Here is a 57238-nt window from a genome sequence, read left to right on the forward strand (position 1 = left end):
TTTTTCAATTCACGTTGCTGGAAATAGTCCGAACCGACCTTCTCGAAGTCGACGGAAGAGCCTGCCGGCGAGCCCGCGGATTGATCGCTTGGCATAGTTTCACCTGTTGTTTTTCTTGGTGGGCGGAAGGGATCCGCGCCGATGGTGATGGGTACTGCAGGAAGCGAGCCAGGGAGCTGCAAGACTGAAGCTGCAAGCTGCAAGAGAAAAGCGAGTCGGCGGGCGATTCGCTTTATTCTTGCGGATTGAAGCTTGAAGCTTGAAGCTTGCAGCTAGTTGCTTAGAAGAAGCCCAACGGGTTGATGTCGTAGCTCACCAGCAGGTTCTTGGTCTGCTGGTAGTGGTCGAGCATCATCTTGTGGGTTTCACGCCCAACCCCGGACTTCTTGTAGCCACCGAACGCGGCATGCGCCGGGTACAGGTGGTAGCAATTGGTCCATACACGGCCAGCCTTGATCCCGCGGCCCATGCGGTAAGCGCGGTTGATGTCGCGGGTCCACACGCCGGCGCCCAGGCCGAACTCGGTGTCGTTGGCAATCGCCAGCGCTTCGGCTTCGTCCTTGAAGGTGGTGACGCTGACCACCGGGCCGAAGATTTCCTCCTGGAACACGCGCATGCGGTTGTTGCCCTTGAGCAGGGTCGGCTGGATGTAGTAACCGGTGGCCAGCGAGCCTTCGAGTTTTTCAACCTTGCCACCGGTCAGCAGCTCGGCACCTTCCTGCTGGGCGATCTCGAGGTACGAGAGGATCTTCTCGAACTGCTGCTGCGAGGCCTGTGCGCCAACCATGGTGTCGGTGTCCAGAGGGTCGCCGCGCTTGATCTGCAGCACCTTCTTCATCACCACTTCCATGAACTGCGGGTAGATCGACTCCTGCACCAGCGCGCGGGATGGGCAGGTGCACACTTCGCCCTGGTTGAAGAAAGCCAGCACCATGCCTTCGGCCGCTTTCTCGATGAAGCTCGGCTCGGCTTGCATGATGTCTTCGAAGTACACGTTCGGCGACTTGCCGCCCAGTTCCACGGTAGACGGGATGATGTTTTCGGCGGCGCATTTCATGATGTGCGAGCCAACCGGGGTAGAGCCGGTGAAGGCAATCTTGGCGATGCGCTTGCTGGTCGCCAGCGCTTCACCTGCTTCGCGGCCATAGCCCTGCACCACGTTGAGCACGCCTTTGGGCAGCAGGTCACCGATCACTTCCAGCAGCACGGTGATGCCCAGCGGGGTCTGTTCGGCCGGCTTGAGCACCACGCAGTTGCCAGCGGCCAGGGCCGGTGCAAGCTTCCAGGCGGCCATCAGGATCGGGAAGTTCCACGGGATGATCTGCCCGACCACGCCCAGCGGTTCGTGGATGTGGTAGGCCACGGTGCCTTCGTTGATTTCGGCGGCGCCACCTTCTTGTGCACGAATGCAGCCAGCGAAATAGCGGAAGTGATCGACCGCCAGCGGAATGTCGGCATTCAGGGTTTCGCGGATCGGTTTGCCGTTGTCCCAGGTTTCGGTAATGGCCAGCAGTTCGAGGTTCTGCTCGATGCGGTCGGCGATTTTCAACAGCACATTGGAGCGGTCCTGCACCGAGGTGCGGCCCCAGGCGTCGGCGGCAGCGTGGGCAGCGTCCAGTGCCTTGTCGATGTCTTCGGCAGTTGAGCGGGGGAATTCGGCAATCGGCTGGCCGTTCACCGGGGACGTGTTGGTGAAGTATTCACCCTTTACCGGAGGAACGAACTCACCACCGATGTAGTTACCGTAGCGGTTCTTGAAGGAAACCTTCGCGCCTTCGGTACCGGGATGTGCGTAACGCATGGTGTGTCTCCTGGCTATTGTGTTTGTTAGGGAGTTGGAAAGCGTAGAGCAAAGGTTAGGCCAGCGTGGGCGGCACCCGTAAAATCAATGGCTTGGGCGGGTGTGGCGGGCACTTGGCAGCCAGCCTGTGCCGGTTGCGGTACGCCTGGGGGTGACATTTTGTGCCGTTCACGACACGTCACCCGGGGGTGCATTGCAATGCCTTCGCCGGTGGAGGATGCTGGTGGCACGCTCTATCTGCGGAGAACTACAACAATGCAGAGCAATCACTTCAGCCGCCATGCCCGGCAGGTCCACACTGTGGCCCATGGTGGTGCTGGCGAGGGCGTCAGCGACCCCTCCATTGCCCGCTCCTGGCTGCGTTGCCTGGAGGACTACCACCTCGACCCAACGGTGATCGAGGCGCCGGTGGTGCTCGAGCACGGGCGCTTGCTGGAAAGCCGCGAGCGCTTGCGCCAGGTGCTGCAGATCGCCGACCACGAAATGAACAGCCTGCACCAGCAACTCTCCGGGGCCGGCCATGCGGTGTTGCTGACCGATGCCCGCGGGGTGATCCTCAATTGCGTCAGCGCGGCCAGCGAGCGGCGCAGCTTCGAGCATGCCGGGCTGTGGCTGGGCGCCGACTGGAGCGAGGCGCGTGAAGGCACCAATGGCATCGGCACCTGCCTGGTCGAGCGCCAGGCGCTGACCATCCACCAGAACGAGCACTTCCGCGGCCGCCACACCGGGCTTACGTGCTCGGCCAGCCCGGTGTTCGACCCCCATGGCGAGTTGCTGGCGGTGCTCGACGTATCCTCGGCACGCCCCGACGTTTCACGGCAAAGCCAGTTCCATACCATGGCCTTGGTCAACCTGTCGGCCAAGATGATCGAAAGCTGCTACTTCCTGCGCCATTTCGAGCAGCAGTGGCTGCTGCGTTTTCACCTGCAGGCGGAGTCGGTTGGCCTGTTCAGCGAGGGCCTGCTGGCCTTCGACGGTGATGGCCGGATCTGCGCGGCCAACCAGAGCGCCCTGAACCTGCTGGGCAGCGTACGCAGCGGTGTGCTGGGCCAGCCGTTGGAGCGGTTTTTTGCCTGCAGCCACGATGAGCTGTTCGGCCGCGCCACGCCCGGGGGCAGCACGGCCTGGCCGCTGCGCACCCTGGACGGCCGCCAGGTGTTCGCCAGCCTGCGCGGGCAGGCGCGCGCGCCTGTATGGTCGGTGCCCGTGGCCCAGCCGCGGCCTACGCGTGCTGCAGAGCCGCTGGTATGCCTGCTCGACCCGGCGTTGCAGAATGATTTCCGCCGCAGTGTGCGGGTGTTCGAGCGCGATGTGCCACTGCTGCTGCGCGGCGAGACCGGCTGCGGCAAAGAGGCCTTTGCTCAGGCCGTGCACCAGGCCAGTGAGCGCCGCAGCCAACCCTTCGTGGCCATCAACTGTGCCTCGATCCCTGAAAGCCTGATCGAGAGCGAGCTGTTCGGCTACCGCGGTGGCAGCTTCACCGGTGCGCGCAAGGAAGGCATGCGCGGCAAGCTGTTGCAAGCCGATGGTGGCACCTTGCTGTTGGACGAGATCGGTGACATGCCGCTGGCCCTGCAGACACGCTTGCTGCGCGTGCTGGAGGAGCGTCAGGTAGTGCCGATCGGCGGCGAGCCACAGGCAGTGGACGTGCGCATTGTCAGCGCCACCCACCGTGACCTGCTGCAGCGGGTCGAGCAGGGCAGTTTCCGTGAAGACCTGTATTACCGCCTCAATGGCCTGGAAGTGGCATTGCCGGCCGTACGCGAGCGCAGTGACAAGGCGCAGTTGCTGGACTTCCTGCTGCGCCAGGAGGCGCAGGGCCAACTGATCGACATCGAACCGAGGGCGCGCCAGGCGCTGCTGGACTTCGCCTGGCCGGGCAACGTGCGGCAGATGCGCAACGTGCTGCGTACCCTGGTGGCGCTTTGCGAAGGTGCCCGCATCACTTTCCCGGATCTCCCTGCCATTGTGCGCAGCCACACCGGGCCTGTGGGAGCGGGCGCGCCCGCGAGGCCGTCTGCCCAGCCGACACAAGGCGAGGGCGTTGCCCCGGTTCGCGGGCTCGCCCGCTCCCACAGGTCCGACAATGGACCAGGTGAGGGTATCGAGGTGTTGCAGGACGCAGAACGGCAAGCGCTCATTGAGGTGCTGCAGGCAAAACACTGGCACCTCACCCGTGTCGCCGAACACTTGGGCATCAGCCGCAATACCTTGTATCGAAAACTGCGCAAACACGGCATCACCCGGGGCGACTGAGCGAAACAGCGGGTGCGATTTGTCGCGCCCTGGGCTACCCTGCCTCGATGTTTTGCGAGGTCGACCATGCATATTCACATTCTCGGTATTTGCGGCACTTTCATGGGCTCGCTGGCAGTGCTGGCCAAGGAGCTTGGCCATCGCGTGACCGGTTCGGACGCCAACGTCTACCCGCCGATGAGCACGCAGCTCGAAGCCCAGGGCATCGAGCTGACCCAAGGCTACGACCCGGCTCAACTGGAGCCGGCACCCGACCTGGTGGTGATCGGCAACGCCATGTCGCGCGGCAACCCGGCGGTTGAGTACGTGCTGAACAAGGGCCTGCCTTATGTTTCCGGCCCGCAGTGGCTGGCCGACCACGTGCTGCAAGGCCGTTGGGTGCTGGCCGTTGCCGGTACCCACGGCAAGACCACCACCAGCAGCATGCTGGCCTGGGTGCTGGAGCACGCCGGCATGAGCCCGGGCTTCCTGATTGGCGGTGTACCGCAGAACTTCTCGGTGTCGGCCCGCCTGGGGGCTACGCCGTTCTTCGTGGTCGAAGCCGACGAGTACGACAGTGCCTTCTTCGACAAGCGTTCAAAGTTCGTTCACTACCACCCGCGCACTGCGATCCTCAACAACCTCGAGTTCGATCACGCAGACATTTTCCCGGACCTGGCCTCGATCGAGCGGCAGTTCCACCATCTGGTGCGCACCATCCCCAGCGAAGGCCTGGTCATCCACCCGACCACCGAACAAGCGCTGGAGCGGGTCATCGGCATGGGCTGCTGGACCCCAGTACACACCACGGGTGAAGGTGGCCAGTGGCAGGCCCGCCTGCTCAGCGCCGATGGCTCGCGTTTTGAAGTGCTGTTCGAGGGCCAGGCGCAAGGCGTGGTGGACTGGGCGCTGACCGGTCAGCACAACGTCGCCAACGCCCTGGCTACCCTGGCAGCCGCTCGCCATGTAGGCGTGGTGCCGGCCATGGGCATCGAGGGCCTCTGCGCCTTCAAGAGCGTCAAGCGGCGCATGGAGAAGGTTGCCGAAGTACAGGGCGTGACCATCTACGATGACTTCGCTCACCATCCGACTGCCATCGCTACTACCCTCGACGGTCTGCGCAAGCGCGTTGGCGAGGCGCCGGTGATCGCGGTAATCGAACCGCGTTCCAACTCGATGAAGTTGGGTGCACACCGCGATGGCCTGCCAGAAAGCGTCAACGACGCCGACCAGGTGATCTGGTACGCGCCGGCCAACCTGGGCTGGGACCTCGCTGCGACTGCTGCGCAATGCAAGGTACCGAGCGTGGTTGCCGAAAGCCTCGAAGCGATCATCGAACGCATCAAGGGCCAGGCCCGCCCGGGCACCCACGTGGTGATCATGAGCAACGGCGGCTTCGGCGGCCTGCATGGCAAGCTGGCCGAGGCGCTGAAGTGAACGGGCCGGAACGCGTTACTCTGGCCATGACGGGCGCTTCAGGCGCCCAGTACGGCCTGCGCCTGCTCGATTGCCTGGTGCGCGAGGACCGCGAGGTGCATTTTCTGATCTCCAAGGCGGCGCAACTGGTAATGGCCACCGAGACCGATGTGCTGCTGCCGGCCAAGCCCCAGGCGATGCAGGCCTTTCTCACCGAATACACCGGTGCTGCCGATGGGCAGATCCGCGTGTATGGCAAGGAAGACTGGATGTCGCCAGTGGCCTCGGGCTCGGGCGCCCCGGCAGCGATGGTGGTGGTGCCGTGTTCCACCGGCACCTTGTCGGCGATTGCCACCGGGGCCTGCAACAACCTGATCGAGCGCGCAGCCGACGTGACCCTCAAGGAGCGCCGCCAGTTGATTCTGGTGCCTCGCGAAGCGCCATTCTCCACCATTCACTTGGAGAACATGCTCAAGTTGTCGCAGATGGGCGCGGTGATTCTGCCGGCGGCGCCGGGCTTCTATCACCAGCCGCAAACCATCGACGACCTGGTCGACTTCGTTGTGGCGCGCATTCTCAACCTGCTGAACATTCCCCAGGACATGCTGCCGCGTTGGGGCGAGCACCATTTCGGGGTGGATGATTGAAACGGGCGCTGGCCGGCTTGCTGGCGCTGGGGTTGCTGAGTGGTTGTGCCACGGTGCGCACGCTTGATGCCAACAAGCCGGGGGGGCCGGTGGTGTATGCCGGTACGCGTCTGGATCTGTATGTGATCAACGGTGGTTGCTGTCCGCAGAATCGGTTTGGGGCTCAAGCCCCGAGCTATCCGGGGCTGGACCTGCCAGGTAGCATGCTGCTTGATACCCTGTTGCTGCCGTTGTCCTTGCTGACTGCTGCTGGTGTAGGCTTCCAGGCCACAGGGGGGCTGTGAGGGGTTGCACGGTCCTGTGGTGTGGGAGCGGCCTTGCGTCGCGAATGGGCCGCAAAGCGGCCCCAGCCATGTTTGTGCTAAAGCTGAAATCCGGGGGCCGCTGCGCGGCCCATTCGCGACGCAAGGCCGCTCCCACAGGTAGCGTGCAATGCTTGCGGCTTACTTCTTGCCCAACCTGCGCAGTTCATCCGACTCCACGATCCGCACCCCGTCTTCTTCCTCGAGGGCCAGGCGCCATAGCGCACGGGCCAGGGTGCAGGCCTCGATCCCCCGGTATTTCCCTGGTATCAGCCGGGACAACGGTGAAACCAACTGCTCTGCCAGCCGCGGCTTGATGCGCTCGCCCAGCAGCAGAGACGGCCGCACGATGGTCAGTTGCGGCCAATCCTGCGCTTTGAGCGCCTCTTCCATCTCGCCCTTCACCCGATTGTAGAAAATCGATGACTTCGGGTCGGCGCCCAAGGCACTGACCACCAGCAAATGCCGTGCGCCCATTTCCCGGGCCCGTTTGCTGAACGCCACCACCATGTCCAGGTCCACCGCGCGGAACGCCGACTCGGAGCCGGCCTGTTTGAGGGTGGTGCCCAGGCAGCAATAGGCAACGTCGACCCTGCCGGCCAGCTGCGGCAGGAACACTGCCGGGTCACCCACCGGGTTTTCCAGGTGCGGATGTTCGGCCAACGGCCGGCGGGTGGGGGCCAGCACGCGGGCGATGGTGGGCTCGTTGAGCAGGCGGTCGAGCAGGTGTTCACCGGTGAGGCCGGTGGCACCGGCAAGCAGGACATGCTGAGGCGTCAAGTACATGATGTCTCTCCCTTGTTACACCCAAGTCTAGTGGTTGCCCGGGTTTTTTGCCTGTGCGCCCACCTTGGCCTGGCTCGTGTTGCGCAATGCTTCTTCGGCCTGTTGCCGGCGCAGTTGCTGCCAATGCTCAAGCACCGCCGGCGGCGCCCACAACTGAGGCTCAGAGGCGTCGAAACCTTCCCTTTGTTCCCTTTCGGCAACACTGCCGCGTGCCAGTTCAAACGCCTGTTTCAGGTCGTCGGTCTGGTTCAGGGCCTGGGCGAACAGGGCTTCGCCAAAGTAGGTGAAATCAGCTTCCTCCGAGCAACCGAAGGAGACACGGTCGGCGCGTGCGGCAGTCATGATCAGGGTACGCTCATCTTTCAGCGGGGCGATATACCCCCCTGAATAGCAGGCCGAGATGACAATGACCTTGTCGCGATCCTTCAGCGGCGCAAGGGCCGTTGCCAGCTCGTCGGCGGACAAGTCGGCCAGTTGCAGGCGGGGTTGGTCGAGCACCAGCTGGTGGTCTGCGCTGCCGTGGCTGGTGAGGTAGATGAACACCAGGTCTTCCGGGCCGCTGCGCTCGGCCAGGGTGCGGGCGGCACGGGTGAGGTTCTCGCGGGTTGCCATGGGGCGGTTGGCCAGGTGGTCGCGGTGGTTGACCAGGGTCACCTGGCCGCGGGCGCCAAAGCGTACCTTGAGCATGTTGCTGACGTAGTCGGCTTCACGCAGGAACACACTCTGTTGGCCATCACCGCCCACCACCAGGCTGTACAGCTGAATCGGCGGGGCCGAGCGCGGCACTGCGGCCAGCGCCTGTTGCAGTAGCCGGCCCTGGTTGAGCAGGGCCAGGTCAAGCGGGTCGGGCAGCAGCGTGCCATGCTGGTCGCGCACGCGCACCCCGTTGGCCCACACGCCGCTTTCGACCTTGCCGTTGGGCAGGATCAGGCGCCCCTTGCCGTTGTAGGCATCGTTGAGGAAGCCGCCTACGTACTGGCTGCCGTCGGCCAGTTGCAAGCTGCCTTGGCCAGACAGCCGCCAGTCGGCGAACGTGCCTTTGTAATGGCTGCCGTCGCTGCCCAGCAATTCACCTTCGCCGATCAGCGAGCCGTCCTTGAATTGGCCGATCCAAACATCGCCATCGGCACTCTCGTAGCGGCCACGGCCTTCAATACGGTTGTCCTTGAACTCGCCGATGTACTGCTCGCCATCGACGCTGTCGTAGGTGCCGCTGCCTTGCAGTTGGCCATTGCTGAAATGGCCGCTGAACCGGTTACCGCTGGCGTCGCTGCGCACCCCCGCGCCGTTGGGCTTGCCCTTGGCGAACAGGCCCTGGTAACGGCTGCCGTCGGCCAGCACCAGCTCGCCGGCGCCGTCGTACAGGTCGTCCTTGAATTGGCCGCGGTAGGTTTGGTCGGCTTGCTTGAGGGTACCTTCGCCATCGCGGCGGCCGTGCTTGAACGTGCCGGCATAGTGGCTGCCCGGTGTGGTCAAATCGCCCAGCCCCTCGAACAGCCCTGCGGCGAACTGGCCGCGGTACACCTCGCCGTTCTGGCCGTGCCATTCGCCCTGGCCATGCCACTGGCCGTCCTTGAAGGTGCCGGCATACCAGCTGCCGTTGGGATAGTCGATTCGCCCCTCACCCTGCAGCAGGCCATCGACCACCTGGCCCCGGTAGCGCCCACCGTCGGGCAGGCGGGCATCCGGCGGCAGCAACGATTCGCCATCGCCACAGGCGGCGAGCAGCAGGACCAGGGTAATGGGGAGCAGTGGACGCATGGCGAGAACCGGGCAATAGGTCTGCCGATTATGACGCAGAATGGGATCCTGAAACAGCGAGCGCCTGCGCTGATGCACATCCCTGTAGGAGCGGCCTTGCGTCGCGATGGGCCGCGCAGCGGCCCCACGATTTCAGCTTCGCTGCAGATATCGCCGGGGCCGCTTCGCGCCCCATCGCGACACAAGGCCGCTCCTACAGGCTTTGTGCCGCTTGTGGGCCTATACCTGTCTTAAAAGCTGGCGCAACCCCTGTGGGAGCGGGCGTGCCCGCGAACACCGGCGAAGCCGGTGCCACAGGTTGAGGTGCAATCAATGCCCGCCTGGTGACACGATGATCTTCACGTTTTCCTCCTTGTTGTTCACCAGTTCCTCAAACCCCAGCTCGACAATCTGCTCCAGCCCGATCCGCCCGGTCACCAGCGGGCGAATGTCCAGCCGCCCGTCTGCAATAAAGGCAATGACATCGGCAAATTCGCCGTTGTACGCCAATGCCCCCAGCACCTGCTTCTCGGTGGATACCAGTTCGAAGAAGTTGAATTCGCTGGGCTCTTCAAAAATGCCTACCAGCACGCACTTGCCGGCCTTACGGATGGTGTCGATGGCCAGTTTGGCCGTGTGCTTGTTGCCGATGCACTCGAAGCTCACATCCGCCCCCAGGCCGCCGGTAAGCGCGCGAATCTCTGCCAGGGCATCGCACTGGCTCGGGTCGAGCACCACACTGGCGCCGACTTCCCTGGCCTTGGCCTTGCGCGCAGATGACATTTCCAGCGCAATCACCTGCGCCGCACCGGCTGCCTTGGCGCACATGATGGTGCACAGGCCGATGGTGCCGGCGCCCACCACCACCACGGTCTGGCCCAGCAAGCTGCCGGCCTTCTTCACCGCATGCATGCCCACCGCCAGCGGCTCGATCAGCGCGCCAGCCTCTGCCGGAAAGCCCTCCGGCAAGCGGTACAGCAGGTTCGCCGGCACATTGACCCACTCGGCGAAGGCGCCGTTGTTCATCAGGCCGGTGAAGGCCAGGCGTTCACAGATGTTGTACAGGCCATGGGTACAGTAGTAGCAGGTGCCGCAATGCTGGCAGGCGTCTGCAGCCACCGGGTCACCGACGGCAAAGCCTTCGACGCCTTCACCCAGTTTGGCGATCTGACCACAGAATTCGTGGCCGAGGATGCACTGGCCCTGGATGCCGGTCAGCGGGTGCGGCGCCTCGACCGGGATGAATACCGGCCCGGCGACGTATTCATGCAGGTCGGAGCCGCAAATGCCGCACCAGTCCACCTTGATCTGTACCCAGCCCGGCGCCGGGTCGGCTGGCAGGGGGACCTGTTCTACGCGAATGTCGTTGCGGCCATGCCATACGGCAGCGCGCATGTGAGTGTGGCTCAAGTCATTCATGGTTGTTCTCCAGGCTCACGGAGTGGGTTCAGTGCTTGCGCAGGAATGCGAGCAATTGCTGGTTGACCTGGTCGGCCGCCTCCATCTGCACCATATGGCCGGCTTCGGGCAGCACCAGTACTTCGGCCTCCAACCCTTCGGCATGGCTGGCCGGGATGATCGCGTCCTTGCCGCCCCACACCACCAGCGCCGGGTGCTGCCCCAGCACGCCACGCAGGTCGTGGCGTTGGCGGTCGCCTTCGGCCAGTGCCGCAGCCAATTGCTGCAGGGCCTGGTCAACGCCTTCCAGGCGCTTGAACCTGAGCATGTCTTCCAGCATCTGCCGGGTGACCAGCGCCGGGTCGGCGAACAGCTGCACCATCTGTGGCTTCAGGGCATTGCGGTTGGCTGCGCTGACGAAGCCTTGCAGGTATTGCCCGTTGATCGCTTCACCCAGGCCGGCACTGGCCACCAGGCTCAGGCTGGCCACCCGCTGCGGTGCCAGGCGCGCCAGGTTCAGGCTGACTGCACCGCCCATCGAATGCCCCCCCAGGTGCGCCTTGGCAATGCCCAGGTGGTCAAGCAGGGCCAGCACGCTCTCGCTCAGTTCATCCAGATCGCCGCGCTGCAGGGCCTTGGCCGACTCGCCATGCCCCGGCAGATCAAGGGCGATCACTCGCCGCTCGGCCGCCAGCGCCGGGTGGTTGAACAGCCAGTTGTTAAGGTCGCCGCCAAAGCCGTGCACCAGCACCAACGGCGTGCCGCCTTCACCCAGCTCGAACCAGCGCAGCAGGCGGCCGCCCACTTCAGCCTTTTGCGGGGCTGGGCCCTGGGCTTGGTCGGCGCCGCCTTCGGCGACGAACTCGGCCTGGAAGCGCTGCACCACGGCATCGATCTCGGCCTCTTCGGCTTCGCCTTCCACCACCACGGCCAGCAGTGCGCCCACCGGCAGGGTTTCATCCGGCCTGGCCACCTGGCGGCGCAGCACGCCGCTGAACGGGGCCTCGACACTGCTGCTGATCTTGTCGGTCTCGACGTCCAGCACCTCATCGCCTTTGGTGATCGGGTCGCCTTCCTGCTTGAGCCAGGTGTCTACCCGGCCCTCGGTCATCGACAGCCCCCACTTGGGCATGGTCAGGGTATGGATCTGGCTCATGCGGCACTCCTTGCAGCTTCGATCACTTTGCGCACGGCGGCCTCGATCTTCGCCGCGTCAGGGATGTACAGGTCTTCCAGAGCGTCGGAGAACGGCACCGGGGTGTGCGGTGCGGTGACCATCTCGATCGGGCCCTTGAGCGCAGCGAAAGCCTTCTGCGCCACCAGGGCACTGATATCGGTGGCCATCGAGCAGCGCGGGTTGGCTTCGTCGATGACTACCAGGCGGCCGGTTTTTTCCACGCTTTCCAGAATGCTGTCTTCGTCCAGCGGGCTGGTGGTGCGCAGGTCCAGTACTTCGCAGTCGATGCCCTGGCGGGCCAGGTTGTTGGCGGCCTCCAGGGCTACATGCACCATGCGCCCGTAGGTGACCAGGGTCACGTCGTCGCCATCGCGCAGGAAGTTGGCTTCGCCGAAGGGGACCGTGTACACCTCTTCCGGCACCTCGCCCTGCATGCTGTAGAGCAGCTTGTGCTCGCAGAAGATCACCGGGTCGTTGTCGCGGATCGCCTGAATCAATAGCCCCTTGGCGTCGTAGGGCGAGGATGGGCACACCACCTTCAGGCCTGGAATGTGCGTCCACAGCGAGGTGAGCATTTGCGAATGCTGGGCCGCTGCGCGCAGGCCTGCGCCGTACATGGTGCGCATCACCAGCGGGGTGACTGCCTTGCCGCCGAACATGTAGCGAAACTTGGCGGCCTGGTTGAGTATCTGGTCCAGGCAGCAGCCGGCGAAGTCCACGAACATCAGCTCGCACACCGGGCGCAGGCCCTGGGTGGCGGCACCGACCGCTGCGCCGACGTAGCCGATTTCCGACAGGGGAGCGTCCAGTACTCGGCCCGGGAACTGGTGGTACAGGCCTTTGGTCACGCCCAGCACGCCACCCCAGGCGTCTTCCTCACCGGGCGCCCCGGCACCGCCGGCAACGTCCTCGCCAATGATGAACACACTGTCGTCGCGGCGCATTTCCTGGGCCAGTGCTTCGTTGATGGCCTGCTGGTAGCTGATCTTTCTTGCCATGGTGGTTCTCCTGTTGTTCTTGTAATGCGCGGCTCAGGGGTAGGCGACGTAGACATCGCTGAGCAGGTCGGCGGGCAGTGGCTTGGGGTCGGACTTGGCGCGGCGCACAGCGTCTTCGATCAGGTCCTCGACGCGTGCGTCGATAGCGTCCAGTTGCTGGGCCGTGAGCAGGCCGGCGCGGGTGGTCTTGTTGCGGAACTGCATCAGGCAGTCGCGCGATTCGCGCAGGTTCTTGACTTCATCCGCCGCGCGGTAGGTTTGCGCGTCGCCCTCGAAATGGCCGTAGTAGCGGCTGAGCTTGACCTCGACCAGCGATGGCCCTTGCCCGGAGCGGGCGCGCTCGATGGCCGCACCGGCGGCCTCGTACACGGCAAAGAAATCGAAGCCGTCGATGGTCACCCCGGGCATGCCGAAGCCGGCCGCGCGGTCGGCGATGTGGTCGCAGGCCACCGACCAGTTGGAGGCGGTGGCTTCGGCGTAGCCATTGTTCTCGGCGACGAAGATGCACGGCAGGTTCATGATCGACGCCATGTTCATGGCTTCGAATACCGCGCCTTCGTTGGAGGCCCCGTCGCCGAAGAACGCTACCGCCACGTCGTCGCGCCCCTTGAGCTTGGCCGCCAGTGCTGCGCCGGCCACCAGGGGGGCGCCGGCACCGACGATACCGTTGGCCCCGAGCATGCCTTTCTCCAGGTCGGCAATGTGCATCGAGCCACCCTTGCCACCGCATACGCCGGTCTTCTTGCCGTAGATTTCGGCCATCATGCCGTACACATCCACGCCCTTGGCGATGCAATGGCCATGGCCGCGATGGGTCGAGGCGATGCAGTCGCTGTCGCGCAGGTGGGCCATGACCCCGGCAGCCGAGGCCTCTTCGCCGGCGTAGAGGTGCACGAAACCGGGGATTTCGCCAGTGGCGAACTCCACGTGCAGGCGTTCTTCAAAGGCGCGGATGGTGCGCATCACTTCATAGGCATGCAGCAGTTGTTCGGTACTGAGTTGATTGGACATGTTGTTGTTCTCCGGGGTTGTCTCAACACGGGTTTGCAGGGTGCAGTCGATGGCCGCGAGGCACGGCCAGCAGGTGGTGACGGGCGGCATGCGCCAGCACGGCCTCGACGTCCACACTGAGCGGGCCACGGTGGTCGAGGGTGATGGTGGGGGTGTCGTGTTCGGCGAATTCGATTTCGCGCTCGCCGTCCAGGGCCAGGGTGCCGCTGGCCAGGCTGAGGCGGTGGGCAACATCGGGCAGCAGCGTGCCGCTGGCGGTGATGCCACAGGCTTGCAGCAGGCCGGGGGCCAGCGGCGCGAGCAGTGCCTGTTCAGCGCCGGGTGCCAGGCGAACCCAGGCGCCGTGCGGGGCCTGGCGCGACACCGGGCACCACAGGCCACACAGCGCCGACAGGCCGATGGCATGCGGTTCGGCGAAGCAGGCGAAAACTTCGGCAAGGTCTTCGCGGCGGCTGAGTGCGCGGGCGCCGATGAAACGCTGCGGTGACACTGCCACTTCCACCAGGGCCCATTCGGCCAGTTGCTGCTGCGGCACTGTCACCACCAGGCGCTTGTTGCGGCGCAGGCCAATGCTGGCCGGTACCCGGCCGGTGGCCAGCAGGCCACCGGCAAGGCCGGCGCTGGTGGCCTCGCGCAGTTCGGGGAAGGCATTGTTGGTGCCGGTGGATAGGGTCAGCAGTGGCACATCTTGCGCCTCGGCGGCGACGGCCTTGTGGGTGCCATCGCCCCCCAGCACGGCGATCAGCGCCACACCGCGCTCGACCATGCGTCGGGTGGCCAGGCGGGTGTCGGCTACGGTCTGCGACAACGGCAGGTCGAGTATTTCGATGGCTGGCCAGTGCTGGTCGAGCGCAGCCGGGCCGTGGCTGGCCTTGAGCACGGCGGCGGCGATGCCGGTCATGTCGCTGGGCAGCAGCACCTGGCCGATGCCGGTGGCGCCGAAGGCGGCCAGCAGGCGCTGGATTGCCGAAGCCTTGTCGGTGCTCGAATAGAGCCCGGCGCTGGCCGTCAGGCGGCGCAGGTCACGGCCGGAGGCAGGGTTGGCAATGATCCCGACAAGCGGGGCGGGTAGCGGCATGGCGCACCTCGTATTCTTGTTTGCCAAGACAGGAGCAAGGGCGGTGCCAGCTTTGCCCAAGGGCGCCGAAGGGGCCGTTGCAGAGCGCTTTGGCCTGCCTTGGTGGCGGCTGCAGGGCGGGCACGGCGAGACGCGCGGTGCCAGTGCGCAGCCGCGTTGGGCGAGACGCTGAGACGCTGCGTCTCAAGCCAGCCGGTAACCACACAGTGCTTGTCGGGGCGGGCGCGCAAGCGCTTAATGGCCGAACAACGATAAAAACAGCAACGAGAACCGGAGGGCCCGAATGCTTGCCGCGAACTCCCGAGCCCATGTCGATTGCGTCAGCAGGGTGCTGAAGAATGCCGACCGCCTGCCACAGGCGCCGGTACCGCCGCTGATCCTCGATTCATGGCGCCGTTCCATGGAGCTGTACCGCCTGGACCCCGCCTCCCAGCAGGGCCCGCGCATCCTTTCCCAAAGCCTGCTCAATGAGTGCCGTGAACGCGCGCAGCTGTTTCTGCGCATCGCCAGCGACGCCGTGGCCCGCCTGCACGAGCGCGTGCGGGGCGCCGACTATTGCGTGCTGCTGACCGACGCCCAAGGGCGCACCATCGACTACCGGGTCGAATCGGCCATTCGCAACGACTGTCGCAAAGCCGGCCTGTACCTGGGCACTTGCTGGTCGGAGGGCGAGGAGGGTACCTGTGGCGTGGCGGCGGTGCTCACCAGCAAGGCCCCGGTCACGGTGCACAAGCGCGACCACTTCCGGGCGGCGTTCATCGGCCTGACCTGCACGGCGGCCCCGGTGTTCGACCCGTTGGGTGAGTTGCTGGGGGTGGTGGATGTGTCTGCTTTGCAGTCACCGGACGACCGCCGCAGCCAGCACCTGATCCGTCAGCTGGTCGAGCAAACCGCTCGCGACATCGAAAACGCCTTTTTCATGCACACTGCCCAGGGCCACTGGGTGATGCGCGCCCATGGCACGCCGGGCTATGTGGAAAGCCAGCCTGATTACCTGCTGGCCTGGGATGCCGATGGTCGCCTGCAGGCCATCAACAGCCTGGCCCGGCAGCGCCTGGTCGAACGCCTGGGCCGTTTGCCGGTGCACATTGGCGAGCTGTTCGACATGGACCAGCTACGCCGGGTCAGCGCGTCGTCGGCCCAGCGCCTGCCTGGCCTGGGTGGTTTGTACGGCCGGGTCAGCGCCCCTCGGCAACGCCAGCGGGCGCAACCGCTGCAGCAGGCCCAGGACAGCCGCATTGAACAGCGCCTGCGCTTGGCTACCCGCGTCAAGGACTGCAACCTGGCCGTGCTGGTGCTGGGTGAAACCGGGGCCGGCAAGGAGGTGTTCGCCCGTCAGTTGCACCAGCAGAGCCAGCGCCGTGACGGCCCCTTCGTGACCCTGAACTGTGCAGCCATCCCCGAGAGCCTGATCGAGAGCGAGTTGTTCGGTTATGTGGCGGGGGCTTTCACCGGTGCTTCCAGCAAAGGCATGCAAGGGCTGTTGCAGCAGGCCCACGGCGGTACGTTGTTCCTCGACGAGATCGGTGATATGCCACTGAACCTGCAAACCCGGTTGCTACGGGTGCTGGCCGAGGGCGAAGTGGCGCCGCTGGGCGCGGCGCGGCGGGAGCGGGTGGATATCCAGGTGATCTGTGCCACCCACCGTGATCTGGCGGCAATGGTAGAAGACGGGCGTTTCCGCGAAGACTTGTACTTCCGCCTGGCCAATGCCCGCTTCGAGTTGCCGCCGCTGCGTGAGCGGGAGGACCGGTTGGGGCTGATTCACCAATTGCTGGCCGAAGAGGCTGCGGCCTGTGGCGTCGAAGTTGTACTGGCGGACGATGCCTTGCAGGCGCTGCTGGTTTATCGCTGGCCGGGCAATTTGCGCCAGCTGCGGCAGGTGTTGCGCTATGCCTGTGCGGTCTGCGAGGGCGGGCAGGTGCGGGTGCAGGATTTGCCGCAGGAGGTGCGGGGTGGGGCGGTAGGCTCGGTTGCAGGCGGGGTGTCGTGCCCGGCGCGGCAACTGTTGCTGGATGCGCTGATTCGCCATCGCTGGAAGCCGGCCGATGCGGCGCGGGCGTTGGGCATTTCGCGCGCAACGCTTTATCGGCGGGTGCATGAGCATCATATCGAGATGCCGCGGATGAAGGGGTAACCTGCGGTCCCTGTAGGAGCGGCCTTGTGTCGCGATGGGGCGCGCAGCGGCCCCACGATCTCAGCTTCGCCGCAGATATTGCCGGGGCCGCTTCGCGGCCCTTTCGCGACGCAAGGCCGCTCCTACAGGGGTGTGTGAGCCTTGGGTAAGCAATAAAAAACCCCGGCACAAGTCCGGGGTTCTGGTCCATCACACTACACGATCACTCCTGGTTGGCCAGTTTGTGCTCGAGGTAGTGAATGTTGACGCCGCCTTTGCAGAAACCTTCATCACGCACCAGGTCGCGGTGCAGCGGGATGTTGGTCTTGATGCCGTCGACGACGATCTCGTCCAGGGCATTGCGCATGCGCGCCATGGCTTCATCGCGGTCTTTGCCGTAGGTGATCAGCTTGCCGATCAGCGAGTCGTAGTTCGGGGGTACCGAATAACCGCTGTACAGGTGCGAATCCACGCGCACGCCGTTGCCACCTGGGGCGTGGAAGTGCTTGACCTTGCCTGGGCTCGGGATGAACTTCTTCGGGTCCTCGGCGTTGATCCGGCACTCCAGCGAGTGGCCACGGATGACAACGTCTTCCTGGCGGAACGACAGCTTGTTGCCAGCGGCGATGCTCAGCATCTCCTTGACGATGTCGATACCGGTGACCATCTCCGACACAGGGTGTTCAACCTGCACCCGGGTGTTCATCTCGATGAAGTAGAAGCGGCCGTTTTCGTACAGGAATTCGAACGTACCGGCACCGCGGTAGCCGATCTCGATGCACGCATCGACGCAGCGCTTGAACACTTCCTGGCGGGCCTTTTCATCGATACCCGGGGCTGGTGCTTCTTCCAGGACCTTCTGGTGGCGACGCTGCAGCGAGCAGTCACGGTCACCCAGGTGAATGGCGTTGCCCTGGCCGTCGGACAGCACCTGAACTTCCACGTGGCGTGGGTTGGTCAGGAACTTTTCCAGGTAGACCATCGGGTTGCCGAAGGCAGCACCGGCTTCGGTGCGGGTGAGCTTGGCCGAGGCGATCAGGTCCTCTTCCTTGTGCACCACGCGCATACCGCGACCACCACCGCCACCGGCGGCCTTGATGATCACCGGGTAGCCGACGTCACGGGCGATTGCCAGGGCGACTTCTTCGTCTTCCGGCAGCGGGCCATCGGAGCCCGGTACGGTCGGTACGCCCGACTTGATCATCGCGTCCTTGGCCGAAACCTTGTCGCCCATCAGGCGAATGGTGTCGGCTTTCGGGCCAATGAAGGCGAAACCGGATTTTTCCACCTGCTCGGCGAAATCGGCGTTTTCCGCCAGGAAGCCGTAACCCGGGTGAATCGCGGTGGCGCCAGTCACTTCGGCGGCAGCGATGATCGCCGGGATATGCAGGTAGGAATCCTTCGACGATGCAGGGCCGATGCAGACCGACTCGTCTGCCAGGCCCAGGTGCATCAGTTCACGGTCGGCAGTGGAGTGCACGGCGACGGTCTTGATGCCCAGCTCTTTGCAGGCACGCAGGATCCGCAGGGCAATTTCCCCGCGGTTGGCGATCAGGACTTTTTCGAGCTTCCCAGACATCGTTGGCTCTCCGCGATTCAAACGATGGTGAACAGCGGCTGGTCGAACTCAACCGGCTGGCCGTCTTCTACCAGGATGGCGTCGATGACACCGCCAACATCGGCTTCGATGTGGTTCATCATCTTCATGGCTTCGACGATGCACAGGGTGTCGCCCTTCTTCACGCTCTGGCCAACTTCAGCGAAGTTCGGCGAGGTCGGCGAAGGTTTGCGGTAGAAGGTACCTACCATTGGCGAACGGATCACGGTGCCTTTCAGCGCCGGGGCAGCAGCAGCAGCGGCTTCGGCGGCTGGCGCAGCAGCGGCGACCGGGGCAGCAGCGGCCGGGGCGGCAGCCATCGGGGCCGGTGCGTAGAACTGCTGGGCAGCTGGGGTCTTGCTGTGACGGCTGATACGAACCGACTCTTCGCCTTCCTTGATCTCCAGCTCGTCGATGCCAGACTCTTCCAGCAGCTCGATCAGTTTCTTGACTTTACGGATATCCATTAATCATCAACTCCCAAAGGTTCGGTCAGGGGGCGAAATACAAAAACGTATCTAGAACGTTTCTCTGGAACCCCGGCCCATCGAGGCCGGGGTTTTCATCATTTGGGCTGTGCGTTGGCAGCCAGTTGTTCCAGTGCAGACTCCAGGGCCAGGCGATAACCGCTTGCGCCCAGGCCGCAGATCACCCCTACGGCCACATCGGAAAAGTAGGAGTGGTGACGGAACGGTTCGCGTTTGTGCACGTTGGACAGGTGCACTTCGATGAATGGGATGCTCACCGCAAGCAATGCGTCACGTAATGCGACGCTCGTGTGGGTGAAAGCAGCCGGATTGATCAGGATGAAGTCCACACCCTCGTTGCGTGCCGCGTGAATGCGGTCGATCAATTCGTATTCGGCATTGCTCTGCAGGTACTGCAGATGGTGGCCTGCGGCGCGGGCACGTTGCTCCAGGTCCTGGTTGATCTGGGCCAGGGTCACGGCGCCGTAGTGGCCAGGCTCGCGAGTACCGAGCAGGTTGAGGTTGGGGCCGTGAAGCACCAGTAGCGTTGCCATCTGTGGATTCCTTGGATTTGTAGGGCAATTCGACACAGCGCGGCGAGTGTGCCGTAAAGCGACGGCAAGTGTCCAGTTCCCGGCAATAGCCAGCACGATGTCCGAGATTCGCGCGAAGTATGTGACCAAATATTTAAATCTGGTCACCTAATCGAGGATTTTTCCCGGCCCGCGGGAAGTTATAGACCGAGTTTGCCGCGCACGCGCGTGAGAATCTGCGCGAATTCCCCGGCATTTATCTCGCCAATCACCCGATCGGCGGTAATTTCGCTGCCGTTCGCGGCAAAGAACAACAGCGCAGGCGGGCCGAACAGTTGGTACCGGTCAAGGAGCGAGCGTTGCTCGGCGTTGCTTGCGGTGATGTCGAACCGCAGCAGCTTGAACGCCGCCAGTTGCGGCTGCACCTGGGCGGCGTTGAGCACCTCGTGTTCGATGACCTTGCAACTGATGCACCAGTCGGCGTACCAGTCCAGCAACACCGGTTGGCCGGCTGCCTTGGCCTGTGCCAGCGCGGCATCCAGGGCTTGCGGGGTGGTGATGGTTTGCCAGGCCTGCGCTGTGGCCGCGGTAGTACCAGCGCTGGCCGCCTGGCTGGGCACGGGCAGTGGCCGCAGCGGGTCGCCCTGGCCACTGAGGGCGCCATACCAGCAAGCCAGCGCGTATACCAGCAAGGCCAGGCCGAGCAGTTGCGCCAGGCGCTGGCGCGCAGTCTTGACCACGAACTCCAAGGCGCCGAGGAACAGTGCCACGCCTGCGGCAAGCAGGCCGACCAGCAACAGGGTTACCGGGCCGGGCAGCACCCGGCTGAGCAGGCCGATGGCCAGCCCCAGCAGCAGTACGCCGATGGCGTTTTTCACGGTGTTCAGCCAAGGGCCGCTTTTCGGCAGCCAGGCTGCGCCACCGGTGGCCACCAGCAACAGTGGCGCGCCCATGCCCAGGCCCAGGGCGAACAGTTTGAGCGCCCCGCCCAAGGCATCGCCGCTGGCGCTGATGTACAGCAGCGCGCCTGCCAGGGGCGCCGACACACAGGGCGAAACCAGCAGGCTGGAGAGCACGCCGAGTACTGCAGCGCCCAGTAGCGAACCGCCCTTGGTGTGGTTGGCGACGTTGTTCAGGCGGTTATTCAGGGCTTGCGGCAGCTTCAGTTCGAACAGGCCGAACATGGCCAGGGCGAACACCACGAAAAACAGCGCGAAGGGCACCAGTACCCAAGCCGATTGCAGGCGTGCCTGCAGGTTCAGGCCGGCGCCGAACAAGCCCATCAGCGCGCCGAGTGCGGCGAAGCTGGCGGCCATTGGCAGTACGTACGCCAGCGACAGCGCCAGCCCGCGTGGCCCACCGACCTGCCCGCGCAATACCACGCCGGAGAGAATCGGCAGCATCGGCAGCACACAGGGGGTGAAGGTCAGGCCGACCCCGGCGAGGAAGAACAGCAGCAGCGATTTCCAGCTCCAGGCCTGCTCGATTGCGCCAGGGGTGTTTGTGCCGGCTTCGCCATCGATGCTCAGCCGTGCGGTTTCCGGCGGGTAGCACAGGCCCTTGTCAGCACAGCCCTGATAGCCCACCAGCAGGGTAAAGGCACGCGGATCGTTGCGCGGCAGTTCGATATCGAGCACGCCGTGGTACACCTCCACGTCGCCGAAGAACTCATCGTGCTTGGCCTCGCCCTTGGGGATGTTCGGCGTGCCCAAGGCGATGTCGGCGGGTTCGGTGTGGAACTGGAAGCGGTGGCGGTAGAGGTAGTAGCCGTCGGTGGCGATGAAGCGCAGCTTGATGGTATGCGCATCGGCCTGGATCAGGTCGAGCTTGAACGCCTCGTGCACTGGCAGGAAGTCGGCGTTGTTGGCCAGCGAAGCGGCGCCGAGGGTGGCGCTGGGGCGGTTGTCGAGCAGGCTGGTGGCGAAGACAGGGCTGGCCAGCAGCAGGAACAGCAGGAAAAACAGGCGGCGCATGGCGAACTCGCGAGGTGGAACGTGCCGGGCATGATAACGGAGTTGGCGCAGGTTGAAAGGGACGGCGACACCTGGCGCCACTTGTGTATTGCCTGTGCCGGCCTCAGACCCTGAAGGCTCGCACCGCCTTGCTCAGCTCCCCGCCGAGGCTCAGCAATTGCTCACCCTGCTCACGCCCTTCACCAATGCGCTGCAGGTTGTCTTCACCCAACGCGTGAATCCGCTCGCTATGATCACGAATCTCACTCACCGCGCCAGTCTGTTGCGCGGTGACGTCGGCAATGCGTACCGCCGTATCGGCGATCGTGCGGATCGCGCTGACGATCTCATCCAGCGCGCCATCGGCGGCCTGGGCCTGGTTGGCGGTGGTTTCGGCGTGTTCGAGCTGGGTGCGCATGCCGGCCACCGACTCCCGCGCCGCCTGCTGCAAGCGGTCGATCAGTGCCTGGATTTCGCCAGTAGCCCCGGTGGTGCGCTGCGCCAGCGAACGCACCTCGTCAGCCACTACGGCAAAGCCGCGGCCCATCTCGCCAGCCCGGGCCGCTTCGATGGCGGCGTTCAGCGCCAGCAGGTTGGTCTGTTCCGCAATCGAGCGTATTACCGTCAGCACCCCGCCGATGGTGGCCGACTCTTCGGCCAGTTGCTCGATCATGCGCGCATTGCCCTGTACCTCATCGACCAGTTCCCGCAAGCCCGACAGGCTCTGGCCAATCACCGCCTGGCCCTGTTCCACCGCACGCCCGGCATCGCGGCTGGCATGGGCGGCAGCGCTGGCGTCACCGGCCACTTGCTGAATGGTGGCTTCCAGCTCGCCCAAGGCGTCGCGGATCTGCCCGGTATCGCCGGCCTGGCGGTTGGCGCCATCGTGCAGCGCGGCGCTCATGCCGGCCAGGGCATGGCTGCTGCCGGCGACCTGCTCGGCATTGTGGCGAATGGTGCCCACCAGTTCGACCAGGTACTGGCGCAGGCGGTTGAGCGATGCCTGAATGTCATGCAGTTCGCGGTTGGTCTTGCCCAGGGCGATCACTTGGGCGAAGTCGCCCTCGGCCCAGCACGATAGCGCCGGGGCCAGGCCGGTCAGGGTGCGCGCCAGGCGCCGTTGCAGGGTATCGATCAACAGGGCGATGAACAGGATCAGGGCGATCATCAAACACTGGATGATGCGCACCCCGCCGGCAATTTGGCCATGTTGGGCGCGCACTAGCGGTTCCAGCGTGGCGATGGCCTGCTGTACGGCTTCCAGGCGCTGGCCGGTGCTGGCAGCCAGGGCGGCACGGCGCTCGATCTGTTCGCGCGTGCGCTGCAATTCGGCCGGGTAGCGGCCCAGCAGGTTTTGCAGCTCACGCTTCAGGCCCACGGCGATGTCTTCCTGCCGGGCGCTGGCCTGGGTTTGCAGGCCCATCATGGCGGCGAAGTCGTCGGCACCGGAGGCAGCAGCGCGGGTGACACCGAGCAAAGGCAGGGCATCGATGGCCTGTGCCTGGCTGCGGATCAGTTGCAACTCACGCTGCACTTCGTCAGCAAGCTCCGGGCGGCCGCTGCTGACCAGCTTGTCGCGGGCCAGTGCCAGCCGGCCCAGGTGCACGCTGGCGTCGAGCAGCGGGAGCAAATAGCGGTCGGCCTCGGCAGTGCCGCTGTCGCGGGCGTATCCGGCCAGTTGCTCGAAATTGGCCCCCAATTCCCGTTCGGCCTGCAACAGCAGCGCTTGCGGGTCGCCAGCCAGCTTGCCGGCCGCCAGCAACTCGTTGCCGGTGAAGGCCTGCAGGCTGGCCAGGCTGGGGCGCAGGTTGGCCGCCAGTTCGGCGGGCCAGTCGGCCAGGGCGCCTTGCAGTTGCTGGATGGCCTGCGTGGCGGCGGCATGGCGCAGGGCATCCCCGCTGCCCAGGTAGGCGTGGATATTGCCCGCCACCTGCTGCTGGAACTGCTGGGACAGGCCCAGGTAGCGCTCCATCAGCTGATAGGGCCGTTCCAGCGCCCGTTGCGACCACCACAGGGTAGCGGCCAGGGTGAAACACACAGTCACCAGCAACAGCGTATTGAAATTGGTCAGCCACTTCAGGCGCATAGCCGCGAACTTCCTGCGGAGGGGAGTGGGGGTAGGCGGCTGAAGTTATTGCGATTGTGTGACCGGATGATGACGCCGAGGGCTTGGCGTCAGAAAAAAGTGGCAGAGTGCCTCTATCTGATGGCGCTACTGATTCCTCGCGGGCAGGGCCGTTTCAGCGCTCTACCCGTACTACACAGTTACGCCCGGCATGCTTGGCGCGGTACAGGGCTTCATCCGCCGCGCTGGCCATGGTCAACGCGTCCAGCCCCTCATCCATCTGCACCACCCCGGCACTGAAGGTGCACTGCAAATCCTGCGGCTGTGCCGGGTAGATGATGTCGGCAAAGCGCCGACGAATCTCGTCAAGCACCTTGTGGGCGGCCTCCAGCGCGGTATTGGGCATGACGATGGCAAATTCCTCGCCGCCGTAACGGCCAATGAAGTCGGTCTTGCGCAGGCGCTGCTTGAGGAACAGCGCCAGGCTCTTGATTACCCGGTCCCCCATGGGGTGGCCGTGGCGGTCGTTGATCTTCTTGAAGTGGTCGATGTCGAGCATGGCGAAACTCAACGGCTGCTGCTCACGGCGGGCGCGGAAGCTGCAATCCTCAAGCAATTGCAGAATATGGGTGTGGTTGTACAGCCCGGTCAGGCTGTCACGCACCATGCGTGCCTTCAGGTGCCGCGCGCGGGCCGCACGGTTGCGCACGGTGGTGATCAGGTGGCGCGAGCGAAACGGCTTGGTCAGGAAGTCATCGCCGCCTTCGCTCATGGCATCCAGTTGCTTGTCCAGGTCGTCTTCGGCGGACAGGTAGATGATCGGCACGCTCACATAGCGGTCACTGTGGCGGATCACCTTGGCCAGTTCCGGGCCGGTGCAAGCCGGCATGTACAGGTCGAGAATGATCAGGTCGGGCTGAAAGTCGGCCAGCTCGGCCATGGTGCGGATCGGGTCGGTCAGGCTGCGGGTCAGCATGCCGGCGCTGGCCAGCACCCGTTCGGTGTGCAGCGCCTGGGTGCGTGAGTCGTCGATGATCAGCACTCGCAATGGGTCGTGCGGGCCGGCGTTGGTCAGCAATTCGACCTTTTCCAGCAGGCTGGATGCTTCCAGGCTGCCGGTCAGAAAGTCCTGCCCACCGGCGCGCACGGCAGCCAGGCGCGTCGGTGTGTCAGCTTCGTGGTGGCTGAAGAACAGCAGCGGAATGTTCTGCGCCAGGCCGTGTTGTACCTGGGCGGCCAGCAGCAGGCCCTGGCCGCTGCCGGTGAAGTCGACATCCATGATGATGGCCGCAGGCGGGTATTCGCCGACCGAAGCCAGAAACGCGGCAGCGTTGGGCAGCGCCTGCACCAGCAGCCCGAAGAATTCCAGTTGCTGGGCCAGGCGCTGGGCCCGCTCGTGGTCCTGCAACAGGATGTACACCGGCTTGCGCAGGGGCACCAGTACCTCGTCAAGGGAGTCGTCCTTGCGCAGGCCGCTACGCGACAGTTGCGGGTCGGGGCACAGCGGGCTTGGCTCGACGGCTTGGCTCATGACCTGGCTACTTGTAGGTTGGGATATGCAGGGGCAATGATGGCTCTATGCTAGCAGTTCTTTTCCCTCGCATGAGTGCCCTGCATCAACATTGCGTTCAGAACGAATATTCAGTTACCGACTGATTGGTCGCTTATGCGTAAGGCGGTGTCTGCTTTATAGTGCTGCCACGCGGGCTTGCCGTGGCACCCTGGCGCAGGCCTGTGGTCAAAGCCCCTGAACCGTCGTGACTGATTAAGGACAAAGCCATGCTGGATTGGAAAAACCGCGAGGCCAAAGCCGAGCCCCGTGAGCGTGTCGACGGCCGCGGCGCTGCCGCCCGTAGCTACCTTGGCGGCCTTTGGAGCCGAGCCCTGGGAACCCTGATCGGGTTGTATCTGCTGGTGTGCATCGGCTTGGGCTGGTACTGGAGCCAGGAACCTGCGCTGTTCCCGGTGCAGCAGAATGCCCAGGCTGCTGCCGAGCGCAATGGCCAGCAGATGGTGATTGGCTACACCACCGTCGAAACCCTCAAGACCGTGGCCGGCACCCTGCTGAACAAGCCGGGCGGCTACATTTCCAACGACCGCTTCCCGCCAGGGCTGTGGATGGACAACATGCCGAGCTGGGAGTACGGCGTGCTGGTCCAGGTGCGCGACCTGTCCCGCGCCTTGCGCAAGGACTTCGCCCGTTCGCAGTCGCAATCTACCGAAGACGCCGACCTGGCCAAGGCCGAGCCGCGCTTCAACTTCGACAACAAGAGCTGGATCCTGCCCTCGAGCGAGTCGGAGTTCGAAGAGGGCATCAAGTCGCTGTCGCGCTACCAGACCCGTCTGGCTGCTGGCGACAAGGGTGCGATCTTCTATACCCGCGCCGACAACCTGAACAACTGGCTGGGTGACGTCGCCACCCGCCTGGGTTCGCTGTCGCAGCGCCTGTCGGCCAGCGTTGGCCGGGTCAAGCTCAACACCACGCTGAAGACCGAGTCGGTGGTTGCCGGCCAGGCGCCACAAGTGGACGAAGAGCTGGTGGAAACCCCATGGCTGCAGATCGACAACGTGTTCTACGAGGCCCGTGGCCAGGCCTGGGCGCTGTCGCACTTGCTGCGTGCCATCGAGGTCGACTTTGCCGATGTACTGGCGAAAAAGAATGCCACGGTCAGCGTGCGGCAGATCATTCGTGAGCTGGAAGCCTCGCAAGAGCCGCTGTGGAGCCCGATGGTGCTCAACGGCAGCGGTTTCGGCATGTGGGCCAACCACTCGCTGGTCATGGCCAACTACATTTCCCGGGCCAACGCGGCGGTCATCGACCTGCGCCAGTTGCTGTCGCAGGGTTGAGCATGGCCATCAGCGCCAACGAGGCCGCCCACCGGGCGGCTTCCGACCGTGAGCTGGTCACCTGGGTCGACGAAGCCGACCAGGTACTTGGCGCCTTGCCCCGCGCCGAGCTGCGTGAGCGCTGCCTGATTGGCCGCTGCACGTTCATTCTGCTGTTCAACAGTGCTGGTGAGTTGTGTGTACACCGGCGTACCTTGAGCAAGGCGCTGTACCCAGGGTACTGGGATGTGGCAGCGGGTGGCATGGTCACGGCCGGCGAAGGGTATGCCGAGTCGGCGGCGCGTGAACTGGCCGAGGAGCTGGGCATTGAAGGCGCGGCACTGCGTTTTCATGAGCGGTTCTACTTTGACCAGCCCGATAACCGTTTGTGGTGTGCGGTGTATTCGGCGGTGTCGGATGCGCCGCTGCGGTTGCAGCCGGAAGAGGTGATCGAGGCGCGGTTCATTGGCCTGGCGCAGGCTGAGGAAGAAAGCCTGATGAAGCCGTATTGCCCGGATTCGCTGGCGGCGTTGCAGCGCTACAAAGCCAGCCTGGGATGACGTGGGGACCGCTTTGCGGTCCTTTCGCGACGTAAGGCCGCTCCCACATCGATCGGCGTATGCAGGACCTAGTGGGAACGGCCTTGCGTCGCGACAGGGCTGCAAAGCAGCCCCAGTTTCCGGGTAGTCGCAAAACATTCGCAAAATGCCGCAATCCTGTACTTAGCAATCGCCGCATTTATCGTTACACTGCGCGCCCTTTTCGGGCTGCCGCATGTCTTGCAGCAGTAGCGCCGCCCCTGCCAGAGTGGGGCTTCGCGGTCGGCCTCATCCCTAAGGTACGACCAGTTTTTGTCCTCTGCACCGAGGAACAAAAGTGGCCAAGAAAGCTTCTTCTTTCGCCGCCCTTGGCGGTCTCGTTTACTCCACCGACGCCGGTCGGCATTGCCCCGACTGTGGCCAGCCGGTGGATGCCTGTACCTGCAAGCAGCAGGTCATCCCCGAAGGCGATGGCATTGCCCGTGTGCGCCGTGAAAGCAAAGGCCGCGGCGGCAAGACCGTGACCACCGTCACCGGTGTGCCGTTGCCGCCCGATCAGCTCAAGGAGCTGGCCACCGCCCTGAAGCGCCGTTGCGGTACCGGTGGCGCGTTGAAGGATGGGGTCATCGAAATCCAGGGCGACCATGTCGAGCTGCTGATCGCCGAGCTGATCAAGCAGGGCTTCAAGGCGAAAAAGTCCGGCGGCTGAGCCGGCGCGCATTTTTGCCCAGTGCTTTCTAAACTCGTTGCCGTGGCCAGGGTCTACCCTGGGGCACGGACGAATCGTCATTTTCGGCTTTTACACTGCGCCCGCCAGCATGCAGGGCAGTGTCTTCGACTTATCTATAGGGGACTTGAATGTCCGTACGACGCACACGCAAAGACGATGGTAGCCAATGGACCGTGGCCGACAGCCGCAGTGTTTATGGCATCCGCCATTGGGGCGCTGGTTATTTCGCCATCAATGAGGCCGGGCGCGTCGAAGTGCGCCCCAACGGCCCGAACAGCGCGCCGATCGACCTGTTCGAACAGGTCGACGAACTGCGCCAGAGCGGCTTGTCGTTGCCCTTGCTGGTGCGCTTCCCCGACATTCTGCAGGACCGCGTTCGCCAGCTAACCGGCGCTTTCGACGCCAATATCGCGCGCCTGGAGTACCAGAGCCAGTACACCGCGCTGTACCCGATCAAGGTCAACCAGCAGGAAGCGGTGGTGGAGAACATCATCGCCACGCAGAACGTGTCGATCGGCCTGGAGGCCGGCTCCAAGCCCGAACTGCTGGCGGTGCTGGCGCTGGCGCCGAAAGGCGGCACCATTGTCTGCAACGGCTACAAGGACCGTGAATTCATCCGCCTGGCGCTGATGGGCCAGAAGCTCGGCCACAATGTGTTCATCGTCATCGAGAAAGAGTCGGAAGTGGCCCTGGTGATCGAAGAGGCCGCCGAGCTCAAGGTCAAACCCCAGGTTGGCCTGCGCGTACGCCTGTCGTCGCTGGCTTCGAGCAAGTGGGCCGACACCGGGGGTGAAAAGTCCAAGTTCGGGTTGTCGGCCGCGCAGTTGCTGTCTGTTGTGCAGCGTTTTCGCGATGCCGGGTTGGACCAGGGCATCCGCCTGCTGCACTTCCACATGGGTTCGCAGATCGCCAACCTGGCGGACTACCAGCACGGCTTCAAGGAAGCCATCCGTTACTACGGTGAGTTGCGTGCGCTGGGCCTGCCGGTGGACCACATCGATGTGGGTGGCGGCCTGGGTGTCGATTACGACGGGACCCACTCGCGCAATGCCAGTTCGATCAACTACGACATGGACGACTACGCCGGCGTGGTGGTGGGCATGCTCAAGGAGTTCTGCGATGCGCAGGGCCTGCCGCACCCGCACATCTTCTCCGAGAGCGGCCGTTCGCTGACCGCGCACCACGCCATGCTGGTGATCCAGGTGACCGACGTCGAGAAGCACAACGACCAGGTTCCGACCATCGAGAACAAGGAAGCCTTGCCCGAGACCGTGCAGTGGCTGGTCGACCTGCTTGGCCCGACCGACATCGAGATGGTGACCGAAACCTACTGGCGTGCCACCCACTACATGGGTGACGTGGCTGCGCAGTATGCCGATGGCAAGCTCACCCTGAGCGAGAAGGCCCTGGCCGAGCAGTGCTACTTTGCGGTCTGCCGCCGCCTGCACAACTCGTTGAAGGCGCGCCAGCGTTCGCACCGTCAGGTACTGGACGAACTGAACGACAAGCTTGCCGACAAGTACATCTGCAACTTCTCGGTGTTCCAGAGCCTGCCGGACACCTGGGCCATTGGCCAGGTACTGCCGATCATCCCGCTGCACCGCCTGGACGAAGAGCCCCTGCGGCGTGCGGTATTGCAGGACCTGACCTGCGACTCCGACGGCAAGATCAACCAGTACGTCGACGAGCAGAGCATCGAGACCAGCATGCCGGTGCATGCGGTGCAGGAGGGCGAGGATTACCTGTTGGGCGTGTTCCTGGTCGGTGCGTACCAGGAAATTCTGGGTGACATGCACAACCTGTTTGGTGACACCGACTCGGTGAACATCTACCAGAACGCCGATGGCAGCGTGTACCACGCCGGCATCGAGACCCACGACACCATCGAGGACATGCTGCGCTACGTGCACCTGTCGCCCGAAGAGTTGATGACCCACTACCGCGACAAGGTTGCCAGCGCCAAGATCACGGCCCGTGAGCGCACGCAGTATCTGGATGCCTTGCGGCTTGGTTTGACCCGGTCGTCGTACCTGTCGTCGTAAATGCCGGGGGCCGCTTTGCGGCCCATCGCGACACAAGGCCGCTCCTACAGCTCATCCCTGTAGGAGCGGCCTTGTGTCGCGAAATGAGGGCGAAGCCCTCACCGGCGCTGTCACAGCCACACACAATCCCAATGTGGATATTCACCCGCCTTGCGCACCAGACCGGCGCGAATGGGGTTGGCGATGATATAGCGTGCGGCAACTCTCACATCTTCGTCTTTGCGCAGCGCGCGGTCGTAGAAGCCTGGCTGCCATATGTGCTGGCGCGCAGCACCGGTACGGTAGAGGGCACAACTGCTCCGCGACTTGAAGGCGCACATGAGCTTGCTCAGATGGGTTGGCCCAAGCTCGATCAGCCAATGCAAATGGTCCGGCATCAATACCCAGGCCAGAGTCCGGCAGTCGCCTTGCTGATCGCTGAGTTGCAACTGCCCGATCACCGCGCGCGCAAACCAGAGGTTGCGGAACAAGGGGTCCCGCTGGCGAGTAATGGTTGTGAGCAGATACAGTCTGCCCGGCTCTGAGAAGCGCCCTTGGCGCAAACGGTGATTGCCGCGACGATCCATGTCGATTTCCTTTGAACATCCCGTTCGCAGGATAGGAGGCGGGACAAGGATCGGCGCAGGTGGATCATTACTGACTATGACAGTTGGAGCCGCGTTATCCGGTCGATGGGCTATCCCCACTCAGCCAACCCACAGCCCCCGCTGCTGCAACCGCCACCCCACCCACCCCAACGTCACCGCCCGCAACCCCATGAACCCGAGAAACGCCAACCACAAGCCATGGTTGCCAAACCCGCTCATGGCCACCGCCACCGGTAGCGCAATCAGCACCGAAACCAGCATCGCATTGCGCATCTCCCGCGCGCGGGTGGCGCCGATGAACAAACCGTCCAGCAAGTAGCTCCACACCGCAATCAATGGCAGCAACGCCAGGTAAGGCAAGTACGGGTAAGCCGCTGCGCGGACGCTGTCGATGTCGGTCTGCAGATCGATGAACAGGTGCCCAGCCAGCAGGAACATCCCGGCAAACCCGAGACTGGTGATCAGTGACCAACCGCAGGCCACCACCAGCGAGCGGCGCAAGGTGAGGCGATCACCGGCACCGATGGCGTGGCCGCACAGTGCCTCTACCGCATGCGCCAGCCCATCCAGCGCATAGGCGGTCAGCAGCAGGCCATTGAGCAGCAATGCATTGGCCGCTACGGTCGCCTCGCCCAGGCGTGCGCCTTGCAGGGTGATCAGCAGGAACACCAACTGCAGCGCCAGGCTGCGCAGGAAAATGTCGCGGTTCACGGCCAGCAGCGGTCGCCAGGCCTGCCAGTGCTTCAGTGCTGCCCATGCGACCTGCCCTGGGTAGGCGCGCAGCGCCGGGCGGGTCAGGGCCAGGCCAAGCAGCGCGGCACTCCACTCGGCAATCACCGAGGCCCGCGCTGAGCCCAGCACACCCCAGTCCAGGCCCAGAACGAACCACAGGTTCAGCGCGATGTTCAGCAGGTTGGTCGTCAGCAGGATTGCCAGCGGCGCGCGGGCGTTCTGCGTGCCAAGGAACCAGCCGACCAAGGCATAGCTGGCCAGCGCTGCAGGCAACCCGAGCAGGCGGGTGTGGAAGAAGTCTTCGGTGGCTTGCTGCAACGCGTCGCTGGGTTGCATCGCATGCAGTGCCAACTGGCTGAAGGGAATGGCCAGCAGGCCAATCAACAGGGCAAAGCCGACCGCCAGCAGCAGCCCTTGAACCAGCACCTGGCGCAACGCCGCGCCGTCGCGCCGCCCGGCGGCCTGGGCGGCGAAACCAGTGGACCCCATGCGCAGGAAGCCCATGAGCCCGACCATGAACGTGAACAACGTGGCGCCCACGGCCACTGCGCCCAACTGGTGGGCGTGGGGCAGGTGGCCGATGACGGTGCTGTCGACCAGGGCTACCAAGGGCACGGAGATGTTGGACAGGATCATCGGCGCGGCCAGCGCCCAGACCTTGTGGTGGGTGGGGCGGTGGCGCCAGTCGGCGGTCAGTGCAGTCATTGCGGTCCTTGGGAATCTGGGGCTGCTGCGCAGCCCAATCGCGACACAAGGCCGCTCCCACATCGATCGGCGTACGCAGGCCTTTGTGGGCTATTCTGAATGGGCACAGTGTAACGGCCAGGCAAGCAAACCGCGCGAACATGATTCCGGCCAGCTATAATTGCGGCCCTCAAGTACCCGCTGCCAAAGAGTTCCTACTCCATGTTCAACAAAGGATTGTTGCTGGCCTGCGCGCTGGCCTTGCTCAGTGCCTGTGACTCTTCCACGCCGGACAAACCGGCGCCGGCCGAGAAGCCGGCAGCCACCGCGGCCGCCGAGGCCCCCGCTGCCAAACGCGAAGACCCTGCTGTGCTCGCCAAGCGCTATGCAGGCCGCGAGCTGACTGTGCTCGACGTTTCCGAAGTGCAGCTCGACGGCGCCGCGACGCTGTCGATCAGCTTCTCTGCCCCGCTGGATGCCAAGCAGGACTTCGCCACCAAAGTGCACCTGGTCGATACCGTCAAAGGCAAACTCGATGGCGCCTGGGAGCTCTCCGACAACCAGATGGAGCTGCGCCTGCGCCACCTCGAACCCCAGCGCAAGCTGGTGCTGACCGTGGACAAAGGCCTGCTGGCGGTGAACGGCGAGCAACTGGCCAGTGAGTCGGTGACCCGCCTGGAAACCCGCGACATGCAGCCGACCATCGGCTTCGCCAGCCGCGGTTCGCTGCTGCCCACACGCCTGGCAGAGGGCCTGCCGGTGATCGCCCTGAACGTCGACAAGGTCGATGTCGAATTCTTCCGGGTCAAGCCGGAGATGCTCTCGAACTTCCTGGCCAGCTGGGGGCGCAACAGCAGCCTGTACTACTACCAGTCCAAGGAAACCCTGGACATGGCCGAACTGGTCTACAGTGGCCGCTTCGACCTGAACCCGGCACGCAACACGCGCGAGACCGTGCTGCTGCCCATCGCTGGCATCAAGCCGCTGCAGGCGCCTGGCGTGTACCTGGCGGTGATGCGTGCCTCCGGCACCTACGATTACTCGCAGCCGGCCACCCTGTTCACCCTCAGCGACATTGGTGTTTCCGCGCACCGCTACCGTGACCGCCTGGACGTGTTCGCCCAGGCGTTGGAAGGCGGCAAGGCCATGAGCGGCGTCAACCTGGAAATCCATGACGACAAGGGCAAGCTGCTGGCCCAGGCCGCCACCGATGGCAAGGGCCACGCCCAGTTGCCGATCACGCCCAAGGCCGACACCCTGATCGCCACCCAGGGTGTGCACACCACGCTGCTGCGCTTGAACACGGCCGCGCTGGACCTCGCCGAGTTCGACATCACCGGGCCCCAGGCCAACCCCTTGCAGTTGTTCATCTTCGGCCCGCGCGACCTGTATCGCCCAGGCGAAACGGTGCTGCTCAACGGCCTGCTGCGTGACCAGGACGGCAAGCCCGTCAAGGCCCAACCGGTGAACGTGGAAGTGCGCCGCCCGGATGAACAGGTCAGCCGCAAGTTCGTCTGGGAGGCCGATGCCAATGGCCTGTTCCAGTACCAGTTGCAGCTGGCCAGCGAGGCCCCGACCGGTCGCTGGCAACTGTTGCTCGACCTCGGCGGTGGGCGCCAGCAGGTCTACGAATTCCTGGTTGAAGACTTCCTGCCCGAGCGCCTTGCGCTGGAGCTCAAGGGCAGCAGCCAGCCACTGTCACCGGATGAAGACGCGCGCATCCAGGTCACTGGCCGTTACCTGTACGGCGCTCCGGCGGCCGGCAACCGCCTGAGTGGTCAAGCCTACGTGCGCCCCTTGCGCGAGGCGGTGCCGGCGTTGCCGGGTTACCAGTTCGGCTCGGTCACCGAAACCGAACTGAACCAGGACCTGGAGCTGGATGAAGTCACCCTCGACCAGGCGGGCAAGGCCGTGGTCGATATCGAAAGCCGCTGGGCCGAAGCCCGCTCGCCGTTGCAACTGACCGTGCAGGCCAGCTTGCAGGAGTCCGGCGGGCGGCCGATCACCCGGCGCCTGGAACAGCCGATCTGGCCGGGCGAGCGCCTGCCAGGCTTGCGCGGCCTGTTTGACGGTGAGGAAACCGATAGCGACGGGCCAGTGGAGTTCGAGGTACTGGTGGCCGACCACGACGGCAACAAGCTGGCGGCCAACGACCTCAAGGTGCGCCTGGTGCGTGAGCGCCGTGATTACTATTGGAACTACTCGCAAAGCGATGGCTGGAGCTATGCCTACAACGAGAAGTTCCTGACCCAGAGCGAAGAGACGGTCAGCGTCAAGGCCGGCTCCACGGCCAAGCTGAGCTTCCAGGTGGAATGGGGCCCTTACCGGGTCGAGGTGGAAGACCCGCACACCGGCCTGGTGTCCAGCGAGCGCTTCTGGGCCGGTTACCGTGCCCAGGACAACGCCGAAGGCGGTGCCGTACGCCCCGACCAGGTCAAACTGGCGCTGGACAAGCCGGCCTATGCTGATGGCGCTTTGGCCAAAGTCACCGTGACCCCGCCGGCTGCGGGCAGCGGTTACCTGATGATCGAGTCCAGTGACGGCCCGCTGTGGTGGGAGGAAATCGACGTGCCCGCCGAGGGCAAGACGTTCGACGTGCAACTGGACAAGGCCTGGGCCCGCCACGACCTGTACATCAGTGCGCTGGTAATCCGCCCTGGCGAGCGCAAGGCCAATGCCACGCCCAAGCGTTCGGTCGGTGTGCTGCACCTGCCGCTGGACCGCGCCGGCCGCAAGCTGGCGGTGAGCCTGCAAGCCCCTGAGAAAATGCGCCCCAAACAGCCGCTGACGGTGAACGTCAAGGCCGCCAACGCCGACGGTAGTGTGCCGCGGCAAGTGCATGTGCTGGTGTCGGCAGTGGACGTAGGTATTCTCAATATCACCGACTTCAAGACCCCTGACCCGTTCGCCAGCCTGTTCGGGCGCAAGGCCTACGGTGCCGACCAGCTGGACATCTACGGCCAGTTGATCGAGGCCGGGCAAGGCCGCCTGGCCAGCCTGGCATTCGGCGGTGACGCGGCCATGGCCAAGGGGGGCAAGCGCCCCAACACCACGGTGACCATCGTCGCCCAGCAAAGCGTGCCGGTTACCCTGGATGACAACGGCCAGGGTCAGGTAACGGTCGATATCCCCGACTTCAATGGTGAACTGCGCCTGATGGCCCAAGCCTGGACCGACGACCACTTCGGCATGGCCGAAGGCAAGACGGTAGTCGCTGCGTCACTGATCGCCGAGCTGTCGGCACCGCGTTTCCTCGCTGGCGGCGACCGCACCAACCTGGCCCTGGATTTGGCCAACTTGTCGGGCCGGGCCCAGCAGTTGCAGGTTGAAGTCAGCAGCGAAGGGCAACTGAGCCTGGCCGCCAATGCCTTGCATACCGTGGCCCTGGCCGAAGGCCAGCGCTCGACGCTGCTGATTCCAGTGCAGGCCCAGGGCGGCCTGGGGCAGGGCAAGGTCCGGGTGCGTGTCACCGGGTTGCAACTGCCCAACGAGCCAAGCACCGCCTTCGAGCGCGAGTGGGCGCTGGGCGTGCGCCCTGCCTATCCGGCGATGCTCAAGCACTACCGCGTGGCCTTGAAGGACCAGCCATGGACGCTGCCCGAAGCAGACCTGGCCGCCTTCGAACCGGCGGGCCTGGAAGCCAGCCTGGCCTTGTCGAGCCGGCCACCGCTCAACCTGGCCGAGCAGATCCGCGCGCTGGAGGCGTACCCGTACGGTTGCCTGGAGCAGACCACCAGTGGCCTTTACCCGTCGTTGTATGCCGATGCCCAAAGCCTCAAGCGCCTGGGCATCAAGGGTGAGCCGGCAGATGTGCGCAAGCGCAAGATCGAGATGGGCATCGAGCACCTGCTGGGCATGCAGCGCTACAACGGTAGCTTTGGCCTGTGGAGTTCGGACAGCGAGGAGGAATACTGGCTGACCGCCTATGTCACCGACTTCCTCCTGCGGGCCCGCGACCAAGGTTATGGGGTACCGGCCGAAGCGCTGAAGAAGGCCAGCGAGCGCCTGCTGCGCTACCTGCAGGAGCGCAACCTGATCGAGGTCGACTACAGCGAAAACGCCGAACATACCCGCTTCGCCGTGCAGGCCTATGCCGCGCTGGTGCTCGCGCGCAGCCAGCAAGCGCCGCTGGGCGCGTTGCGTGGTTTGTTCGAGCGCCGGGCCGATGCCCGCTCTGGGCTGCCGCTGGTACAGCTGGCGGTGGCACTGGACAAGATGGGCGACAAACCGCGTGCCCAGCAAGCCCTGCAAGCCGGGCTTGGCATCAGCCGCAGCAAAGGTTGGATGGCTGACTATGGCAGCCCGCTGCGTGATCAGGCGCTGATCCTGGCGCTGCTGCAGGAAAGCAACCTGGCCACCAACCAGGTCGACCAGCGTCTGTTTGCCCTGTCGGATGAACTGGCGGCCAACCGCTGGCTGTCGACCCAGGAGCGTAATGCCTTGTTCCTCGCCGGCCGTGGCCTGCTGGGCAAGCCCGAGGGCCAGTGGCAGGCGCGCCTGGACAGTGCCGGCGAAGTGCGCGAATTGAACAACGCCGAGTCTGGCATGAAGCTGGATGGCCCGCTGCTGGCCTCGCCGCTGAGCGTGCAGAATGAAGGCAGCGCGACCCTCTACCAGCAACTGACATTGTCTGGCTACCCGCGCCAGGCGCCTGCCGCCGGCGGTAACGGCATGCAGATCCGCCGCGAGTACCTGGGCATGAATGGCCAGCCACTGGACCTGCACAACCTGCGCAGTGGCGATCTGGTCCTGGTACACCTGGCGCTCAAGGCCCAGGACCGCGTGCCCGATGCGCTGGTAGTGGACCTGCTGCCGGCTGGCCTGGAGCTGGAGAACCAGAACCTGGCGCAAAGTGCCGCCAGCCTGGACAACGCCAGCACTGCGGTGAAGGAATGGCGCGAATCGATGCAGAACGCCAGCGTGGTGCATCAGGAGTACCGTGATGACCGTTATGTGGCGGCGCTCAAGCTCGACGGTTATGGCACCACGCACCTGTTGTACCTGGCGCGGGCGGTGACCCCGGGCACCTACCGCGTACCGCCGCCGCAGGTTGAGTCGATGTATCGGCCGAACCTGCAGGCGGTGGGTGATGGGCAAGGCGAGATGACGGTAAAAGCCCGCTAGGCTTGTGCTGCTGTTACCGGCCTCATGCTGGCAAGCCAGGTGCTGCACCTGGCTTCGATGCCGCTGCGGTCACCGTGGCAGCCGGCTTGCTGGCGATCGGGCCGCCGTGCGGCTTCCCGGGCGGCCCCCGGGAAGGCTCAGTGGATGACCCAGCTCATTACCCACAACCCCAGCACCAGCCAGATGATCCCAAGGATGATCGACGCACGCATGAATGCGCGGATGGCCGAGTACAGCAGCATCAGGCCGATGATCAGGGCCAGGATGCTGACCAGCGAGGTGTCCATGCCCAAGGTGCGCGCCAGGCCGTCGATGAAATTGCCACCGGCATTGGCCAGCAGGTTGAACAGCCCGCTCAATGCGTCGACGATGAAGCGAATCAACGATCCCAGTGCCTGGCCCAGCCACTCGAAAAAACCTTCTACATGCATAGTTGCTTCCTGATGAACGAGCCGGCGAGTTTGCCGTCCCAAAGCCTTTGGCCATTACCTGGCCAGGTCGGTTCCCGATGCCAAGCTTAGCGCGGCCACGCAGCCGTGCGGGCAGGTTGTTGCGCGCCGTGCTGCTCGGCCTGCTGTTGCTGGCTGGCCTGTTGTGGCTGGCAGACCGCATTTGGCCCCTGCCCATGCCGGGTGACGACCTGGCGCGGGTAGTGCTGGCCGAAGATGGCACACCGTTATGGCGGTTTGCCGATACTGATGGCGTGTGGCGTTACCCGGTCAGCCCTGATGAGGTTTCACCGCTGTATCTGCAGGCGTTGTTGACCTACGAAGACCGCTGGTTCTATCACCACCCCGGGGTCAACCCGCTGGCGCTGGCCCGTGCTGCCTGGCTGAACCTGCGCGGTGGGCGAGTGGTGTCGGGCGGCAGCACGCTGTCGATGCAGGTGGCCCGCCTGCTCGACCCGCACGACCGCACCCTGGCTGGCAAACTGCGCCAGCTGTGGCGCACGTTGCAACTGGAATGGCACCTGTCCAAGCGCGAGATCCTGCAAATCTACCTGAACCGCGCGCCGTTCGGCGGTACCTTGCAGGGGGTGGCCGCAGCCAGTTGGGCCTACCTGGGCAAGTCGCCGCGGCACCTGACCCCGGCCGAAGCCGCGTTGCTGGCGGTGTTGCCGCAGGCACCCAGCCGCCTGCGCCCCGACCGACACCCCGAGCGGGCACAGCGCGCACGCGACAAGGTACTGCAGCGCCTGGCGGAGTATCAGGTGTGGCCGGCACGGCAAATTCGTGAAGCTGCCGAAGAACCGCTGGTGCTGGCCCCACGGCAAGAGCCAGCGCTGGCGCCATTGCTGGCGCGGCGCTTGAACAGCGCCAACAGCCCACCGCTGATCCGCACCACGCTCGATGCGGCCTTGCAACGGCGCCTCGAAGACTTGCTGCTGAGCTGGCGCGCACGGCTGCCAGAGCGCACCTCTGCCGCCATTCTGGTGGTCGAAGCACAGACCATGGCCGTGCGTGCCTACCTGGGGTCGATCGACCTGGCCGACGAGCGCCGCTTTGGCCATGTCGACATGGTGCGTTCGCTGCGCTCGCCCGGCTCTACGCTCAAGCCTTTCCTGTACGGCATGGCATTGGACGACGGCCTGATCCATTCCGAATCGCTGCTGCAGGATGTACCGCGACGCTACGGCGACTACCGGCCCGGCAATTTCTCCATGGGTTTCAGCGGCCCGGTGTCGGCCAGCTCGGCGTTGGCGCTGTCGCTGAACCTGCCGGCAGTGCAGCTGCTGGAAGCCTACGGCCCCAAGCGCTTTGCCGCGCAACTGCGTATGGCGGGTATGCCACTGGCACTGCCGCCTTTGGCAGAGCCCAACCTGTCGCTGATCCTGGGCGGCGCCGGCAGCCGCCTGGAAGACCTGGTTGGCGGCTACGCGGCGTTTGCCCGGGGCGGCAACAGCGCGCAGGTACGCCTGCAACCGCAGGACCCGCTGCTCGAGCGGCGTCTGTTGTCGCCGGGTGCAGCGTGGATCGTGCGGCGTATTCTCAGCGGCCAGGCACGCCCCGACCGCGACCCGCATGCCGAACTGGTGCAGCGCCCGCAACTGGCCTGGAAGACCGGCACCAGCTATGGCTTTCGCGATGCCTGGTCGATTGGCGTGGGCCCGCGCTACTTGATTGGTGTGTGGATCGGTCGCCCAGACGGTACGCCGGTAGCCGGGCAGTTCGGCCTGGCGTCGGCCGCCCCCCTGATGTTGCAGGTGCACGACCTGTTGAGCAATCGCGACAGCCAGCGGGGTATCAGCGTGCCAGTCTTGCCGGTGCCCGCCAGTGTCGGCGTGGCCGCGATCTGTTGGCCGCTTGGCCAGCCCATGGCCAGGCAGGACAGTAACTGCCGGCGCCAGCGGTTTGCCTGGACCTTGGACGGCACCACGCCGCCAACCTTGCAGGCCGCCGACCAGCCGCTGGGCCTGGGCTTGCGCGAGACGGTGTGGGTCAACCCGCATGGCTTGCGTGTGGATGGGAGTTGCCCAGGCGCCACGGCCCGCGATATTGCCCTGTGGCCGGCACCGCTGGAGCCTTGGCTACCGCGGATGGAGCGGCGTGCCGCACGGTTGCCGGCCATCGACCCAAACTGCCCGCCACAGGTACCGGCCAGCGCACCACCGCTGTCGATCGTGGGGGTGCGCCCGGGCGACAATCTGCGCCGGCCGGCCACCAGCAGCGAGCCTTTGCAGTTGCATGTTTCGGCCCTGGGGGGCGGCGGCCGGCGTTGGTGGTTCCTCAATGGCCAGCCGCTGGGGGAGACCCAGGGGCAGGACAGCCTGCTGCTGCGTTTGCCCCAGGTTGGCCAGGCCGAACTCAGCGCCCTGGATGAAAGCGGTGAGACTGCCCGGGTGGCGTTTCAGGTCAGTGAGTAGGTGCCCGAGCGCAATGTGGAGCGGTAATACGCCCCGGGTACAGCAGGCCGCCGGTCAGTGAGTAGTGAAGCGTTGATGCACTGGCGATGAGCTGGGCGTCAGCGCCAGCGCCAATTGGGTACGGTTATGCATATGCGTCAACCGCAGCACCTGCGACACGTACAGTTTGACGGTGTTCTCGGTGATCCCCAGTTCACAGGCAATCTGGTAATTGGTCTTGCCCTTGCTCACCAGCCGCGCGACCTCCAACTGGCGGGGCGACAGTTTCTCGAACGCTGCGGGTAGCTCGCTCTCGCTTTCATCAGCATCCGTGGCACGCCGATGGGCGCCTTGGCCGCGGGCTTTCTCCAGCTCCTGATACAGCTCGTCCACAGACTCGGCCAACTCTTGCAAACGCTGGTTCAAGCCGCCCAGGTTGCGGAGGTTGCGCTGGCGCTCGAGCAAGGCCTGCTCCTGCTGGCGCACACCTTCGAGCAGTTCCTCAAGGTCCATGGGTTTCTGGTAATAGTCGGCAAAACCTGCGCGCAGGGCGCGGATCACGTCCTGTTTTTCCCCCCGGCCGGTCAGCATGATGGCCTCGAACATGCGTTGGCTGCCGTCGATCTCCTTCAAGGCGCGCACCAGCTCGATGCCGTCCCGTTCGGGCATTTCGAGGTCGCAGATGATGAGGCCGACTGCGGGGTCCGACGTATACCGCTCTATGGCTTCGTCGGTGGAATAGGCGGGTATGCAGGTGTAACCCGCGGTTTCAAGGTATTCACATAGCTGCTCGACAATGACCGGTTGGTCGTCGACCACCAATACCTTCACTTCACTCACTGGTCTGGACACGATCAACTCCCTGTTCGTATACGGCCCTGCTCCCGGGCCAGACGCTCTGGCAATGTAAAAAGTAGTCGCACACGGCGATTCTGTACAAACCCTGTACACATTGTCCGACCACAGGCATCGCTATTGGATCCATACGGCTGTCAGCAGAAAGCCGGTGAGCACATAGGGGACGAACGCCTGCTTGTCGCCCATTTCTTCGGTCAGGGCTTGCAGGCGCTTCTTGATCTTGGGGTTGAGCAGCAGCCATAGACGCCGACGGGCCAGCAGCCAGACCAGCACGCTGACCCCAGCGCCAATGAACGTGCCAAGCACGTATTGCGTGCCGCTGGCCAAGGCCAGGGCGCCCATCAGCTTGACATCATCGGCGCCGAAGTGGCCGTACATATAGCCGGGCAGGGTCAACAGCATGACGATGGCCAGCGCCCATCCGGCATCGCTGGCATCGGCCCCCATCCAGCTATGGCCAGTGGCGAACAGCCAGAGCAGGGCACAGCTGGCCACACCCAGGGTGAGCAGGTTGGAGATCTGGCGTTGACGCACATCCTGTTCGGAGCACAAGGCAAGCCACAGCAGCAGAACAATGCTTTGCATTGGCAGGTCGCCCTTCCTAAAAGTTGAACACTTCTACCCGGTCAGTCAGGTTTCCTTGACAGAAGATAGACCGGAACGTGCGCACGAGTAGGCCTTGCAACCGAAAAAGGCGTGGTCGGAACGGATTTTGTCGTAGCTGTCACCGGGGGCTGCGCTTGAGCCCCTGGCTGCTTTTGAAGGTTATTTCCGGCTACCCGGCGGGTAATTGCCCAGCACCTTGGCCACGGTGTTTTGAATGGCGCTGTTACGCTCTTCAGGGCCCGGTGGGTAGTTGTTCATGATCTGCTCGGCACTGCCGCGCCAGACCAGCTTGCCGTCACGGCCATCGAAAAGGTCGACCTGAATGGTGGCCACCTTGTAATCGACGCTGCGGGTTTCGTTGTACATGGGGCCACCCCAGTACCCGCCCCAATAACCACCCCAGCCCCCGCCGTAATTGGTGGTGATCTGTTGCTGGCGCTGCTCGACGATCAGGTAGGTGCGTACGGTCAGGTCTGGCCGCGCGCCGCCCTGCACCGGGCGCAGGCCGCGCTGGTCGAGCTGCTCGGCCACTGCCGTACGGATGCGCTGCTCGGTCAGGTCGCTCTTGATGCGAGGGTCATCCGGGCGGTACTGCAAACCTGGCTCCTGCCATGCCCAGCTGCGGTAGGCGGCAAAGTCGCGGCTGGCATCGAAATCCTGCTGAACGTTAGTGCTCGAGCAGGCTGCCAATACCAGCGCGAATGACAGTAGAACGAGACGGCGCAACATGATGGTTCTCCGTTGGCTATTAACTGGGAGGATAGCCGCTGAGCGCCTTGTGCACAGCATCGCGCACGGCGTTTTCGCGTTCGCGTGGCGAGTCCTTGTCGCTGCCGCTTTCGGCGCTGGCGCTCCATACCGGTTGGCCGGTACGCGCGTCGTAGAGGTCGATGCGCACCACCATCACCTGCACCTCGTAGGTACGCACCACTGGCACGCTGGCATAGCCGCCGTAGCCATGGCGGTAACCGCCATAGCCCACGCTGCCGTAGGGGTAAGGGTCATAGGTGTCGTAATCGCGCACTTGCCGCAAGCGCCTTTCCAAGCGCATGTCGGCGCTTACCAGCAAGTCGCCGGGGCCGCCCCGCGCCGGGCGCAGGCCATGCTGGTCGAGGGCACCACCAACGGCATCGGCCAGGGGCGCCGGGTCGGCCCCCGCCGAGCCACTGGGCAACCGGCCGTTACGCCAGCTCCAGCTGCGGTAGCGCCCATAGTCCCGTGCCGGTGCCGGGTAGGCGCTGGCATCGAAGGTAGCGGCCGCCTGGGCCGGCGCCGGGGGCAACGGCCGGCTGCTGGCAACATACGGATTGGGGCTCTGGCAGCCAGCCAGGGCCAGCGGCAGCAGGGCCAGGTACAACAGACGGTATGGCATGTATTCCTCCCGGCAGGCCGCTCAGCGAGGGCGGCAAACCCAGTGCAGGTAGCGGCCGAGCCCGGCGAACCCAGGGTGGCGGCGGTAGGCCAGCTCCATCTCCAGCAGGTCGAGCAGTTCGGCCTTGGCCTGGAACTCCTTGGGCATGTAGTCGTGGAACACCCGCACACCGCTTTCACTTTGCACCTGCCACAAGGGTTCAAGGTGCGCCTTAAGCTCGCGTGGATCAAGCGGTTTCTGTGGCGTCAGGCTCTGCTTTTCACCTTCCAGGCGGTTGCTGCGCAGCTTGCGGAAATGGCCTTTGAGCAAGTTGCGGTAGACCAGGGCGTCGCGGTTGTAGAACGCCAGCGACAACCAGCCACCCGTGGCGGTGAGCTGGTGCAGCACGGGCAGGATGCTCTCGGGTTCGGCCAGCCATTCCAGCACAGCGTGGCACAGCACCAGGTCGTAGGGCTCGTTCAATTGGCCGAGCAGGTCTTGCCAGGGGGCCTGGACGAAGGTGGCCGTCTGGCCGGCTTCGGCAAAACGGGCCCGGGCGCCGTCGAGCATGGGTGCAGCCGGTTCTGCCAGGGTCACCTGGTGGCCACGTTCGGCCAGCCACAAGGCCATGTGACCCAGGCCGGCGCCGATATCCAGAACACGCAACGGGCGATCAGGCAGCGCCTCGGCCAGGTCGGCCTGCAAGACGGCCAGGCGGATCGCGCCCTTGGCGCCGCCGTAGATCTTTTCCGCGAAGCGGGTGGCCAGTTCATCGAAATGACGGTCGTTCATCGAGCGAAACGCCTCTCGCTGTCGGCCAGCTTGGCACGCACCACCTGGTCCATGTCCAGGCCCAGCTCACTGCACAACAGCAGCAGGTAGAGCACCACGTCACCGACTTCCTGCCCGGCGTGGGCCAATTTGTCGGCAGGCAGCTGGCGCGATTCGTCTTCGCTCAGCCACTGGAAAATCTCGACCAGCTCGGCCATTTCGACGCTGGCGGCCATGGCCAGGTTCTTCGGGCTGTGAAAGCCACGCCAGTCGTTGTTGTCACGGATCTGGTGCAGGCGTTGGGTAAGCTCTTGCAGGTTCATCGGGGGTCTCCAAATGCTGCATAGCTTCTGCCCTGGCCCGATGCAAAGCAAGGGGCCGCCGCGTTGCGGCCCCAGGGCCCGGCAATGAGCCCTAGAGCTGATCCCAGCGGCCGAGCATATGTCGTATGCCCCCATGCCCATCCAGCCGCAGCACCCCTGCAGGCCCCGCCTCGCTGGCACTGAGCACCACTTCGGAGGGCAACCTGACCGGCTTGCGGAAAGCCACCTCAAAGGCATAGCCGCTGTGCGGCAGGTGCCCGCGCAATGCGGCCAGTGCCATGGCCTTTGTCCACATGCCATGGGCAATGGCCGTGGGAAAGCCGAACAACCGTGCACTGACCGCACTCAGGTGGATAGGGTTGTAGTCCCCGCACACCTTGGCATAACGCCGGCCGATGTCACTGTCGGCATACCAGCGGGTGGCCTCGGGCAAGCAAGGCGGTTCGTCGTCGGCATGCCCGCCGGCCTGGCCATCCAGCTTCAGCCCACGTACCAGCATGCGGCTGGTTTCACGCCAGAGCACGCCGATGCCATCTTCGGCTTCGGTCACCAGGTCGAAGGTGCCACCTTTGTCATGCGCCTGCAGGTTGTGCGCATACACCGCAAAGCGCAGCCCTTCGATAGCGCCCAGTGGCCGCAGCACTTCGATGCGATTTTGCAGGTGCACCAGCCCCAGCAGCGGGAAGGGAAAGTCACGGGCGGTCATCAGCTGCAATTGCAGCGCAAAAGCCATGACGTGTGGATAAGTAGCCGGCAGGCGGCCATCGTCGGGGAAGTGGCAAAGCCGCCGATAGGCGTCCAGGTTGGCCGGCTCAACCTGGATGAAGCAGAGCAGGCCATCGTCGGGCAGGTGCTCACCGCTGATCGTGCGCTTGCTGGCGGCACGCAGGTACAGGCTGGGGCGGGCAGCCGGGCTATGCAGGTCGTGCCATTGTCGGCTCATGGTCAGGCCCCCATCAGTGCCTGGCCGCAAACACGCAGCACCTGGCCGTTGACCGCCCCCGAGCCCGGCTGGCTGAGCCAGGCAATGGCCTCGGCCACGTCCTGCGGGCGACCGCCCTGGCCTAGCGAACTCAAGCGTCGCCCGGCTTCGCGCAGGCCCATGGGCATGGTTGCGGTCATGTGGGTTTCGATGAAGCCGGGGGCTACGGCGTTGATGCTCGCGCCCCGCTCGGCGAGCCTCGGCGCCCAGGCCTGGGCCAGGCCGATCAGCCCGGCCTTGCTGGCGGCATAGTTGGCCTGGCCGCGGTTGCCGGCAATGCCGCTGACCGAGGCTAACAAGGTTATGCGCGCATGTTCACCCAACGCGCCACCGTCAAACAGCGCCTGGGTCAGCACCTGTGGCGCCTGCAGGTTGACCGCGAGCACGGCGTCCCAATAGTCCGGGGTCATGTTGGCCAGGGTCTTGTCGCGCGTGATGCCAGCATTGTGCACAACGATGTCTATGGCGTCGGGCAGGGCAGCCAGCAGTTGTGAGGCGGCATCGCTGGCGCAGATGTCCAGCGCCAGGGCCTTGCCGCCAAGTCGGGCAGCGAGTGCGTCGAGTTCGCGGCTGGCCTGTGGCACATCCAGCAGCAGAACGTCGGCACCGTCACGTGCCAAGGTTTGCGCGATGGCCGTACCGATACCGCGCGCGGCGCCGGTAACCAGTGCACGGCGGCCAGCCAACGGGCGGGTCCAGTCCTCGACCTGGCTGGCGCAGGCTCCAAGGCGCAGCACCTGGCCGGAGATGAACGCGCTCTTGGGCGAGAGGAAGAAGCGCAAGGCACCTTCCAGTTGGTCTTCAGCGCCGGGGCCGACGTACAGCAACTGAGCGGTTGCGCCATTGCGCAGTTCCTTGGCCAGCGAGCGGCTGAAGCCCTCCAGGGCGCGCTGGGCGATACTGGCCAGCGGGTTGTCGAGGCTTTCCGGTGGCCGGCCCAGCAGCACGATGTGGGCGCACGGGCCCAGGCTGCGCAGCAGCGGCTGGAAAAATTCGCGCAACTGCTTCAGCTCATCGCTGTCGGACAAGTGACTGGCGTCGAACACCACGGCTTTGATTTTCGGCCCCAGGCCAGCGACCCAAGGCTCGCCCTGCAGGTGGTCGGCATTGAAACGGTATATGTTATCGGTCAGGCGCGCGGCGAAGGCTTCGACCTGGCCTGCCAGGGGGCCGCCGCCCAGCACCAGCGCCCCCTCCACCGGGCGCAGGCGGCCAGCCTGCCAGCGCTCCAGAGGCGCAGGGCGTGGCAGGCCCAGGGCATCCACCAAGCGGCGGCCAAGGTTGGAGTTGGCAAAACCGAGGTAGCGATCGCTCATGAGTAGGTCTCCGCAAAGGCAAGCTTGAAAGTGTGGACCAAGTTTGTGGCATGGTCGTTCGACCAGGGTAAGAACACCCAGGCAGTACGGTTCAATTTGTTTCAGGAGGAACAGGCATATGCGTTCACTTCGCCGGGTCGCGATCTTGGGCGGCAACCGAATTCCCTTTGCCCGCTCCAATGGGGCCTACGCCACCGCCAGCAACCAGGCGATGCTGACCGCGGCCCTCGAAGGGCTGATCGAGCGCTATCGCCTGCATGGGCTGCGCTTGGGTGAGGTGGTCGCTGGCGCGGTGCTCAAGCAGTCCCGCGACATGAACCTGACCCGCGAATGTGTGCTGGGTTCGCGGCTTTCGCCGCAAACCCCTGCCTACGACCTCCAGCAAGCTTGCGGCACCGGCCTGGAGGCGGCGCTGCTGGTGGCCAACAAGATTGCGCTGGGGCAGATCGACAGCGGCATTGCCGGTGGCGTGGACACCACGTCGGATGCGCCGATTGCGGTCAACGAAGGCCTGCGTCATATCCTGCTGCAGGCCAACCGTGGCAAAAACCTGGGCGAACGGCTCAAGCCTTTTCTGCAGTTGCGCCCGCACCATCTGCGCCCTGAGTTGCCACGCAACGGCGAGCCGCGCACCGGGTTGTCGATGGGCGAGCATTGCGAACGCATGGCCCAGGCCTGGAAGATTGGCCGGGCTGCCCAGGACGAGTTGGCGTTGCTCAGCCACCAGCGGCTGGCGGCTGCCTATGCCGAAGGTTGGCACGATGACCTGCTGACACCATTTCTGTCGCTGATGCGCGACAACAACCTGCGCGCGGACCTGACACTGGAGCAGTTGGCCAAGCTCAAGCCGGCCTTCGACCGCAGTGGCCAGGGTACGTTGACGGCAGGCAATTCCACGCCCTTGACCGATGGTGCGTCGCTGGTGCTGCTGGCCAGTGAAGAGTGGGCCGCGCAACAGGGGTTACCGGTGCTGGCCTACCTGGTCGATGGTGAAACCGCAGCAGTGGACTTCGTCACTGGCCGCGAGGGGCTGCTGATGGCACCGGCGTATGCAGTGCCACGCTTGCTGGCACGCAATGGCCTGACCTTGCAGGACTTTGACTACTACGAAATCCACGAAGCCTTTGCGGCCCAGGTGTTGTGTACGCTCAAGGCCTGGGAAGACGCTGGGTACTGCCGTGAGCGGCTGGGGCTGGATGCGCCGTTGGGGGCCATCGACCGCAGCAAGCTCAACGTCAAGGGCAGTTCGCTGGCTGCCGGGCACCCGTTTGCCGCGACCGGCGGGCGAATACTGGCCAACCTGGCGAAATTGCTGGCAACGGCAGGGAAGGGGCGCGGCTTGATTTCCATTTGTGCGGCGGGCGGGCAAGGGGTCACGGTCATCGTCGAGCGGTGAAGAACCGCCGTCTGTTTGGCAGGCATGCCCGCGCGGCAGGCGGCAGATATCCCGCAGGCGTTGATCGTAACTGTTAGGCTTGTCTGGTCAGCACTAACAGAAGCCGCCATGCCGATCATCGGACAACCCCGTCCCATTCCTGAACTCAAGCAGTTGCCCAGGCCACTGTACGCACGTGCCGAAAGCCTGGGCGCCGGTTCCTGGACCACACGCCACCAGCACGACTGGGTACAGTTCTCCTACGCTATCAGCGGCGTGCTGGGTGTTTACACCGACGCAGGCAGCTACTTTGCGCCACCGCAGTGGGGGGTGTGGATCCCGGCTGACGCCGAGCATGCGGTGGTGACCTCGATGCAGGCCGAGATGCGCAGCCTGTATGTACGCCGGGACGCCTGCCCCTGGGCTGCCCCGCAGTGTCGGGTATTGGAGGTGACGCCGCTGGCGCGTGAGTTGATCAAGCAGTTCTGCCTGTACCCAGCCGATTACCCTGAGGGCGATAGTGCTCAGGCGCGGCTGGTGGCGGTGCTGCTCGACCAGTTACGAACCCTGCCGGAAGTCGGCTTTTCCTTGCCGTTGCCGCGCCACCCGGGTTTGCTGGCGCTGTGCAATGGCTTGATCGCCGCACCCGACCAGGCGCAGACCTTGCAGCAATGGGCGCGGCAGCTGGGGTGTTCCGAAAAAACGCTGATGCGCCTGTTCCAGCGTGAAACCGGCTTGAGCTTTCGCAACTGGCGCCAGCGCATGCGCTTGCTGTCGTCGCTGGCCTTGCTGGAGGCGGGGGAGAGCGTGACCGAGGCGGCGCTGGGTTGTGGGTATGATTCCACTTCCGCGTACATTGCGGCGTTCAAGCAGCTGTTTGGGGCAACGCCGGGGGAGTTGAGGCTCTGACCAGGGGTTGCCGGTGCTGGCCTATGTGTAGCTGAAGCCGCCCCGGTACGGGGCGGCCTGCACCGGCGCCTTGTCAGGTGCGGAACCTGCGCACCAGTACGTCCAGTTCATTGGACAACCCGGCCAGGCTTTCCGAATCCTGGCGTGCTGCCTGGGCCAATTCGGCCACCAACTGCGCATCCCCATGAATCTGGCTGATGTGGCGGTTGATATCTTCGGCTACCTGGTGCTGTTCCTCGGCTGCGGTTGCAATCTGCGTGTTCATGTCACGGATCACGTCCACCGACTCGCGGATCTGCCCGAAACTGTCGCGGGCCAGGCCGATACGGCTGACCGACTGCTGCGAAACTTCCAGGCTGGCGTGCATCTGTGCAGCCACCTCGGAGGTGCGGTTGGCCAGGTTGCCCAGCAAACCGTCGATTTCTGCGGTGGAGTCGGCCGTGCGCTTGGCCAGCGCCCGCACTTCATCGGCTACCACGGCAAAGCCACGGCCTTGCTCGCCGGCCCGCGCGGCCTCGATGGCGGCGTTCAGGGCCAGCAGGTTGGTCTGCTCGGCAATCGAGCGAATGGTGCCGAGGATCGACTGGATGGCATTGCTGTCACGCTCCAGTTGCTGGATCGACTGCGCCGACTGCTCGATTTCCTGGCTCAGGCGGTCAACGCTGTGGACCGCCGCATCGATCTGCTGCTGACCTTCACGGGCCTGTTGCTGGCCGCTGTCCGCAGACTGGGCCGCCTGGCTGCACGAGCGCGCCACTTCGTTGGCGGTGGCAACCATCTCGTGGAAGGCGGTGGACACCATGTCCACGGCCTCGCGCTGGCGGCCGGCCGCTTCGGCCATGTTGCTGGACACCTGGGTCGAGCTGTGCGAGGTGCTGAGGATCTTGCTGGCCGCCGCACCTATATGCTGGATCAGGCTGCGAATGGCACCGAGGAACTGGTTGAACCAGTTGGCCAGCTGGGCGGTTTCGTCGCGGCCGCGAATTTCCAGGCTGCGGGTCAGGTCGCCCTCACCCTGGGCAATGTCTTCCAGTCCGTTGGTGACGCTGTTGATCGGGCGCACGATCAGTTTGGCGAAGGCGGCGCCGACCACGGCGAACAGGGCGGCCAGGACCAAGGCGACCACGCCGATCAGCCAGGTCAGGCGGGTAGTGGTCTGCATCACTTCGCCTTGCTCGATCAGGCCGATGAAGGTCCAGCCCAGGCGCTCGTCGGGGTAGACGTTGGCCATGTAGCGCACACCATTGAGCTCGACTTCGACCAGGCCCTTGCCGGCCTTGGCCAACTCGGCATAGCCGTCGCCAAAACTGGCCAGTTGCTTGAAGTTGTGGCTGGCGTCGCGTGGGTCGACCATCACGTTGCCGTTGCTTTCCACCAGCATCAGGAAGCCGCTCTCGCCCAGCTTGATCTGCTTGACGATCTCGGTCAGGCCTTTGAGCGAAACGTCGATGTTGACCACACCGCCGGGGTTGCCCAACTGGTTGGCTACCGTGCGCACGGTACTGATGAGCACCGCGTCATCGGCAGCCCAGTAATAGGCGCCGGTGCGCACGGTCTTGCCCGGGTTGGCCATGGCCAATTGGTACCACGGCCGTGTGCGTGGGTCGTAGTTGACGAACTTCTGCCCGGCTGGCCAGCCGATGTAACCGCCGTCATTGACGCCGTAGGACACGTAGGCATAGTTGGGGTGCGAATCTGCCAGGCGGGTGAAGAAGTCCAGCACTTGCTTGTCCTGATCGCCCAGCTCGTAGGACGGGTTGGCACTCAGGAACTTGTTCAGGTTGCTGCCTGTGGCGGCCACCATCGGTTGCGCGGCCAGGTACTCGACGTTCTGGTTGATGCCCTGGAAGAAGATGTTCATCGCGTTGCTGACCTGGCGGATTTCCCGGCTGCTGCCGTCAAGGAATCCATCGCGGGCTTCGCCACGCAGGTTAAGGACCACCAGGGTGGCCACCAGCACGATGGGCAAACCGGCGATGACCGCGAATGCCCAGGTCAGTTTCTGTTTGATGCTCATCGACGCTCCCGGAATTGTTTTAGTCGACACACGAGGCAGGTAACCAGTGCATCGGCAGCAGCCGGGTTTTATGTAGCCGAAGCGCCCGTATTTATTGGATAAAGTCGTGATTGGTGACTATTCGGTCGTGAATGGACGCTTTTGGCATACCAAGCGCTAGTGGCAGCAGTTGCCAGCGGTGCCATTGGCTAGGTCGCTGAGGATCGGGCAGTCCGGGCGGTCGTCCCCTTGGCAGTGGGATACCAGCTCGCCAAGGGTGTTGCGCAGGCTGACCAGTTCCTCGATGCGCCGGTTCAGTTCATCGATATGCTGCATCGCCAATGCCTTCACATCGGCGCTGGCCCGCTGGCGGTCTTGCCACAGCGTCAGCAGCTTGCCCACTTCTTCCAGGGAAAACCCCAGGTCGCGTGAGCGCTTGATGAACGCCAGGCTGTGCAAGTCCTCGTCCCGGTACAGGCGGTAGCCATTGTCGCTGCGCGTGGCCGGCTTGAGCAGGCCGATGGATTCGTAGTAACGGATCATCTTGGTGCTGAGCCCGCTGCGGCGGGCGGCCTGGCCAATGTTCATTTTGCCTCCTGGGGGGCGCGGGCGGGTTTCCAGGCTTTCAGCCACAGCGCGTTGCTGACCACGCTGACGCTGGACAAGGCCATGGCGGCGCCCGCCAGTACCGGGTTGAGGTAGCCCAGTGCAGCCAGCGGGATACCGATCAGGTTGTAGATGAATGCCCAGAACAGGTTCTGGCGGATCTTGGCGTAGGTCTTGCGGCTGATTTCCAGGGCAGCGGGCACCAGCCGCGGGTCGCCGCGCATCAAGGTGATGCCGGCTGCCTGCATCGCCACGTCGGTGCCACCCCCCATGGCGATGCCGATGTCGGCGGCGGCCAACGCCGGCGCGTCGTTTATGCCGTCGCCGACCATGGCGACCACGCCAGCCTGCTTGAGGGCCGCCACAGTTGCGGCCTTGTCGGCCGGCAGCACTTCGGCGTGCACATCGTCGATGCCCAAGGCTTCGGCGACCACCTTGGCGCTACCCCGGTTATCGCCAGTCAGCAGATGGCTGCTGATGTGCTGCGCATGCAGGGTGTCGATGGCCTCGGCGGCCCCGGGCTTGAGGCTGTCACCAAAGGCGAACAGGCCCAGCACCTGTGTTTGCTGACCGCGTTCGATCAGCCACGACAGGGTACGCCCCTCGGCTTCCCAGGCGCGTGCCTTGTCGGCCAGGCCGCCGGGCTGCAGCCCGCTTTCATCGAGCAGGCGGCGGTTGCCCAGTGCCAGCTCACGGCCTTCGACACGCCCGGCAATGCCGCGCCCGGTGAGCGACTGGCTGTCGCTGACGCTGGGTACCTGCAGGCCTTGCTCGGTGCAGGCCTGCAGCACCGCCTTGGCCAACGGGTGTTCACTGCCCCGTTGCAGGGCGCCGGCCAGGCGATGCAGGCTGGCGCTGTCGCCGACCAGGGCCTTGCTGTGGACTACCCGCGGGCTGCCCGAGGTCAGGGTACCGGTCTTGTCGAACACCACACGGTTCACCGCATGCGCGCGCTCCAGCGCCTCGGCATCCTTGATGAGGATGCCGTGGCGGGCGGCGACGCCGGTACCGGCCATGATCGCTGCGGGTGTGGCCAGGCCAAGGGCGCAAGGGCAGGCGATGACCAGCACGGCCACGGCGTTGATCAGGGCGGTTTCCAGCGCCGCGCCAGCCAGCCACCAGCCGAGCAGGGTCAGCAGCGCCAGTACCAGCACGGCGGGGACGAATACCTGGCTGACCCGGTCGACCAGCTTCTGGATCGGCGCCTTGGCGGCCTGCGCGTCTTCCACCAGGCGGATGATGCGCGCCAGCACGGTCTCGGTGCCCAGGGCTTCGGTACGTACCAGCAACCGGCCTTCGCCATTGATGGCGCCACCGGTGACGCTGTCGCCGGGTTGTTTGGGCACTGGCAGGCTCTCGCCGCTGATCAGGGCTTCATCGGCATGGCTGCTGCCATCCTCGACCACGCCATCGACCGGAAAGCGCTCGCCGGGCTTGACCAGCACCAGGTCGCCCAGGCGCAGCTGGGCGATCGCCACATCTTCTTCCCGGTCGCCAACCACGCGCACTGCGCGCTCCGGGCGCAGTGCCTCGAGCGCGCGAATGGCGCTGGCGGTCTGGCGTTTGGCACGGCTTTCCAGGTACTTGCCCAGCAGCACCAGGGCGATCACCACCGCCGAGGCCTCGAAGTACAGGTGCGGGGCCATGCCGGCGGGGGGCTGGGCCCATTCGTAGAGGCTCAGGCCGTAACCGGCGCTGGTCCCCAGGGCAACCAGCAGGTCCATGTTGCCGGCGCCGGCACGCACGGCTTTCCAGGCGGCGATATAAAAGCGGGCGCCGAGAATGAACTGCACAGGGGTGGCCAGCAGGAATTGCGCCCAGGCGGGCAGCATCCAGTGCAGGCCGAATGGCTGCACCAGCATGGGCAGCACCAAAGGCAGCGCCAGCAGCAATGCTGCAGCCACTGCCAGGCGTTCGTTACGCAGGCGGCGCTGGGCGGTGGCCTGCTCGTCTATGGCGGCTTGCGGCACGCTGGCGCTGTAGCCGGCCTTGTGTACTGTTTCGATCAGCAGGTTGTCGTCGAGGGCGGCCAGCACTTCAAGGTGGGCACGTTCATTGGCCAGGTTGACACTCACCCGCTCCACTCCGGGCACTTTGCCAAGGGCCCGCTCCACGCGGCCCACGCAACTGGCGCAGGTCATGCCGCCGATCTGCAGTTCCAGCGTGCGCGTGGGCACGCCGTAGCCGGCTTCGCGTACCGCATCGACCAAGGCTGGCAGGCGGTCGGCCGGGGCCTGGACACGGGCTTTTTCAGTGGTGAGGTTGACGCTGACGTGTTCAGCGCCGCTGACCTTGCGCAATGCGCGCTCGACCCGGCCAGCACAGCTGGCGCAGGTCATGCCGGAGATCGGCAGGTCATAGGTGGTGGATGCGGGCATGGCTCTCCTCCTTGGACAGGGCTCCAGCATCAACCTTGCCATGCGGGGAAGGTCAATAGCCTAGATCGGCGCGCTTCAATTCCAGCCCATATTGACCCATGGTGATGCGATATTTGTTGATCTGGCCCGCCTGCAGGTTCAAACGTGTGCTGCGTTGGTCCTCGATGCCTGGCGCGCAACCCGAGGTTTGCCCAGGCAACCGGCGCAGGCGCACATCGACCGGGCCAGGCGGCAGGTTGAACGAGGTGGACTGCTCCTGAAACACCCGCCCGGAAAGCTGATCATTGAGGTACACCCCGATTTCACAGCTGGTAGCCACTTCCAGGCGCTCCCGGGAAATGATCAGTACGCTGTAGGCCGAGTTGTCCTCTGCGCTGGCCGGTGGCACCACAGCCAGTGCGCTGACCAACCCGACGACGCCCAATGCTGCCCTGAACATGAAAAATCTCCTGCTTGGCTGATCGTCAAAGGCGCAGCTTGGCCGACGCGCGTGCGGATTTCCACCCCAGCTGTTCCACGCGGCACTTGACCTTGCCCTGATGGCAAGCTTGAAACTCGTGGAAAACCTGAAGGAGGCAACCCTATGCAAGTGTTCAATGTACAAGGCATGACCTGTGGCCACTGTGTAAAGGCCGTGACGCGGGCAGTGCAGCAGCTGGATGCGTCCGCCAAGGTAGAAGTCGACCTGGCGGCCAAGCAGGTGCGGGTGCAGAGTGAGTTGGTGCAGGAGCAGGTTCTGGCGGCCATCCGCGAGGAAGGGTATCAGGCTGAGGTGGGGTAACAGGTGTCGACCCGGGTTTTGGGTTGAGGCCCTGACGATGGTGCCGCTGTGCGGCCCATCGCGACAGGGCCTAGGTTTGTTGCAAATGTTTTCACATTCCTAGGGGCGACAGCAGGTAGAATCATCTACTTGCTTAGCCTGCTATGGATTCCTGATGAACCTGCGAATGTTGCTCATCCTGGGCGCACTCAGTGCGTTCGGGCCCTTGGCGATCGACTTCTACCTGCCGGCCTTCCCGGCCATGGCGCAGGCGTTCGCCACCGACGAAAAACACGTCCAGGCCACATTGGCCGCCTATTTCCTTGGCTTGTCCATCGGCCAGTTGGCTTACGGCCCAGTGGCTGACCGTTTTGGCCGGCGCAAACCGCTGATGTTTGGCGTGACCGTGTTCACCCTGGCGTCGCTGGCCTGTGCCTATGCCCCCAACCTCGACACCCTGGTGCTGGCACGCTTCGTCCAGGCCCTTGGCGGTTGTGCGGGCATGGTGCTGTCGCGGGCCATCGTCAGCGACAAGTGCGACCCGGTCGCCTCGGCCAAGGTGTTCTCGCAGTTGATGCTGGTCATGGGCCTGGCCCCGATCCTGGCGCCGATGCTGGGTGGGGTGCTGGTGAATGTGGCCGGCTGGCAATCGATTTTCCTTACCCTGGGCCTGTTCAGTGCCGCTTGCCTGTTGGCGGTAAGCCTGGGATTGCCGGAGAGCATGCCTGAGGACATGCCGCGCCAGCCCTTGTCCGGCGCTTTGCGCCAGTACCTGCGCCTGCTGGCAGACCGGGTGTTCCTCGGCCATGCGGTGACGGGCGGTATCGCCATTGCCGGCATGTTCGCCTACATCGCCGGTTCACCTTTCGTGTTCATCAAGCTGTACGGCGTGCCAGCCGAGCACTATGGCTGGCTGTTTGGTGCCAACGCAGCGGGCTTTATCCTGGTGGCGCAGGTGAACGCCCGCTTGCTGGCCAAGCGTGGGCCGGCCTTCCTGCTGGCCCGTGCCGTGTGGCTGTACCTGGGGGCCGGGCTGGCGCTGCTCGGGGTGGCGGCGTTGCGGCCGACCGCGTTGTGGCCGCTGCTGGTGCCGTTGTTCACCTGCATTGCCAGCCTCGGTTGCATCATCCCCAATGCCTCGGCTTGCGCCATGAGCGGCCAGGGCGCGCGTGCCGGCAGTGCCTCGGCGCTGATGGGTTGTGTCCAGTTCAGCGTGGCGGCGGGCGCAGCGGCGCTGGTGGGGCTGCTGCACGATGGCAGTGCCTTGCCGATGGCCCTGGTGATCTGCCTTTGCGGTGTATTGGCAGTCAGTGCCGCGCTACTGACCCGCCGTTTGCAGGCCAGGGTTCGCGCTTGAGCGGGTGCGGGGCGCGCAGGCGGGTTTCCAGCGTGGCGACAAAGGCCCGTGCCTCGGCCTCGCTGCGGAAACCGATCACATGCTGATCGAGCTTCACCTGCCAAGGGCAGGCGGGGTTTCGGCGCGAAGCGCTGACGACAATTTTCATCGCGGCTTACCTCCAGAAGGGAGCGGCATCAGTTTAGCGCTACTGCTCACGTCTGCCATGCGCTGGCCCGTTGGCCTGACTGGCGGTGCCTGATTGGGTGTTTGCCGGTTGCGCCGCAATGCCTGCAAGTCCGGGGGAACGTTCGCTTTAGTTTGCGCTACTTGTAGTACCTGGCTGTCGGCTACGTCCGAACGTGCCGAAGGTTTTTTTCCTGCTGAGTTTACGAGCGCCTGCCGCAACCGGCCGAAATGCCTAGGCGCAGGGTTTTCGCCGGTCGCATCGGTCCTGTTCCCGACTTGCAATGGGTAGGTATACCCACTGGCTTTTCGACGAGGACTGGGCGTTGTGGGGCTGCCAGATTGAGCATTTCTGCGGCTTATACTGGCGATCCAGGCCAGTGCCAGCGAGAGGTGCTTCCCTGCCAGGGTTGGCCATCGCATCCACACAGTGAACTTGCAGGGAGTTACAGGGACATGAACGCAGTCAGCAGTATCAGCCAGATCGCCAGCCTGATGGCCGACCCCAAGCGCAGTGCCATGTTGTGGGCATTGATCGACGGCACGCCGCGCCTGGCCAACGAGCTTGCGATGATGACCGGCCTGACCTCGTCGTCGGCTTGCGCGCACTTGTCGTTGCTGTCATCGGCTGGGCTGCTGAGGCATGAAGCCCGTGGCCGCAAACGCTATTTTCGCCTGGCTACCCCGCAGGTCGGGGCGGCGGTAGAGGCGCTGGCCAGCGTGCAACTGGAAAGCGCCAGGGGGGAGCGGGCCAAGGCGCCGGTGTCACCGCTGCCCATGTCGCTGCGCCGGGCGCGTCGCTGTGGGGATCACCTGGGGGGCGAGCTGGCCAGTGAGCTATACCACCGCATGGTGGTCGCGGGCTGGCTGGAAGGCAGTGGCCGCCTGTTGATGGTCAGCGATGAAGGGCGGGCGCAGCTGGCCCTGGTAGGGGTGTACATCGATGCCTTGGCGCCGCACCAGCAGCGCGGCTGCGTGATCTGCCGCTGTACCGAGTGGAACGACCAGGCACCGCACCTGGGGGGCGTGTTGGGCCAGGCCTTGTTCAGGCTGTTCCTGCAATCTGGCTGGATGCGCGAGGCCGAGGACACGCGGGCATTGCATATCTCGGCGCTGGGCATCCAGCAGATCAACCGCATAGCCCGCGTTGCCACCTTGCAGGTGGGTTGAGCCGCGCGTCAGGACAGCCTGGCGTCCAGGCTGTTCTGGGCCAGGCGGCGGGCCTGGTCTTCGGTCATGCCCAGGTGAGTGTGCAGGGCGTGGAAGTTTTCCGTGACGTAGCCGCCGAAGTACGCCGGGTCGTCCGAGTTCACCGTGACCTTCACGCCACGCTCGAGCATGTCGAGGATGTTGTGCTGGCTCATGTGGTCGAACACGCAGAGCTTGGTGTTGGACAGCGGGCACACGGTCAACGGGATCTGTTCGTCGATGATGCGCTGCATCAGCCGCTCGTCTTCGATGGCGCGTACGCCGTGGTCGATTCGCTTGATCTGCAGCAGGTCCAGCGCCTCCCAGATGTACTCGGGCGGGCCTTCTTCGCCAGCGTGGGCGACGGCAACCAGGCCTTCGCTCCGCGCGCGGTCGAATACACGCTGGAACTTGCTGGGTGGGTGGCCCATTTCCGAGCTGTCCAGGCCAACGGCAATGAACGCATCGCGGAAGGGCAGCGCCTGGTCGAGGGTTTTTTGTGCCTCCTCTTCACTCAGGTGGCGCAGGAAGCTCAGGATAAGGCCACTGCTGATGCCCAACTGCTCGCGGCCATCCTTGAGCGCCTGGTTGATACCGTTGAGCACCACTTCAAAGGGGATACCCCGGTCGGTGTGGGTTTGCGGGTCGTAGAACGGCTCGGTATGGATCACGTTCTGCGCCTTGCAGCGCTGCAGGTAGGCCCAGGTCAGGTCATAGAAGTCCTGCTCGGTGCGCAATACATCGGCGCCCTGGTAATACAGGTCCAGGAACTCCTGGAGGTTGTTGAAGGCATAGGCCCCGCGCAGGGTTTCCACATCGGCCCATGGCAGGGCGATCTTGTTGCGCTCGGCCAGGGCGAACAGCAGCTCAGG

47 protein-coding genes and 2 pseudogenes (2 of these 49 only partly in view) are annotated in these 57238 nt (G+C 64.6%); 16 read left to right on the forward strand and 33 right to left on the reverse strand.

Annotated features, from left to right (window positions below; translation table 11 throughout):
• Both eat and exaC read right to left on the reverse strand, forming a co-directional pair.
• Positions 1–95, reverse strand: partial view of an ethanolamine permease gene (eat, locus tag AACG97_RS03200; RefSeq protein WP_009685742.1) — the beginning only. It extends 1354 nt beyond the left edge of the window; only the first 95 of its 1449 coding nucleotides appear in the window; the start codon lies at positions 93–95; the stop codon falls past the left edge of the window.
• A gap of 185 nt (positions 96–280) precedes the next feature.
• A complete protein-coding gene (gene exaC, locus AACG97_RS03205) occupies positions 281–1801 on the reverse strand; it encodes an acetaldehyde dehydrogenase ExaC (RefSeq protein ID WP_009685743.1) in 1521 nt (506 codons plus the stop codon).
• A 255-nt stretch (positions 1802–2056) separates the two neighbouring features.
• On the opposite strand from exaC, the gene AACG97_RS03210 reads away from it, so the two are divergent.
• The 4 genes from AACG97_RS03210 to AACG97_RS03225 all read left to right on the forward strand — a co-directional run bounded on the left by AACG97_RS03210 (position 2057) and on the right by AACG97_RS03225 (position 6383).
• Positions 2057–4057, forward strand: a complete 2001-nt coding sequence (locus AACG97_RS03210) for a sigma-54-dependent Fis family transcriptional regulator (RefSeq protein ID WP_225786143.1) — start codon at positions 2057–2059, stop codon at positions 4055–4057.
• A 66-nt stretch (positions 4058–4123) separates the two neighbouring features.
• Positions 4124–5473, forward strand: a complete 1350-nt coding sequence (mpl, locus tag AACG97_RS03215) for a UDP-N-acetylmuramate:L-alanyl-gamma-D-glutamyl-meso-diaminopimelate ligase (protein ID WP_054913725.1) — start codon at positions 4124–4126, stop codon at positions 5471–5473.
• Positions 5470–6099, forward strand: a complete 630-nt coding sequence (gene ubiX, locus AACG97_RS03220) for a flavin prenyltransferase UbiX (RefSeq protein ID WP_009685747.1) — start codon at positions 5470–5472, stop codon at positions 6097–6099. Before mpl ends, ubiX begins: the two co-directional genes overlap by 4 nt.
• Positions 6096–6383 (forward strand): YceK/YidQ family lipoprotein, encoded by a 288-nt coding sequence (locus AACG97_RS03225; RefSeq protein WP_197886698.1) that lies wholly within the window; start codon positions 6096–6098, stop codon positions 6381–6383. The genes ubiX and AACG97_RS03225 overlap by 4 nt, the downstream gene beginning before the upstream one ends.
• Positions 6384–6542: 159 nt before the next feature.
• Here the strand turns inward: AACG97_RS03225 and AACG97_RS03230 are convergent, their stop codons facing one another.
• From AACG97_RS03230 to AACG97_RS03260, 7 genes are all read right to left on the reverse strand, one after another.
• A complete protein-coding gene (locus AACG97_RS03230; RefSeq protein WP_197886699.1) occupies positions 6543–7187 on the reverse strand; it encodes an oxidoreductase in 645 nt (214 codons plus the stop codon).
• A 27-nt stretch (positions 7188–7214) separates the two neighbouring features.
• Complete coding sequence (locus tag AACG97_RS03235) at positions 7215–8948, reverse strand: C13 family peptidase (protein WP_197886700.1); 1734 nt, start codon at positions 8946–8948, stop codon at positions 7215–7217.
• Positions 8949–9257: 309 nt separating this feature from the next.
• Positions 9258–10322 (reverse strand): 2,3-butanediol dehydrogenase, encoded by a 1065-nt coding sequence (locus AACG97_RS03240; protein WP_225786178.1) that lies wholly within the window; start codon positions 10320–10322, stop codon positions 9258–9260.
• 52 nt (positions 10323–10374) lie between these two features.
• The gene (locus tag AACG97_RS03245) at positions 10375–11481 is read right to left on the reverse strand and encodes an acetoin dehydrogenase dihydrolipoyllysine-residue acetyltransferase subunit (RefSeq protein WP_009685755.1); all 1107 of its coding nucleotides are present in this window, start codon (positions 11479–11481) and stop codon (positions 10375–10377) included.
• A complete protein-coding gene (locus AACG97_RS03250; RefSeq protein WP_009685756.1) occupies positions 11478–12500 on the reverse strand; it encodes an alpha-ketoacid dehydrogenase subunit beta in 1023 nt (340 codons plus the stop codon). The genes AACG97_RS03245 and AACG97_RS03250 overlap by 4 nt, the downstream gene beginning before the upstream one ends.
• A gap of 33 nt (positions 12501–12533) precedes the next feature.
• Positions 12534–13511 (reverse strand): thiamine pyrophosphate-dependent dehydrogenase E1 component subunit alpha, encoded by a 978-nt coding sequence (locus tag AACG97_RS03255; protein WP_029886938.1) that lies wholly within the window; start codon positions 13509–13511, stop codon positions 12534–12536.
• Positions 13512–13533: 22 nt separating this feature from the next.
• Positions 13534–14589, reverse strand: a complete 1056-nt coding sequence (locus AACG97_RS03260; protein WP_047149809.1) for an ATP-NAD kinase family protein — start codon at positions 14587–14589, stop codon at positions 13534–13536.
• Between the two features lie 283 nt (positions 14590–14872).
• Here AACG97_RS03260 and AACG97_RS03265 point away from each other — a divergent pair, with 283 nt between their 5' ends.
• Positions 14873–16726: a sigma-54-dependent Fis family transcriptional regulator gene (locus AACG97_RS03265; protein ID WP_009685760.1), complete on the forward strand. Its 1854-nt coding sequence runs from the start codon at positions 14873–14875 to the stop codon at positions 16724–16726.
• A 202-nt stretch (positions 16727–16928) separates the two neighbouring features.
• On the opposite strand, the gene accC is transcribed toward AACG97_RS03265, so the two are convergent.
• The 6 genes and pseudogenes from accC to AACG97_RS03295 form a co-directional block, all read right to left on the reverse strand.
• Positions 16929–18284, reverse strand: coding sequence for an acetyl-CoA carboxylase biotin carboxylase subunit (accC, locus tag AACG97_RS03270; protein WP_009685761.1), 1356 nt, complete (start codon positions 18282–18284; stop codon positions 16929–16931).
• Between the two features lie 17 nt (positions 18285–18301).
• On the reverse strand, positions 18302–18769 hold the full coding sequence (gene accB, locus AACG97_RS03275; protein ID WP_009685762.1) for an acetyl-CoA carboxylase biotin carboxyl carrier protein: 468 nt from the start codon (positions 18767–18769) through the stop codon (positions 18302–18304).
• A 98-nt stretch (positions 18770–18867) separates the two neighbouring features.
• Complete coding sequence (aroQ, locus tag AACG97_RS03280) at positions 18868–19323, reverse strand: type II 3-dehydroquinate dehydratase (RefSeq protein ID WP_003255330.1); 456 nt, start codon at positions 19321–19323, stop codon at positions 18868–18870.
• A 179-nt stretch (positions 19324–19502) separates the two neighbouring features.
• Positions 19503–21275: a protein-disulfide reductase DsbD gene (locus AACG97_RS03285; RefSeq protein WP_144187491.1), complete on the reverse strand. Its 1773-nt coding sequence runs from the start codon at positions 21273–21275 to the stop codon at positions 19503–19505.
• Positions 21276–21378: 103 nt separating this feature from the next.
• Positions 21379–21903: pseudogene (locus tag AACG97_RS27950) on the reverse strand (methyl-accepting chemotaxis protein); the annotation flags it as partial.
• Between the two features lie 1591 nt (positions 21904–23494).
• Positions 23495–24850, reverse strand: coding sequence for a diguanylate cyclase (locus tag AACG97_RS03295; protein WP_009685765.1), 1356 nt, complete (start codon positions 24848–24850; stop codon positions 23495–23497).
• A 248-nt stretch (positions 24851–25098) separates the two neighbouring features.
• On the opposite strand from AACG97_RS03295, the gene AACG97_RS03300 reads away from it, so the two are divergent.
• The 4 genes from AACG97_RS03300 (at position 25099) to speA (ending at position 29456) form a co-directional block, all read left to right on the forward strand.
• Positions 25099–26166 carry a DUF2333 family protein gene (locus AACG97_RS03300; RefSeq protein ID WP_009685766.1) on the forward strand — a complete coding sequence of 356 codons (1068 nt, stop codon included), beginning with the start codon at positions 25099–25101 and terminating at the stop codon, positions 26164–26166.
• Between the two features lie 2 nt (positions 26167–26168).
• Positions 26169–26705 carry an NUDIX hydrolase gene (locus tag AACG97_RS03305; protein WP_125854946.1) on the forward strand — a complete coding sequence of 179 codons (537 nt, stop codon included), beginning with the start codon at positions 26169–26171 and terminating at the stop codon, positions 26703–26705.
• Positions 26706–27021: 316 nt separating this feature from the next.
• Positions 27022–27393 (forward strand): translation initiation factor Sui1, encoded by a 372-nt coding sequence (locus tag AACG97_RS03310; protein ID WP_197885314.1) that lies wholly within the window; start codon positions 27022–27024, stop codon positions 27391–27393.
• 149 nt (positions 27394–27542) lie between these two features.
• Positions 27543–29456, forward strand: a complete 1914-nt coding sequence (speA, locus tag AACG97_RS03315) for an arginine decarboxylase (RefSeq protein WP_029885908.1) — start codon at positions 27543–27545, stop codon at positions 29454–29456.
• Between the two features lie 110 nt (positions 29457–29566).
• On the opposite strand, the gene AACG97_RS03320 is transcribed toward speA, so the two are convergent.
• Both AACG97_RS03320 and AACG97_RS03325 read right to left on the reverse strand, forming a co-directional pair.
• Complete coding sequence (locus AACG97_RS03320) at positions 29567–30022, reverse strand: REP-associated tyrosine transposase (protein ID WP_009685770.1); 456 nt, start codon at positions 30020–30022, stop codon at positions 29567–29569.
• A gap of 120 nt (positions 30023–30142) precedes the next feature.
• Positions 30143–31480: an MATE family efflux transporter gene (locus AACG97_RS03325; RefSeq protein ID WP_197885313.1), complete on the reverse strand. Its 1338-nt coding sequence runs from the start codon at positions 31478–31480 to the stop codon at positions 30143–30145.
• Positions 31481–31681: 201 nt separating this feature from the next.
• Between AACG97_RS03325 and AACG97_RS03330 the strand changes: the two genes are divergently transcribed.
• Positions 31682–36583: an alpha-2-macroglobulin family protein gene (locus AACG97_RS03330; RefSeq protein WP_225786140.1), complete on the forward strand. Its 4902-nt coding sequence runs from the start codon at positions 31682–31684 to the stop codon at positions 36581–36583.
• 137 nt (positions 36584–36720) lie between these two features.
• Here AACG97_RS03330 and AACG97_RS03335 read toward each other — a convergent pair whose 3' ends face one another.
• Positions 36721–37014 carry a hypothetical protein gene (locus AACG97_RS03335; protein ID WP_009685776.1) on the reverse strand — a complete coding sequence of 98 codons (294 nt, stop codon included), beginning with the start codon at positions 37012–37014 and terminating at the stop codon, positions 36721–36723.
• Positions 37015–37091: 77 nt separating this feature from the next.
• On the opposite strand from AACG97_RS03335, the gene pbpC reads away from it, so the two are divergent.
• The gene (gene pbpC, locus AACG97_RS03340) at positions 37092–39446 is read left to right on the forward strand and encodes a peptidoglycan glycosyltransferase PbpC (protein WP_009685777.1); all 2355 of its coding nucleotides are present in this window, start codon (positions 37092–37094) and stop codon (positions 39444–39446) included.
• 54 nt (positions 39447–39500) lie between these two features.
• Here the strand turns inward: pbpC and AACG97_RS03345 are convergent, their stop codons facing one another.
• The 8 genes from AACG97_RS03345 to AACG97_RS03380 form a co-directional block, all read right to left on the reverse strand.
• Complete coding sequence (locus AACG97_RS03345; protein ID WP_033690964.1) at positions 39501–40277, reverse strand: response regulator transcription factor; 777 nt, start codon at positions 40275–40277, stop codon at positions 39501–39503.
• Between the two features lie 120 nt (positions 40278–40397).
• Positions 40398–40868 (reverse strand): prepilin peptidase, encoded by a 471-nt coding sequence (locus tag AACG97_RS03350; protein ID WP_009685779.1) that lies wholly within the window; start codon positions 40866–40868, stop codon positions 40398–40400.
• 180 nt (positions 40869–41048) lie between these two features.
• Positions 41049–41618 carry a DUF4136 domain-containing protein gene (locus AACG97_RS03355; RefSeq protein WP_047149811.1) on the reverse strand — a complete coding sequence of 190 codons (570 nt, stop codon included), beginning with the start codon at positions 41616–41618 and terminating at the stop codon, positions 41049–41051.
• A gap of 19 nt (positions 41619–41637) precedes the next feature.
• On the reverse strand, positions 41638–42261 hold the full coding sequence (locus AACG97_RS03360) for a DUF4136 domain-containing protein (RefSeq protein WP_047149812.1): 624 nt from the start codon (positions 42259–42261) through the stop codon (positions 41638–41640).
• Positions 42262–42282: 21 nt separating this feature from the next.
• Positions 42283–43032 carry a methyltransferase domain-containing protein gene (locus AACG97_RS03365; RefSeq protein ID WP_009685783.1) on the reverse strand — a complete coding sequence of 250 codons (750 nt, stop codon included), beginning with the start codon at positions 43030–43032 and terminating at the stop codon, positions 42283–42285.
• Positions 43029–43334 (reverse strand): MazG-like family protein, encoded by a 306-nt coding sequence (locus tag AACG97_RS03370; RefSeq protein ID WP_009685784.1) that lies wholly within the window; start codon positions 43332–43334, stop codon positions 43029–43031. The genes AACG97_RS03365 and AACG97_RS03370 overlap by 4 nt, the downstream gene beginning before the upstream one ends.
• 91 nt (positions 43335–43425) lie before the next feature.
• Positions 43426–44277, reverse strand: coding sequence for a MaoC family dehydratase (locus tag AACG97_RS03375; protein WP_225786139.1), 852 nt, complete (start codon positions 44275–44277; stop codon positions 43426–43428).
• A 2-nt stretch (positions 44278–44279) separates the two neighbouring features.
• Positions 44280–45632 carry a 3-oxoacyl-ACP reductase gene (locus AACG97_RS03380; RefSeq protein ID WP_197885308.1) on the reverse strand — a complete coding sequence of 451 codons (1353 nt, stop codon included), beginning with the start codon at positions 45630–45632 and terminating at the stop codon, positions 44280–44282.
• Positions 45633–45750: 118 nt separating this feature from the next.
• Here AACG97_RS03380 and AACG97_RS03385 point away from each other — a divergent pair, with 118 nt between their 5' ends.
• Together AACG97_RS03385 and AACG97_RS03390 are read left to right on the forward strand one after the other, a co-directional pair.
• Positions 45751–47028 carry an acetyl-CoA C-acetyltransferase gene (locus tag AACG97_RS03385; RefSeq protein ID WP_047149813.1) on the forward strand — a complete coding sequence of 426 codons (1278 nt, stop codon included), beginning with the start codon at positions 45751–45753 and terminating at the stop codon, positions 47026–47028.
• 108 nt (positions 47029–47136) lie between these two features.
• Complete coding sequence (locus AACG97_RS03390; RefSeq protein ID WP_009685789.1) at positions 47137–47916, forward strand: AraC family transcriptional regulator; 780 nt, start codon at positions 47137–47139, stop codon at positions 47914–47916.
• Positions 47917–47989: 73 nt separating this feature from the next.
• Here AACG97_RS03390 and AACG97_RS27955 read toward each other — a convergent pair whose 3' ends face one another.
• From AACG97_RS27955 to AACG97_RS03410, 5 genes and pseudogenes are all read right to left on the reverse strand, one after another.
• Positions 47990–48757, reverse strand: a complete 768-nt coding sequence (locus AACG97_RS27955) for a methyl-accepting chemotaxis protein (protein WP_370593767.1) — start codon at positions 48755–48757, stop codon at positions 47990–47992.
• 90 nt (positions 48758–48847) lie between these two features.
• Positions 48848–49933: pseudogene (locus AACG97_RS27960) on the reverse strand (HAMP domain-containing protein); the annotation flags it as partial.
• Positions 49934–50089: 156 nt separating this feature from the next.
• Positions 50090–50500 carry a Cu(I)-responsive transcriptional regulator gene (cueR, locus tag AACG97_RS03400; RefSeq protein ID WP_009685791.1) on the reverse strand — a complete coding sequence of 137 codons (411 nt, stop codon included), beginning with the start codon at positions 50498–50500 and terminating at the stop codon, positions 50090–50092.
• Positions 50497–52896 carry a heavy metal translocating P-type ATPase gene (locus AACG97_RS03405; RefSeq protein WP_047149814.1) on the reverse strand — a complete coding sequence of 800 codons (2400 nt, stop codon included), beginning with the start codon at positions 52894–52896 and terminating at the stop codon, positions 50497–50499. The genes cueR and AACG97_RS03405 overlap by 4 nt, the downstream gene beginning before the upstream one ends.
• Before the next feature lie 52 nt (positions 52897–52948).
• Positions 52949–53335: a hypothetical protein gene (locus tag AACG97_RS03410; RefSeq protein ID WP_009685794.1), complete on the reverse strand. Its 387-nt coding sequence runs from the start codon at positions 53333–53335 to the stop codon at positions 52949–52951.
• Between the two features lie 144 nt (positions 53336–53479).
• On the opposite strand from AACG97_RS03410, the gene AACG97_RS03415 reads away from it, so the two are divergent.
• Positions 53480–53677 (forward strand): heavy-metal-associated domain-containing protein, encoded by a 198-nt coding sequence (locus AACG97_RS03415; RefSeq protein WP_009685795.1) that lies wholly within the window; start codon positions 53480–53482, stop codon positions 53675–53677.
• A 154-nt stretch (positions 53678–53831) separates the two neighbouring features.
• Positions 53832–55013, forward strand: a complete 1182-nt coding sequence (locus AACG97_RS03420) for a multidrug effflux MFS transporter (protein ID WP_009685796.1) — start codon at positions 53832–53834, stop codon at positions 55011–55013.
• Here the strand turns inward: AACG97_RS03420 and AACG97_RS03425 are convergent.
• Entirely contained in the window at positions 54964–55161 is a 198-nt protein-coding gene (locus AACG97_RS03425) for a hypothetical protein (RefSeq protein ID WP_054881239.1), read from the reverse strand. The two genes, AACG97_RS03420 and AACG97_RS03425, sit on opposite strands and share 50 nt — an antisense overlap.
• 473 nt (positions 55162–55634) lie before the next feature.
• On the opposite strand from AACG97_RS03425, the gene AACG97_RS03430 reads away from it, so the two are divergent.
• Positions 55635–56348, forward strand: a complete 714-nt coding sequence (locus AACG97_RS03430) for an ArsR/SmtB family transcription factor (RefSeq protein WP_009685798.1) — start codon at positions 55635–55637, stop codon at positions 56346–56348.
• Between the two features lie 8 nt (positions 56349–56356).
• Here AACG97_RS03430 and AACG97_RS03435 read toward each other — a convergent pair whose 3' ends face one another.
• On the reverse strand, positions 56357–57238 hold the 3' portion of the coding sequence (locus tag AACG97_RS03435) for an adenosine deaminase (protein ID WP_009685799.1). 66 nt of this gene lie beyond the right edge of the window; 882 of the gene's 948 nt are visible here — the last part of the coding sequence; its start codon lies beyond the right edge, outside the window; the stop codon is at positions 56357–56359.

Origin of the sequence: Pseudomonas sp. Nvir (assembly GCF_963778085.1) — a bacterium.
In the GTDB taxonomy this organism is placed as follows: domain Bacteria; phylum Pseudomonadota; class Gammaproteobacteria; order Pseudomonadales; family Pseudomonadaceae; genus Aquipseudomonas; species Aquipseudomonas juntendi.

Bases quoted from the DNA above. Each gene is read 5' to 3' on its own strand.
- aroQ (WP_003255330.1), bottom strand. From the start codon at position 19,323: ATGGCAACGCTACTGGTGCTTCACGGCCCCAACCTCAACCTGCTCGGT.
- AACG97_RS03385 (WP_047149813.1), top strand. From the start codon at position 45,751: ATGCGTTCACTTCGCCGGGTCGCGATCTTGGGCGGCAACCGAATTCCC.
- AACG97_RS03245 (WP_009685755.1), bottom strand. From the start codon at position 11,481: ATGAGCCAGATCCATACCCTGACCATGCCCAAGTGGGGGCTGTCGATG.
- AACG97_RS03425 (WP_054881239.1), bottom strand. From the start codon at position 55,161: ATGAAAATTGTCGTCAGCGCTTCGCGCCGAAACCCCGCCTGCCCTTGG.
- AACG97_RS03260 (WP_047149809.1), bottom strand. From the start codon at position 14,589: ATGCCGCTACCCGCCCCGCTTGTCGGGATCATTGCCAACCCTGCCTCC.
- AACG97_RS03265 (WP_009685760.1), top strand. From the start codon at position 14,873: ATGCTTGCCGCGAACTCCCGAGCCCATGTCGATTGCGTCAGCAGGGTG.
- AACG97_RS03365 (WP_009685783.1), bottom strand. From the start codon at position 43,032: ATGAACGACCGTCATTTCGATGAACTGGCCACCCGCTTCGCGGAAAAG.
- exaC (WP_009685743.1), bottom strand. From the start codon at position 1,801: ATGCGTTACGCACATCCCGGTACCGAAGGCGCGAAGGTTTCCTTCAAG.
- AACG97_RS03295 (WP_009685765.1), bottom strand. From the start codon at position 24,850: ATGAGCCAAGCCGTCGAGCCAAGCCCGCTGTGCCCCGACCCGCAACTG.
- cueR (WP_009685791.1), bottom strand. From the start codon at position 50,500: ATGAACATTGGCCAGGCCGCCCGCCGCAGCGGGCTCAGCACCAAGATG.
- AACG97_RS03285 (WP_144187491.1), bottom strand. From the start codon at position 21,275: ATGCGCCGCCTGTTTTTCCTGCTGTTCCTGCTGCTGGCCAGCCCTGTC.
- AACG97_RS03255 (WP_029886938.1), bottom strand. From the start codon at position 13,511: ATGTCCAATCAACTCAGTACCGAACAACTGCTGCATGCCTATGAAGTG.
- AACG97_RS03405 (WP_047149814.1), bottom strand. From the start codon at position 52,896: ATGCCCGCATCCACCACCTATGACCTGCCGATCTCCGGCATGACCTGC.
- speA (WP_029885908.1), top strand. From the start codon at position 27,543: ATGTCCGTACGACGCACACGCAAAGACGATGGTAGCCAATGGACCGTG.
- AACG97_RS03230 (WP_197886699.1), bottom strand. From the start codon at position 7,187: ATGTACTTGACGCCTCAGCATGTCCTGCTTGCCGGTGCCACCGGCCTC.
- AACG97_RS03330 (WP_225786140.1), top strand. From the start codon at position 31,682: ATGTTCAACAAAGGATTGTTGCTGGCCTGCGCGCTGGCCTTGCTCAGT.
- AACG97_RS03355 (WP_047149811.1), bottom strand. From the start codon at position 41,618: ATGTTGCGCCGTCTCGTTCTACTGTCATTCGCGCTGGTATTGGCAGCC.
- AACG97_RS03210 (WP_225786143.1), top strand. From the start codon at position 2,057: ATGCAGAGCAATCACTTCAGCCGCCATGCCCGGCAGGTCCACACTGTG.
- accB (WP_009685762.1), bottom strand. From the start codon at position 18,769: ATGGATATCCGTAAAGTCAAGAAACTGATCGAGCTGCTGGAAGAGTCT.
- AACG97_RS03250 (WP_009685756.1), bottom strand. From the start codon at position 12,500: ATGGCAAGAAAGATCAGCTACCAGCAGGCCATCAACGAAGCACTGGCC.
- mpl (WP_054913725.1), top strand. From the start codon at position 4,124: ATGCATATTCACATTCTCGGTATTTGCGGCACTTTCATGGGCTCGCTG.
- AACG97_RS03410 (WP_009685794.1), bottom strand. From the start codon at position 53,335: ATGTTCAGGGCAGCATTGGGCGTCGTCGGGTTGGTCAGCGCACTGGCT.
- AACG97_RS03430 (WP_009685798.1), top strand. From the start codon at position 55,635: ATGAACGCAGTCAGCAGTATCAGCCAGATCGCCAGCCTGATGGCCGAC.
- AACG97_RS03350 (WP_009685779.1), bottom strand. From the start codon at position 40,868: ATGCAAAGCATTGTTCTGCTGCTGTGGCTTGCCTTGTGCTCCGAACAG.
- AACG97_RS03380 (WP_197885308.1), bottom strand. From the start codon at position 45,632: ATGAGCGATCGCTACCTCGGTTTTGCCAACTCCAACCTTGGCCGCCGC.
- AACG97_RS03240 (WP_225786178.1), bottom strand. From the start codon at position 10,322: ATGCGCGCTGCCGTATGGCATGGCCGCAACGACATTCGCGTAGAACAG.
- AACG97_RS03320 (WP_009685770.1), bottom strand. From the start codon at position 30,022: ATGGATCGTCGCGGCAATCACCGTTTGCGCCAAGGGCGCTTCTCAGAG.
- AACG97_RS03375 (WP_225786139.1), bottom strand. From the start codon at position 44,277: ATGAGCCGACAATGGCACGACCTGCATAGCCCGGCTGCCCGCCCCAGC.
- AACG97_RS03300 (WP_009685766.1), top strand. From the start codon at position 25,099: ATGCTGGATTGGAAAAACCGCGAGGCCAAAGCCGAGCCCCGTGAGCGT.
- accC (WP_009685761.1), bottom strand. From the start codon at position 18,284: ATGTCTGGGAAGCTCGAAAAAGTCCTGATCGCCAACCGCGGGGAAATT.
- AACG97_RS03420 (WP_009685796.1), top strand. From the start codon at position 53,832: ATGAACCTGCGAATGTTGCTCATCCTGGGCGCACTCAGTGCGTTCGGG.
- AACG97_RS03370 (WP_009685784.1), bottom strand. From the start codon at position 43,334: ATGAACCTGCAAGAGCTTACCCAACGCCTGCACCAGATCCGTGACAAC.
- pbpC (WP_009685777.1), top strand. From the start codon at position 37,092: ATGCCAAGCTTAGCGCGGCCACGCAGCCGTGCGGGCAGGTTGTTGCGC.
- AACG97_RS03360 (WP_047149812.1), bottom strand. From the start codon at position 42,261: ATGCCATACCGTCTGTTGTACCTGGCCCTGCTGCCGCTGGCCCTGGCT.
- AACG97_RS03235 (WP_197886700.1), bottom strand. From the start codon at position 8,948: ATGCGTCCACTGCTCCCCATTACCCTGGTCCTGCTGCTCGCCGCCTGT.
- AACG97_RS27955 (WP_370593767.1), bottom strand. From the start codon at position 48,757: ATGGCCGAAGCGGCCGGCCGCCAGCGCGAGGCCGTGGACATGGTGTCC.
- AACG97_RS03325 (WP_197885313.1), bottom strand. From the start codon at position 31,480: ATGACTGCACTGACCGCCGACTGGCGCCACCGCCCCACCCACCACAAG.
- AACG97_RS03415 (WP_009685795.1), top strand. From the start codon at position 53,480: ATGCAAGTGTTCAATGTACAAGGCATGACCTGTGGCCACTGTGTAAAG.
- AACG97_RS03335 (WP_009685776.1), bottom strand. From the start codon at position 37,014: ATGCATGTAGAAGGTTTTTTCGAGTGGCTGGGCCAGGCACTGGGATCG.
- AACG97_RS03305 (WP_125854946.1), top strand. From the start codon at position 26,169: ATGGCCATCAGCGCCAACGAGGCCGCCCACCGGGCGGCTTCCGACCGT.
- AACG97_RS03390 (WP_009685789.1), top strand. From the start codon at position 47,137: ATGCCGATCATCGGACAACCCCGTCCCATTCCTGAACTCAAGCAGTTG.